Here is a 56,728-nt window from a genome sequence, read left to right as displayed (position 1 = left end):
CCTGCGCCGCCGCCTCAAGGCCATGGAGCGCGATGGCCAATTGGTTCGCAACCGCCGTGAGGGTTACGGGGTGGCCGCCAAGATGGATCTTATCCAGGGGCGGGTGATCGGCCACCCGGATGGCTACGGTTTTCTGGCGCCGGATGAAGGCGGGGGGGATTTGTTCCTCTCTGCGAAAGAGATGCGCGTCCTGTTCGACGGCGACCGCGCCGTGGTGCGCGTGTCCGGTGTGGATCGGCGCGGCCGCCGCGAGGGCGCGGTGGTGGAGGTGTTGGAGCGGAACACGACTCAAGTCGTAGGACGCTTTTATCTCGAAAAGGGGGTCGGCTTCGTGATTCCCAATAATAAGCGCATCAGCCAGGATATCGTCATACCGGCCGATCAGCAGGGCGATGCCAAGCATGGCCAGATCGTCGTGGCCGAGATCATTACCCAGCCGAGCCTGCACAGCCAGCCGATCGGCAAGGTGGTTGAGATTCTGGGCGACCACATGGCGCCGGGCATGGAGATTGACATCGCGCTGCGCGTCTACGATCTGCCGCAGGTCTGGCCGCCCGAGGTCGAGGCAGAGATCGCGCCGCTGGGGACCAAAGTGCCGGAACCCGCCAAGCACGGCCGGGAAGATGTCCGTGACATCCCGCTGGTGACCATAGACGGCGTGGACGCCAGAGACTTTGACGACGCCGTGTTCTGCGAGCGGCAAGGCAAGGGTTGGCGGCTGCTGGTGGCGATTGCCGATGTGTCTTCGTATGTCAGGCACGGTACGGCGCTGGATCGCGCCGCCTTCGAGCGCGGCAATTCGGTGTACTTCCCGGAGCGGGTTATCCCCATGTTGCCGGAAATCCTCTCGAACGGCCTGTGTTCGATCAATCCCGATACCGATCGCTTGTGCATGGTCTGTGAGATGTCCATAGACGATACGGGCAGGGTGAAAAAATACCGCTTCTTTGAGGGCCTCATGCGTTCCCACGCACGGCTTACCTACGATCAGGTGGCGGCCATGCTGGTTGAGCGTGACCAGACCTTACGGGCGCGTTATCGGCCGCTCGTCCCGCACCTGGAAGGGCTTCATGCCTTGTACAAGGCGTTACGCGTGCGGCGCGAGGCGCGCGGTGCGATTGATTTTGAGACCATCGAAACCCGCATCGTCTTCGGACTCGGAAAAAAGATCGAAGAGATCGTACCGGTGGTGCGCAATGATGCGCACCGTATCATTGAAGAGTGCATGGTGGCGGCCAACGTCGCTGCGGCCGAGTTTCTGCTTGAGCGCAAAATACCGGCCCTCTACAGGGTGCACCAAGGCCCCACTGGCGAAAAGCTCGATGATCTCAGGGGCTTCCTTGCCGAGCTTGGATTGAATCTGGGGGGTGGCGATAATCCGGAGCCCAAGCACTACGCAAAATTGCTGGCCTCCATTCAGCAGCGCCCTGATCTGTATTTAATCCAAACGGTGTTGCTGCGCAGCCTGAGGCAGGCGGTCTATAGCCCGGAGAATATCGGCCACTTCGGTTTGGCCTATGAGGCCTACACCCATTTTACTTCGCCGATACGCCGCTATCCCGATTTGCTGGTGCACCGCGCCATTCGTCATCTGCTGGCCGGAAAACCTGCTGCGGAGTTCGACTACACTCCGGCAATGATGTTGAGCTACGGCGAGCACTGTTCCATGACCGAGCGCCGCGCCGATGAGGCGACGCGAGACGCGGTGGATTGGCTTAAGTGCGAGTACATGATGGACAAGGTCGGCCAGGAGTTCGATGGGCTGATAACCGGGGTGACCGGCTTCGGCGTGTTTGTCATGCTCAAGGATATTTACGTCGAGGGCCTGGTGCACGTGACGGCCCTTGGCAACGACTATTATCACTTCGACTATGCCAAGCACCGGCTTTCGGGCGAGCGCACGGGCGTGGTCTACCGCCTCGGCGACCCCCTCAGGGTAAAGGTCATGCGCGTGGGTCTCGATGACAAAAAGATAGACTTTGAGCTTGTCGAGCAGGGGCGCAAAAAGAGTAAATCCAAACGGCGCGCCTCCAGATAGCCGCTGCGGTCGGAAAAACAGCACCCTGTCTCAGATGAAAACCCGGGAACGAGTGGGCTATATAATATTCATATAAAACAGTTCATTATCACTATTAGTTAATGTGAAGTATGGATCACAGCCCGCAAAACTTGCGGGTGGGGTTCAATTCAGGAACAATATCAATACTATACTTGACGGGCGCGGAGGTAAGGCATGACTATTCAATCCATTCCCATCAAGGTCAACCTTGCCAACCTGAAGGCCTCATGTTCGGCGTGCACGCTGCACGAGCTATGTCTGCCGATGGGTTTGAGCTTGGACGACACGGAGTTAGTGGACAAGATCATCAATAACCGCCGCAAATTTTTGCGTGGCGATTATCTATATCGGGCGGGCGACAGCTTCCGGTCTCTCTATGCCATCCGCAACGGCTTTTTCAAAATGTCTGAGTTGGACGAGGACGGTTGCGAAAAAATCACCGGTTTTTACATGGCGGGTGAACTGTTGGGGATGGATGCCATCAGCGACGACCGGCACCATTATCATGTCGTCGCCCTGGAAGACAGCATGGTGTGCGAGATCCCCTTTGCTGACCTTGAGCATTTGACAAGCACGATTCCTGCGCTGCAGCACCATTTCCATAAAATCATGAGCCGTGAAATAGTGGCCGACCAAGGCCACATGCTGCTGCTCAGCAAGATGAAGGCGGAGCAGCGCTTGGCGGCCTTTTTGTTGAACCTGTCGCAGCGTCTTGGGGCGCGCGGCTATTCGCCCACTCATTTCTATCTGCGCATGACCCGCGAAGAGATCGGCAATTATCTCGGGCTAACCCTGGAGACCATCAGCCGCACCTTCACCCATTTTCAGCAGGAAGGGCTGATGACCGTACATCATCGCGATGTCGAGTTGCATGATCTGCTCCGGCTGAAGGGTATGCTGAACCATTACTAGGCAGATTACTGCTACGCCAGTCACCCCCAGCTTGTCACGATAAATACGCTGAGCCCCCATCCTTGGGAACCCAGCTTGAACGTTGTCCTCTCCCGGCCTTGCAATGGGCATCTCTATAAAAAAACAATGGATGCTCCGCAAAGTGTTTGTTCCCCTGCCTTTCTTCCTCAATTCGCGGTTAAAAAATATCTGACGGCTAAAATAGGAACTTTGATTTAGATCAAACAAGATTCAAGTATTTATTCCGGATGCCGGTAAGGGTGGCAGAATTCAACTATGCGTATTTGAGTTGAAGTTGAAGCCATGCCCAAGACTACCTTTTATGATGTTTCAGAAGAAGCCTGCCGGCTATTGCGCCGCGGGCTTGTTAATCACCCCTCGTGGAACATACGGTTCATCAGCGACTCGCTGGATATCCACAATGCCGTATTGGCGGAAAACAGCGAAGTAGTGTCTGTATTGGGTAACAGTCGCATCACGGCAGAGATCATAAACAAGCTGCCGGCACTGCGCCTGCTGGCGACACGTTCAACAGGTTTTGACCATATTGATCTCAAGGCGGCGGCTCAGCGCAGTATTCTTGTGTGCAGTGCACCGGACTACGGTTTTATTACGATTGCGGAATATACACTGGGACTGCTGCTCGTGTTGATGCGACGGCTGGCGGCCACCCTGCGCCGGACACGGCACGGTGATTTTTCCAGGACGGGACTTACCGGCTACGATCTACATGGTAAAACGCTGGGCCTCATCGGTACCGGCCGGATAGGCGCCCGCGTTGCTTACCTGGCTCATGCCTTCGGGATGCACGTGCTGGCCTGTGACCCGGTGCCAAATTTGGCCCTGTGCCGGGATTGCGGGGTGGTGTATCTTGCCCTCGATGAGTTGCTGCCGAAGGTGGATGCGCTCAGCCTGCATGTGCCCTATACAGAGGCCACGCACCATCTGCTCAATGAAGAGCGGTTGCGCATGCTTAAACCGGGCGTGGTGTTGGTGAACACCGCACGCGGCGGCATCGTGGACAGCCGCGCGCTGGCGCGCCTCCAGGCCGAAGGTCATTTCGGCGGGCTCGCGCTGGATTGTTTCGAGGGCGAGGAAGTCTGGATCAACGCGCATGCCCCGCTGCTGCCGAGTCTCGCCTCTGTGCAACTCGAGCAGGCATTGAACAGCTTTCAAATGCAACTCGGCGAGAATGTGATTCTGACTCCGCACAACGCCTTTAATTCAAAGGAGGCATTGCAGAGGTTGCTGCAAACCACGCTGGAAAATATCGAGGCATTCTTTGCCGGAAATCCCAAGAATCTGGTGCAGCTGATGTCTCAAACTAATCCCACGTCTGAAATCTCACCGCTCATGCCCGCAGGTTCTGGATGATGTGCCCCACCGTGAACGTGTTCTTGGCCGCCTGCCCCATTAGAAGGCGATTCAGACTCTACCGATAAACCTGATCCGGTTAATGTCAAAAACACTGAAAATCATCCTCCTCGCCGTCGGCGGGCTCGTTGGGCTCCTCATCCTCGTCGCAGTGGTACTGCTTCTTTTCGTGGATGCCAATGCCTACAAGCCCCAGTTGGAGATGGCCGCCTCCAAAGCCTCGGGGATGGAAGTTCACATCGAGGATAGACTGGAGATAGGTTTCTTCCCGTCCTTCCACGTCACGCTGAGTGACGTGCACATCCGGAACCGGGGGGCAGACATCGCCTCCGCGAAGGAAGCCAGTCTTGAGATCGCTCTCCTCCCTCTTCTCCACAAGGAAGTTCGGATCGGAAGGATCGCGTTGAAACGCCCCAGGATCTCCATCGAGCGAGACCGCGAAGGTAAGTTCAACTTCGAAAAACCGGAGGAGGCCGGAGGGACGTTCCCTGCCCTGGACTTGGCGAAAGTTTCTCTCTCGGATGGAACTCTCCTCTACGCGGACAAACAATCCGGGGAAGGATTCGAGGCCGGAGACTGCAGCCTGGACGTGAGCCGCCTGCGGCTCTCGCGAGGGAAAAGTTCGGACCTCTTGAAGTACCTTTCCCTTACGGCGGAGTTCGCCTGCGGGGAGATCCGGACAAAGGACTTCGCGGCGTCCGACTTGAAATTCTCGGTCGACGGGAAGGATGGGGTCTTCGACCTCAAGCCGGTCACGATGCGAATCTTCGGCGGGCAGGGATTGGGAAACATCCGGGCGGACTTTTCGGGGCCCGTTCCTCTCTTCCACGCCCGCTACTCCCTGTCGGGGTTCCGTTTCGAGGAGTTCCTCAAGGCCCCGTCACCGAAGAAGGTCGCGGAAGGGGCGATGGACTTCTCCGCGAACCTGTCGATGCAGGGAAAGACCGCGAACGAGATGAAGCGCACCACGGATGGAGAGTTCTCCCTTCGGGGTGAGAACCTCACGCTCGCCGGCACCGATCTCGACCGCGAGCTCTCCCGGTTTGAGTCCAGCCAGAACTTTAACCTCGTGGACGTAGGCGCCGTCTTCTTCGCCGGTCCCTTCGGCCTGGCGGTCACGAAGGGGTACGGCTTCGCGAGCATCTTCCAGGGATCGGGGGGCAGCAGCAGGATCCGCAAGCTCGTCTCCGACTGGAAGGTCGAGCGCGGCGTGGCGCAGGCGAAGGACGTGGCGATGGCGACGAACGAAAACCGGATCGCCCTCAAGGGAAGGCTCGATTTCGTCAACGAACGGTTCGACGACGTGACCGTGGCGCTGATTGACGGAAAGGGGTGCCCCAAGGTGCAGCAGAAGATCCGCGGCCCCTTCCGGAAACCGGTGGTGGAGAAGCCGAGCGTCCTGATGTCCCTCGCGGGGCCGGTGCTTGAGCTGCTCAAGCAGACGAGGGGCCTCTTCGATGGCGGGCGCTGCGAAGTGTTCTACGCCGGCTCGGTGGCGCCGCCGAAATGAAGTCAGGTGGGCACGTAGCATGTGCCCACGCGGAACCTATTTTGTACCAAGCTGCTTCTCCAAATCCAGCACGCGCAGCGTGGTCTTGAGTACCATGTCAGGATTGAGCGATATGGAATCAATGCCTAAGCGCACCAGGTATTCCGTGATTTCGGGATAGTCCGACGGCGCCTGTCCGCAGATGCCGGAATGACGTTTATTGCGGCGCGCGCCTTCTACGGCAAGGCGCATCGCTTCCAACACACCCTCGTCGCGTTCATCGAAATCAAAGGCGACCAATGCGGAATCCCGGTCTACGCCGAGGATGAGCTGGGTGAGGTCGTTGGAGCCGATGGAAAAACCGTCGAAGAGTGCAGCGAAGGCATCAACCTGGAAGATATTATTCGGTATCTCGCACATCACATACACCTCCAGCCCATTTTCACCTCGCTTGAGTCCGTGTCCGGCAAGTCCGGCCAGTACGCGCTCGCCTTCTGCAACCGTGCGGCAGAAGGGGATCATGAGTTTGACAGTGACAAGGCCCATCTCATCGCGCACGCGCTTGAGCGCGCGGCACTCCAGCGCGAACCCTTCCGCATAGGCAGGATGGGTGTAGCGCGCCGCGCCGCGAAATCCAAGCATGGGATTTTCTTCCGCAGGCTCGAAGTCCTTGCCGCCGATCAAACTCGCGTATTCATTGGATTTGAAATCGGATAAGCGCACGATGACCGGTTTTGGATAAAATGCCGCTGCGATCGTGGCGACCGCTTCGGCCAATCTTGCAACGAAGTACTCTGTCTTGTCCTCGTAGGCGGCTGTGAGGCGTTCGATCTCTTTACGCGCGCGGCGTTCGGTTACGCGCTCCGGGTGTACCAGCGCCATCGGATGTATCTTTATACTGTTGTTAATGATGAACTCAATGCGCGCAAGGCCGACGCCGTCGTTGGGAATAAAAGAGAGCGCGAACGCCTGGTCGGGGTCCGCGAGATTCATCATGATCCGGGTACGCGGACGTGCCAGGCCGGTCAACTCTGTGCGTTCGATACGGTATTTGAGATTGCCCTGATAAATATATCCAACATCGCCGTTTGCGCACGACACCGTAATGGGTTCGCCGCTTTTTAGCGCCTGGGTCGCGTTTTCAGCGCCTACCACGGCGGGGATGCTGAGTTCGCGCGCGACGATCGCGGCGTGGCAGGTACGGCCCCCGCGGCTGGTGATGACGGCGGACGCCCGTTTCATCACAGGTTCCCAGTCCGGCGTGGTCGTTTCCGCGACCAGCACTTCACCGGCTTGAAACTCCGCGAGGTGATCGAGACGGGTGATGACACGCGCCGCGCCCGCCCCGATCTTCTGACCCACACTCTTGCCTTGCAACAACAGCTTGCCCTGTTCTTCCAATACATAGGTTTCCAGGACATCGCCGCGCCGCAGCGACTGCACGGTCTCGGGCCTGGCCTGTACAACAAATAGTTCGCCGGTGATGCCGTCCTTGGCCCACTCGATGTCCATAGGCTGGTCCTTGCCCGACTTGTGGCTGTAGTGATCTTCAATCTTGAGTGCGTAGTCGCTGAGCGTGAGTATCTCATCGTCCGTGATGCAGAAACTTCCGCGCTCGGCCTCCGGCACGTTGAGGTTGCGGGTGGAGGCGCCTACGCCCCCCTCGGCATAGACCATGCGCAACTGTTTCGCCCCCAGGCGCCGCCGGATGATAGACCGGTGACCTGTCTTGAAGGTGGGCTTAAAGACATAAAACTCGTCGGGGTCCACAGCGCCTTGTACAATGTTTTCGCCTAGTCCATAGGCGCCGGTGATAAACACGACATCACGGAAACCGGTCTCGGTATCCAGCGTGAAGATCACCCCGCTCGCGGCCAAATCGGAGCGCACCATCTTTTGCACCCCGATGGAAAGAGCGACCTGAAGGTGATCGAAACCTTGGTCCATACGGTAAGAGATGGCGCGATCCGTAAAAAGACTGGCGAAACATTTGCTGCACGCGTCACGCAACGCGGCATAACCCCGGATGTTGAGATAGCTCTCCTGTTGACCGGCAAAGGATGCGCCGGGCAGGTCTTCGGCGGTGGCCGAGGAACGCACGGCCACATCGGTGTGTGCGCTATATTGCGTACAAAGACCATCATAGGCGGTGCGGATTTCCGACCATAAATCGCCGGGTATTCCGGCGCCGCGAATGAGATCGCGCGCCAACGCTCCCCGCCGTGCGAGTTCGGCCACGTCCTGTTTGTTAAGGCCTGCCAGCAGAGACTGCAATTCACCGCGCACCCCTGCGCTACCGAGCGTGTGCCAATAGGCGTATGCTGTGATGGCGAAGCCGTTGGGTATCTTTACCCCTAGGGGAGCGAGCGCGCCGTACATCTCTCCGAGCGAGGCATTCTTTCCTCCCACCAGAGGCAAATCTTGCAGTGTGATGTTCTCAAACCAGCGGATAAAGTCGGGCATCTCGCGCTCCTAAAGTCCTTACAAAACAATCAGTAATTGCATGCGTGGCGGTGATTCTAGGGTAACTGAACGTGTATAAGCTTGATATAGATCAAGGAAAGATACGTGACCTGAGGTTTATCTTATCAACCAGGCTAAAGCAAAATATACCTGCATTTCATGGTTCACGTAGAAGGGAGAAATTTTTTATGTATGGTTTTAGCGTTCAACTCGACATGCCGTTTGATGCGGCGGTTAGCAAAGTTACGGAAGCCTTGAAGAACGAAGGCTTTGGAGTACTGACCGATATTGATGTGCAGGCCACGCTCAAGGCCAAATTGGGCATCGAACGGCGGTCTTATCGGATTCTGGGCGCCTGTAACCCGCCGCTGGCACATCGCGCGCTGGAAGCTGATCCAGACGTCGGGTTGTTGTTGCCATGCAATGTGGTCGTGAGAGAAGAAGCGGACAAAAAGATTACAGTGGCCTTTATGGACCCGGCCGCGGTACTGCAACTGTCAGACAACCTTGATCTACATGTCGTGGGCGAAGAGGTAAAGGCGCGTCTGGAGCGGGTACGAGACAATATCATATCTTGATACTGAAACTGAAAGGAGAATGTTATGAATACACTGAAGTTATATGCCGCAGCGATTATTGTTGGGATGTTCGCGTCCGCCTCTTTTGCGGTGGATGAGCATCATCCAGATACTGATAAAGAAGGCAAGCCGCCGGTAGCCGAGGGTAAGTCCAGCATGGATACGGACAAACGAATGGACCAGATGCAGGAGCGGATGAAGAAGATGCAGGCTCAAATGCAAAAGATTCACGAGGCTAAAGACCCGCAAGAGCGTCAGAAACTTATGCAGGAACACATGCAGAGTATGCGCGAGGGGATGAAGATGATGCGCGGTATGAGGGGTGGGGAGATGAAAGGCGGTGCTGCGGGCGGTGGCGGGATGATGGGAGGCGGCATGATGATGGGGGGGCCGATGGATAACGACAGGATGGAAAGACGCTTGGAGATGATGGAGGATATGATGGAGCAAATGATCGAACATCAGGGGCAAACAACCAAGTAGAAGTAATGCCGCTGGAGCAGAACGCTTACCCTGATTTTATTCGCCGCGCAGGAGGGAAAGAGGATGATGGACTACGGAATGGGTTGGGGCATCGGCTGGGTGTGGATGCTTCTATTCTGGCTGATCCCCATACTATTAGTGCTGGCGGCGGTGAAGTATTTGTTTTCGGGAAAATCTCAACCCGGAGGAGAATCCCGCGAGGGCAAAGACAAGGCCCTGGATGTGCTGGAAGAAAGGTACGCACGTGGAGAGATCAATCGGGAGGAGTTCTTGCAAAAATCCGATGATTTAAGGCGCAAGTGATGGGTTAGCGCGCAAAGAGTGTGTGACTTTATAAAGAAGGGGCGCTGATGTGCGGCTTCGAGTATGTGTTTATCACTGACTTTTGCGGGCCTGTTGTCCGATCAGCCGCGTCAACCACAACAAGAGGGGTGGGATAATCAGCCATAGAGGATGTAGCCCCACCCCTTTTGATACCAGACTGTATAAAGCGGAAGTTGTGCCGTTTCCCACAGCACTTGCAGCGGAAGCCCCAGTACAAGCAGCCGCACCTCGGGGATATGGCGCCAGTTAATCATAAGTTTATAATCTAAGCCTAAGTAACGACAAAGAGTACAGCCGCGGCAAAGGAACAAAAAACTATGGCAACCGATCCAGTTTGCGGCATGACGGTAGATGAAAAAACGGCGGCGGGCCGTTTCATTTATCTGGGCCAAAGCTATTATTTTTGTTCGGCGCGTTGCCTGCACGAGTTCGAAGCCGGGCCTGAAAAATTCATTCAGGGCGGCACGAAGACGCATGTGCACGCCGCTGGCCCCGCTCTTGAGGGCAAGGCCAAAGACCCGATCTGCGGCATGGTGGTGGACAAGGCTACCGCGCTCAAGACCGAACGCGCCGGAAGAGCCTATTATTTCTGCAGTATAGGCTGCCAGCGCACCTTCGAGTCCCCCGAGCAGGAACTCAAGTCCATGCGCACCCGCGTCACGGTTGCGCTCACCGGGGTGCTGGTGCTCGCCATCCTGCGTGCCGGGGCGTTTCTGACGCTGGCCACCGGCGCCACCATCGTCACCTGGGCGCCGATCCCGGCGCTGCCGTGGTTCACCTGGGGCATGTGGCTGTTCCTGCTGGTCACGCCGGTGCAGTTCATCGGCGGCTGGAGTTTCTACAAGGGTTCGTGGCAGGCGATCCGCACGCGCTCGATCAACATGGATTTCCTGATTGCGCTCGGCACCACGGTCGCGTACGTCTACAGCGTCGCGGTGCTGTTCTTCCCCGAGGTGCTGCCGGTCAAGGTCGAGGAACGCGACGTCTACTTCGAAGTCTCCGCCGTCATCATCGCCTTCGTGCTGCTGGGCAAATACATGGAGGAGATCATCAAGAAGCGCTCCTCGGCGGCGGTGCGCAAGCTGCTGGACCTGAAGCCGGCGACTGCTTGCGTGATCCGCGGCGGCGCCGAGATGGAGGTGCCCGCCGAGTCGGTGATGGTGGACGAGACCGTGGTGGTGCGGCCCGGCGAGAAAATTCCCACCGACGGCCAGGTGCTGGAGGGCAACTCCTCGGTGGACGAGTCCATGCTCACCGGCGAGTCCATGCCGGTGGAAAAGGCGGCGGGCGCTGCTGTGATCGGCGGCACACTCAACCGCACCGGCCTGTTCCGCTTCAAGGCGACGCGGGTGGGGGCCGAGACGGCGCTGGCCCAGATCATCAAGATGGTGGAGGATGCCCAGGCCAGCACCGCAGCCGTGCAGCGCCTCGCCGACAAAGTGACCGCGTATTTCGTCCCGGCGGTGGTGGCGGTCGCTTTCCTGGCCTTTTTCGGCTGGTGGGCGGCCGGCAATTTCCCGCAGGGACTGCTCGCCTTCATCGCGGTGCTGATCATTTCCTGCCCGTGCGCGCTGGGCGTCGCCACGCCGGCGGCGCTCATGGTGGGCGTAGGCAAGGGGGCCGAAGCCGGCATCCTGATCCGCGGCGCCGAAGTGCTGGAGCGCGCGGAAAAGCTCACCACGGTGGTGTTCGACAAGACCGGGACACTCACCCGCGGCGAGCCCAACGTCACCGATATCATTATCCTCGATAGCCAGCCGGAGGAAGAGATCCTGCGCGCCGCGGCCGCGGTGGAGGCCGGCTCGGAGCATCCCCTCGGCGAAGCGATCGTACGTGCCGCGAAACACCGCGAACTCGTGTTGCCGAAGGTGGAGGGCTTCGAAGCCATTCCCGGCCACGGCATCCGCGGCAGCGTCGATGGCAGGGCCGCGCTTCTCGGCAACCGCCGACTGTTCGAGCGGGAAGGCATTGACCCTAAGCTGGCGGAAGAAATCATGGCGCGGCTGGAAGCCCAAGGGAAGACCGCAATGCTGGTCGGTCTTGATGGCGCCCTCGCCGGCATCGTGGCTGTGGCCGACACGCTCAAGCCCGAGGCTAAGGACGCTATCGCCGAACTCATGAAGGAAAACGTGGAAGTCATCATGCTTACCGGCGACAACCGTCGCACCGCCGAAGCCATCGCCCGGGAACTGGGCATCAAGCATGTCATCGCCGAAGTGTTGCCCTCCGACAAGGCTAAAGTCATTCAGGATTTACAGAAACAGGGCAAGGCGGTCGCCATGGTGGGCGACGGCGTCAACGACGCGCCCGCGCTGGCGGTCGCCGAGATCGGCATCGCCCTCGGCTCCGGCTCCGATGTGGCCAAGGAGACCGGCGGCATCGTCCTGATCAAGGACGACGTGCGCGACGTAGTGGCGAGCATACGTCTGTCGCGCGCCACTATGCGCAAGATCAAGCAGAACCTGTTCTGGGCCTTCATCTATAACACCATCGGTATCCCGGTGGCGGCCTTGGGTTTTTTGAACCCGATTATCGCGGCTGCGGCGATGGCATTGAGTTCGCTGTCGGTGATCGTGAATTCGGCACTGCTAAAGCGCTTGAGGCTCTCTAACCGCTAAGGCTTGGCACACATGGAAAAAGACCTATACCCGAAAAACGAATGGGGATGATGGAGGAAATGACGGGACAGATGCTGGAGCATCAGGTGGCCAGGCAAGTAGCCGCGTCGCTTATGGAACCAATAATATTTAAGGAGGTGTGTCATGAATGACTTCTGGAAAGTGCATGCGTTTTCGCTGGCTACGACTCTGGGTGTGGCGTATATCTTATGCGCCATTTTCGATGTGCTGTTTCCGCCCTTCGGGCTGCTCGTCCTGCTTGCGCCGGTCAGCCCGTGGCCGATCTCCGGCAGCCCCCTCGCTTTCCTGGCGGGGTTCGTGCTGTTCACCGCCGTCGGTTTTGTGCTCGGCGCGCTTTATGGAATCGCGTGGGGATTCTGGAGCAAAAGACTGCGGTGAGGTGACGTCAGGGATATGGATACCTTGAAAAATGCCGGCTGCTTGTTGCTCTGGGGCGTCGCGTTTGCGGCGGCGCATATCTACTCGTATCCCGCCGGGGTGAAGCGCGCCGGTAGCACTGGGGGTTTGAGACCACAAAGCAAAAAAGGAGAGGCCTCCATGGAACATGAACAACAATCCGGCAACTGGCTGCGTTCCAAGTCGGGACTGATACTGCTCGCCTTCCTCGCCATCGTCGCGTTCTTCCTTATTCACGGAACACCGGGTGCATCTGTTCGGCATTCTGCCTTTCCTGCTGCTGCTTGCCTGTCCCCTGCTGCATTTTTTTCACGGCGGACATGGCAATCATGCCCCGCAAAGCAGCGAAAGCTCAGGCGGACAGGCTGGAAACCATCAACAGCATAGAGGAGACAAGCATGAGTGACATGCCCGATTACGGACTGTGGGCGCTGGTCATTATCAACTCGCTCGTTTTTATTATTTTTGCCTTCAGCTTCACCCGGCCGAAGACTTCGCGCGACTGGCGTTCCTTCGGCGCCTACTCGGCGTTCATCGTGGCCCTGTTCACCGAGATGTACGGCTTCCCCCTCACTCTTTATCTGCTCTCCGGCTGGTTGCAGAGGCGTTACCCCGGCATCGACTGGTTTTCGCACGATGCCGGTCACATCCTGGAGATGCTAGCCGGCTGGCGCACCAATCCCCATTGGGGGCCTTTCCATGTCTTGAGCATGGCGCTCATTGGAGGTGGCTTCTGGCTGCTGGCCGCTGCGTGGAAGGTGCTGTACGCGGCGCAGCAGGCGCACGCGCTCGCCACCACGGGCCCGTACGCGCGCATCCGCCATCCGCAGTACCTCGCCTTCGTGCTCATCATGTTCGGCTTCCTGCTGCAGTGGCCGACGCTGCTTACGCTCGCCATGTTCCCGGTGCTGGCGTACATGTATGTGCGCCTGGCGCGGCGCGAGGAGCGCGAAATCGCCGCCGAGTTCGGCGAGCAATACGCACGTTACGCCGTGCGCACTCCGGCATTCATCCCGCATCTTTCGTGGCTGCGCCAGCGCGAGCCTTGAGAGGTACAGCCATGCCCTTCATCACCACGCCTGCACAACATCATTTCCCCTGGTACGTGCGGCTGTTCTTCTGGAATCAGCGACGCAAGTACGGCGCCGTGCTGGAGCCCGCGAGGCTCTGGGGCCGCAGCCCGAGGGTGTTCCTCGGCGTGGCCACGCTCTACGGCGCGCTCGACCGGCGCGCTTCACCGATCGAGCCGGTGTTGCGCTCGCTCGTCACGGTGCGGGTGTCGCAGATCAATTGGTGCCGCTTCTGCGTGGACATCAACTCGGCCCTGGTGCTCAAACGCGGCGGCGACCTCGAACGGCTCGCCGCGCTCGAGCGCTTCGAGGAGAGCGCGCTCTTCAGCGAGCGCGAGAAGGCGGCGCTCGCCTATGCCGAGGCGGTCACGTACCCGGAGCGGCAAGTGACGCACGAGCACCTCACGCGGCTGCGGCATCACTTCGACGACGACGCCGTCATCGAGATCACCGCGCTCGTCGCGTTCCAGAACCTGTCGAGCAAGTTCAACGCGGCCCTGGGCGTCGAGCCGCAGGGCTTCTGCCACGCGGCGCCGCAGCCCAAGGCGCGAAGTGACGTGAGCGGAGAGAGCTGCCGATGAGCGATCTCGTCGCCGCGACCCTGACGCGCCGCATCATCCTTGGCCTGCTGCTGGGCGGACTGGTTGTCCTCAGCTACGCCGTGCTGCACCTGTTCCTGGTTCCGGTGGCCTGGGCCGTCATTCTCGCCTATGCCACCTGGCCGCTGTACGCGCGGCTGCGCCTGCTGCTGCGTGGCAATGCCACGGGCAGCGCGCTCATCATGACGCTGCTGCTGACGGCGGCGTTCGTGCTGCCGCTGCTATGGCTGATCGCCCTGCTGCGCGGCGAGCTGACCGCCGCCTACGCGGCGGTGGCGGCCTATCTGGCGCAGGGGCCGCACCCGCTGCCGGAGTTCATCGCGGGAATTCCCTGGCTGGGCGAGTGGCTGCAGGAATTCCTCGATCAGCTCGCCGCGGATCCGGCCGCGGTGCGGGCGCAGATCGGGCATTGGGTCGAGCAGCGCACCGACGAGCTCATGAATCTTCTGGGCGGGGTGGGGCGCAACGCCGCCAAGCTCGGCCTCGCCCTGGTCGCCGTGTTCTTTTTCTACCGCGACGGCGAGAGCCTGCTCAGCCAGGTTCGGCGCGTGCTGCACCACTTCGTGGGCGCGCGGGTGGATGCCTACCTCGCCGCCGTCGGCGTCACCACCAAGGCCGTGGTGTATGGTTTGGTGCTGACCGCGCTGGCGCAGGGCGCGCTCGCCGGCCTGGGCTACTGGGCCGCGGGAGTCCAGGCGCCGGTGTTGCTCGCCGCGCTGACCGCGCTGGTCGCGCTGATTCCGTTCGGCACGCCTTTCGTGTGGGGCTCGATCGGCGTGTGGCTGCTGCTCCAAGGCCAAGTGGCCGCCGGCGCCGGTCTGCTGCTGTGGGGCGTGCTGGTGGTGAGCTGGGTGGACAACCTGATCCGCCCCCTGGTGATCAGCAGCGCCACCCGCATCCCGTTCCTGCTGGTCATGTTCGGCGTGCTCGGCGGCCTGGCGGCCTTCGGCCTGGTCGGGCTGTTCCTCGGTCCGGTGATCCTCGCCGTGCTGATGGCGGTATGGCGCGAGTGGCTGGAGGAGACGCAGGCGCAAGCGGCCGCCGCACAGCCGCCGGACGGGCAAGGCCGGGAATAGGTCCTGCGCACCGGGCGCATCGCTATGAGCGTATGCAACCTCGACTACCTGTTCCAACCGGAAGCGGCCGCCGATCACGGTGCGTCCGACCGCATGGCTGAGTTAGGGAGACTCATGACATGATAGAGACAGCAAGTTCGCCGCCGACGCAGTGTGGGCGTAAAGCGCGAGGAGCTTATCTGTGAGCAAAGGGGGTCGAACAGTCCGAGACCGGTCTGCGGCATGAAGGTGGCGCCTGGGCAACATGCGCTTGTCCACCAGCAGATGGAGTTTCCCTTCTATTCCGAGCAATGCCGGGCACGCTTCCTCGCGCATCCGCATTTGTACATCGGATATCCGGGCGTGAAGGCGCCGAAGCAAGACGTGAAATCCATCCTCAAGCGGCGGCGCCTGCGCCTGACCCGGCCGCTGCCGGGTGAAGGGGCGGCGATCGTGGAGAGGTGTTGCGCAGTCTCACGAGTGTTGCACAAGTGTCTATTACAGGCGAGGTGATCGAGATCACCTACGATTTGTTGCAGGTGAGCGCCGACGAGATCGAGGCCGCCCTCACCCGCGGCGGGCGTGCGCTTGGGTGAAGGCTGGACGGAACGGCTGAAGCGCGCCTTCGTGCACGAGGCCGAGGAGTGGGAGATCGAGGGTCTGGAGGTCAGCCCGCCCTGGTGCTTTTTTTGAGAGGCTGTGAGGGTATGATGGGGCGCATGCCTTGTGGGTGGGCATTCTGGATCGTCGTGGTTGTCGTGGCGCTGGAGCGCAGTGGACGAGCGCGAGACGCGCCACGCGATCGTTTGGGCGTGATTGAGGAGGTGTGATATGGCCTGGTTAGCGCAGAACTGGATATGGGTTGTGGTTTTTGTCCTATTCATCGGCATGCATCTGTTTGGCCACGGCGGGCATGGGGGGCGCGGAGGCCATGGGGGTCACGGCGGCTGTTGTGGCGGGGACGATCAACGGCCCTCGGGCGGAGAAGAACCGGGCAAGGACAAGCCACAAGGCCATCAACACTGAGGAGAACTATCATGCTAAACATCAAACTCGTCTCCTGGGCGCTCGGGTTGTGGGGCGCGGTCACCTTCGTCGTGTGCGTGATCTACGGCTTGGTGGCACCGGAGAGCCTCCACATGCACGAGTTCTTGGAGCAAGTGCTGCCGGCGTTCAAATGGCTCACCTGGTGGGGCTTCCTGCTGGGGCTCGCCGAGAGTTTTCTGTACGGCGTGTATGCCGGACTGGTGTACGTGCCGATCTACAATTTTCTCCAGCGGCGCTGGGGTGGCGCACAGCCGTAGTCGCAAGGAGGGTGCGATGAATCGCGAGATGAACCGGTTGCCGGATGTCCGGCAGAAAATTTGATGGGAGCGGCGATGCGAAAAACCTGGTTGTGGACATTAATAGGAATGATCGGACTCGCGGCGTCGTCGTATGCGTTGTTTCTGTGGTTGTCGCCGCCGGCGTTGCCGGAGGGATTTCTCTACGGTAACGGACGCATCGAGGCAACCGAGATCACGGTGAGCGCCGAAGTGGGCGGGCGGGTGCTGGAAAGCAATCTGGTCGAGGGGCGAGAGGTACAGGCGAACGACTTGCTGGTGCAGCTCGACGAGACCGACTTGAAGACGCGTCTCAGGCAGGCCGAGGCCAACGCCGCCGCCGCGCAGCGCGCCCAAGCGCAGGTCGAACAGCAGATAATCACCGCACGGCATCATTTGCAGACTGCGGATGCAGACTTCGCGCGCTATCGCAAGCTGCGCGAAACCGGCAGCGTCTCCTTGCAAATGCTGGACCGCGCCGAGAACCAGCAGCGCGAGGCGCGCGGGCAGGTCGAGACGCTCGCCGCCCGGTTGGCGCAGGCGGCGGCCAGCCGCGAGGCGGCGAGCCGCGAAGCCGAGTTGCTGCGCTCGCAAATAGGCAAGACCGTGATCCGCGCGCCGAGCGCGGGCACGATCCTCACCAAGGGCATCGAGGCCGGTGAGCTTGCCGCGCCGGGCCGGACCATTGCCGTGCTTGCCGATCTGACGCGCATCGAGTTCAAGATCTACGTGCCCGAGAGCGAGATCGGCAAGATCAAGCTCAACGACCCGGCGCGTGTGCGCGTGGATGCCTTCCCGCAGCGCTACTTCGATGCGCGTGTGGCGCGCGTGGACCAACGCGCCCAGTTCACGCCCAAGGATGTGCACATGCCGGACGAGCGTGCACGCCTGGTGTTCGGCGTAGTGCTCGCGGTGGACAACCCGCAAGGTTATCTCAAACCCGGCATGCCGGCCGACGCCTGGGTGCGCTGGAGGCCCGAGGCGTCGTGGCCGGACAAACTGACGGTGCCGCGCTAACTATGAACACACCTGCCGTAGACTGGGCGATCGAGGCCGGGGGGCTGGGCCGGCGCTACGGACAACGGACGGTGCTCAGCGGTCTCGATCTCAAGATCCGCCGCGGCGAGGTGTTCGGGCTGCTCGGCTCGGACGGCGCCGGCAAAACCACGACGCTGCAGATTCTTGCCGGCATTCTCGACCCTAGCGCAGGGCACGCGATGGTGCTGGGTTACGACAGCGTGCGCGAGGCGACGCAGATCACCGCGCGCATCGGCTATATGTCGCAGATATTCAGTCTCTATGGGCGTCTGACGGTGGACGAGAACCTGGACTTTTTCGCCGCGCTGCACCGGGTACCGGAAGCTGCGCGCGCCGAACGCAAGGCGCGGTTGCTGGCGTTTGCACACCTTGAGCGGCATCGCGACCGGCTGGCGCGCTTTCTCTCCGGTGGCATGCAGAAGAAACTCGCACTGTGTTGTGCCCTCATCCATGCGCCGCCGCTGCTGATCCTGGACGAGCCGACCACTGGCGTCGATCCGGTATCGCGCCGCGAGTTCTGGAACATCCTCTACCAGGCGCTCACCGAAGGGACCACCATCGTGGTGTCTACCCCCTACATGGATGAGGCGGAGCGCTGCACGCGCGTGGCGCTGCTGCATGATGGACATCTCATCGCCTGCGATGCGCCCGGGCAGTTGCGCGCCGGTTTGCCGGGAAAGATGTATGAAGTCGATGCGCGCCCGCAGCGCGGCGCACTCGCCGCGCTGCAGCGCGCGCTGCCGCAGGCTGCGCCTTACGTGTTCGGCGAACGTTTGCACCTGCGGATGCCGGAAGGCGGCGGAGACGAGGGCGAATGGCGTGCGACGCTTGCACACGAAGGGGTACAGGTCGAGGCGGTGCATGCCATCGCGCCGAGTCTGGAGGACGTGTTCGTCGCGCTGCTGCCAGTGGCGCCGGTCGCCGCGCCCGCCGTCGCAGTCGCTGCCGAAATGCCGCTGGGCGCTGGCGGCCCGGCCGTCGAGGTGAAGGATATCAGCATGCGTTTCGGCAAATTCACCGCGGTGGACCGGGTAAGCTTCACGGTGCGGCGCGGCGAGATTTTCGGCTTTCTGGGCCCGAACGGCTCGGGCAAAACCACCACCATCAAGATGCTGTGCGGGCTGCTTGCGCCGAGCGCCGGCCGCGCGACGGTCGCCGGGGTGGCGCTCGGCGCCGATGCGCGCGCGCTGCGCACGCGCATCGGCTACATGTCGCAGCGCTTCTCGCTCTACGAGGACATGACGGTGGGCGAGAATCTCGACTTCTTCGCCGGTGTGTACCAGGTCCCGCGCGCCAGGCTGGCGACGCGCCGCGACTGGGCCTTGCAGCTTGCCGGCCTGCGCGGCGAGGAGGACCGGCTCGCGCGCGCTCTCTCGGGCGGGATCAAGCAGCGCCTGGCGCTGGCCTGCGCCGTGCTGCACGAGCCGCGGGTGCTGTTCCTCGACGAGCCCACCGCCGGGGTCGATCCGCTGTCGCGGCGGCGCTTCTGGGAACTGATCGGCGATCTCGCCGCGCGCGGCGTGACGGTGTTCGTGACCACCCATTACATGGACGAGGCCGAGCACTGCCATACCCTCGGGCTGCTCTATAACGGCCGGCTGATCGCGCTCGGTTCGCCGCAGGAACTGCGCGCCGGCATGCGCGCCGGCGAGATGCTGGAGCTCGAGTGCGATCAGCCGATTCCGGCGCTCGCGCTGTTTGGCGACGATCCCGGCGTCCAGGCCTCGTTTTTCGGCGACCGCCTGCATCTGCTGGTGGACGATGCCGCGGCCGCGCGCCCGCGTCTGCTCGCGCGCCTCGAACAGGCCGGCCATCGCGTGCAGCACATCGAGACAGTGCCGCTCGGGATCGAGGACGTGTTCATGGCCTTCATCCAGATGGAGCAGGCGCGCCTGGGAGCGACGGGGAACGGGGGGCAGGCGCGATGAAAAGCCTGATCTGGATCGTGGTGTGGAAGGAGGTGCGCGAGATCCGCCGCGACCCGATCACGATCGCGGTCGCGGTGCTGCTGCCGCTGTTGATGCTCTATCTGTTCGGCTCGGCGCTGTCGCTCGACGTCAAGGACGCGAGCCTCGCGGTCTACGACCAGGACCGCAGCGCCGCGAGCCGCGCGCTGATCGAGCGTTTCCCGCGCTCGGGCTACTTCAAGCGCGTGCACGACGTGCGCGCCGAGAGCGAGCTCGCCGAGTTGCTGGACAACGGCCGGGCGCGGCTGGTGCTGATCGTGCCGCCGGATTTTTCGCGGAAGCTCGCGCGCGGCGAAACCGCCGAGGTGCAGACCCTGGCCGACGGCTCGTTCTCCGCCACCGCGATGGTGGTGGTCGGCTACGCCGAGGCCATTATCCAGGACTATGCGTTCGAGCGCGCGCGCGAGCGCTTCGCCGCGCACGGCGCCGGCGTGCCGCTCGTGCCGGTGCGGGTCGAGAGCCGTGTGTGGTTCAATGCGCCGCTCGAGAGCCGCAACTACATTGTGCCCGGCCTGTTCGGGGTGATCCTGATGGCGTTCCCGCCGCTGCTCACCGCGCTCGCAGTGGTGCGCGAGAAGGAGGCCGGTTCGGTGCAGCAGATCTTCGTCTCGCCGATCCGGCCGTACGAGTTCATCGCCGGCAAGATGATCCCGTACGCCGCCATCGCCTTCCTTGAAATGCTCATGATCCTGGTCGCCGGGCTGTGGTGGTTCCACATCCCGTTCCTCGGCAGCTTCCCGTTGTTCCTGGCCGCGACCGTGATCTACGTGTTCTGCACCGTGGGCCTCGGCCTGCTGATATCGAGCGTCACCCGCAGCCAGCTCGTCGCCATGCTGCTGGCGCTGCTCGCGACGCTCATGCCTTCGTTCCTGTTCTCCGGCTTCCTGTTTCCGATCTACACTATGCCGATGATGCTGCAGCTCTACACCTATCTGTTCCCGGCGCGCTACTTCGTCGAGATCTCGCGCGGCATCGTGATGAAGGACGTGGGCCTGGAGGTGCTGTGGCCGCAGTTCCTGGCGCTGCTCTTGTACACGGCGCTGGTGTTCGTCATGACCACGCGGCTGTTCCGCAAGAAGGTGGAGTGATGGCACGCTACGGCAGAATCGCGGCGCTCATGCGCAAGGAGCTGACGCAGTTCCTGCGTGCCCGCTCCATGCTGGCGCTGATCCTGTACCTCTACACCGGTGAGGTGATCATGTGCACCTATGCCATGTCGTTCGACGTGCGCAACCTGCCGACGGTGTTCGCCGATCTCGCGCGCACCGCCGAGAGCCGCGCGCTGGTGCAGGACTTCGGCGCCTCGGGCTATTTCAAGATCACCCGCACCGCCGCCACCGACGCCGAAGTGGCGGCGGTGCTCGATCGCGGCGAGGCGCTGGCCGCGGTGGTGATCCCGCCGGAGTTCTCGCGCCAGCTCGCGCAGGGCAAGCCGGCGACCGTGCAGTTGCTGCTGGACGGCTCGAACGCCAACACCGCGAGCGTCGCACAGGGCTACGCACAGCGCATCGTGCAGAACTTCGCCATGCAGCGGGCCGGGCCGCACCTCGCGGTCGGCCCGCCGCCGGTCGAACACCGCCCGCGTGTGTGGTACAACTCGGAGCTCGACTACCGCCACTTCATGGTGCTGTCCATGATGTCGCTGGCCGGCATGATGGTGGGTGTGATCACGGCCGCGGCCGGGGTCGTGCGCGAAAAGGAGTCGGGCACCGTCGAGCAGTTGCTGGTGACGCCGGTGTCGCCGGGCGAGATGATCGCGGCCAAGATGGCGCCGCCGCTGCTGTTCGGCCTGATCGCGCTGTTCCCGAGCCTGCTGGTGGCGGCCGCGTTCGGCGTGCCGCTGCGCGGCAGCCTGCTGCTGTTCATGCTGTTCTCCGGCGCGTTCCTGCTGAGCAGCCTGGGTATCGGCATCCTGGTGGCGGCGGTCGCGGACACGCTGCAACAGGCGCTGCTGATCTCCTTCCTGATATTGTTCCCGTTCCTGTTCCTGTCCGGCACGATCGTGCCGCTCGAGAGCATGCCGATCGGTCTGCAATATCTGGCGGAGCTGAGCCCGCTGCGCCACTACATGGACGCGGTGCTGGGACTGTTTCTGAAGGGCGTGGGACTCGATGTACTGTGGCCGCGGCTCGCGGCCATGCTGGCAATCGGCATCGCCCTGCTCGCGTTGAGCGTGGGGCGATTCCGGCGGCGCCTTGGCTGATTCATGACAAAGGAGGTGGATCATGGAGAAAGACCCCGTATGCGGTATGCTGGTGCGGCCCGAAGAGGCGGCGGAGCAACGCTCCGTCCAGGGCAGGTCTTACTATTTCTGTAGCGCGGCCTGCGCCGCCAAGTTCGACAAGGCCCCGCAACAGTATACGCCGGAGAGTGTGGACGACACGCCCGGACAATCGTCGCAAAACCTAAGTTAATGGGCGCGGATAAACTGCGATTACGCAATGTTTGATCAGGAGGACTTATGAACTACGTTGGATGGGGTTTTATGGGAATGCACGCGCTGTGGTGGCTGTTCTGGATCGCGCTGATCGTGGTGTTCTTCGCGCTGATTGAACCGGTGCCGCGCAGCCGGCGGCGCGTGTCGCCGCTCGAAGTGCTGCAGCGACGCTACGCCGCGGGCGAAATCTCGGACAAGGAATATGAAGAGCGCAAGGCGAAGCTCCAGCACGACGCCATACCGCACGAGTAACGGCACGCGAGCGTCGAAACAAGCGATGGTGGCGATGAAGTGCGGGATAGCGCTGGGTCGCGCGGCGGAATAGTTTGCCGGGAGCTGAGATGAGCGGGCTATTCCAGTCGCGCGGCGGTGGGCAACGGCGGGGTTGACCTGTCACCTGCGCATAGGTTGTACAGTGCTTACATGCACTCATGCATCCGAGGATGCCGCGCGGCCGGTTCGTGGAAAGCCTCGGTCCGTGATCGAACAATTGTTGCGCCGGATACCCGGAGGAGACGAAGCATGCTGGCCCCTGTTTGCATGATGGAGATGAAAGCGGAAAGCGCCGCCGCGAAAGACGAGCGCGTCCGGTTCAGGCGAGGCGGCGCATGAAACACGCGCGCAGCAAATCCGCTGGCGCGGTGACCACGGCAAACGGCCTGGCGCGCCAGGCGCAGGTGCCGGTGCACGTCGTGCGCTACTACACGCGCATCGGCCTGCTGCGGCCGGCGCGCGATCCGGCGAGCGGCTACAAGTTGTTCGCCGAGGCGCACCTCAAGCGGCTTCGGTTCATCCTTCAGGCCAAGGCGCTCGGTTACACCCTGCGCGAGATCGGGGTCATTATTCAGGAGGCGGAGCGCGGTAAGTCGCCGTGCCCGCGCGTGCGCGAAATCATCGAGCAGCGCATCGCCGATAACCGCCAGCAGCTGGAGGAGATGCTGAGTCTGCAACGCCGCATGGAGCGTGCGCTACGCGCTTGGGCGAAGATGCCCGATGGCGTACCGGACGGGAAAGCCGTGTGCCACCTTATCGAAGCGATAGCAATGGAAGATTGACCTGTGTGCCACGCACAGCTTTTATAATGAATATTGCAACAGCAGTGCAAGGGGGTGTGATCGTGACACACCTTCAGTTAACCGAACAGTAGTGAACGAAGGAGACAAACCATGAGTACCCATACCAAGTCCGAGAGCGGCAAAGCCAAAGCCGATACCCAGCTGACCGAAGAGCAACGCCAGCACCACATTGAGGTTGCGGCTTATTATATCGCTGAGAGCGGTGGATTCAATAGCGGTTGTGATTTAGAGAATTGGCTGGCTGCGGAAGCGGAAATCGATCGGTTGCTGGCTGAGGGGAAGCTCTAGCCCGCAATTGAGTGCTGGTCGGGTTAGGCATCAGGCCGTAACCCGACCGAACTTGATCAGAGACTCCCTAACCAATTGAGAAAGGAGTTCAGTGAAGTGTCAACCTCTTCGGAAATAGCTTTGCAGCCTGCAAGCTCAAGCATCGAGCTGGCAAAACATATCCTGTATCGCCTGTTCCGGGATTTCGACGGACGTATAAGCATCTGCCTGTGGGACGGTTCCGAAGTGCATCTGGGCCGCGGCCACCCGGCGTTTTCGTTGACCTTCCGGTCTGCAAAAGCTTTTCAGGATGTCGTCCTGTCGCGCAATCCGTTACGTCTCGTTGAATCTTATTTTCAAGGACTCATTGACATTGACGGTAACCTCTACAGCGCCCTCAAACTGCGTCACCATCTGGCTTCATTGCAACTGTCCGTGATAGAGAAGGCCGCCCTTGCGGCTAAGGCATTTAGGATTAAACCAGACAAAACTGCATCAAACGGCAGTAACGCACCCAAGTGGGCAAAAACCCTCAGGCAAAAACTGGGCATCAGTCCCAGCAAAGAACTCAATCGCCAAGCCATCTCCTTTCACTATGACGTTTCCAACGATTTCTATGCGCTGTGGCTGGACGAACAGAGGGTCTATTCCTGCGCTTATTACGAGGATGCCGGCCAGAGCCTGGAGCAAGCGCAGCGTAACAAGCTTGACCACATTTGCCGCAAATTGCGGCTCAAACCCGGCGAGCGGCTGCTCGACATCGGCTGCGGCTGGGGCGCACTGATCTGCTGGGCTGCGGAACAATACGGCGCGAGCGCACAGGGCATTACGCTAAGCCAAAATCAGTATGACTATGTTCAAAGTATGATCAAGCAGCGCGGCTTGGAACATAAAGTTTCCGTCGAGATGCTCGATTACCGCGATCTCCAGGACGAAGCCCGCTACGACAAGCTCGTCAGCGTCGGCATGTTCGAGCACGTCGGCTTGAAAAACTTGCCGGCCTACTTTGCAATTGCCCACCGGCTGCTCAGACCTGGCGGCCTATTCCTCAACCACGGCATCACCAGCGATGAAGGTGGTTGGAAGAAAACTGTTTCGACCGAATTCATCAATCGCTATGTGTTTCCTGACGGACAGCTCGAGACTGTCGGAACGGTGCAGCAAATCATGGAAGGTGCGGATTTCGAGATTCACGACGTTGAAGGTCTCAGGCAGCACTACGCGCTGACGCTACGCGAGTGGGTAAGACGCCTGGATGAGCGCCACGAAGAAGCCCTGAAGTATGTGACCGAACCCGTCTATCGTATCTGGCGGCTGTATATGGCGGCTTGCGCCATGCAGTTTGAAGAAGGCAATACCGGGATATATCAAATACTGGCTTCCAAGCGCGCACCTTTTTCCAACCCGGTTCCGCTCACGCGGCGCGATCTCTATCGAGCGCCATGCTGAATCAATAGCGGCAACATAATGGATTACTAACGGAGATATATCATGGAATGGCTAACGCAGAACTGGATATGGGTTTTATTTTTAGTTCTGTTTATCGGCATGCATCTTTTTGGTCACGGCGGCCATGGAGGACATGGCGGCCGTGGTGGGGGCGGTTGTGGCGGCGGGGACGAGCAACGCCCCGCAGACGGCGCACAACCGGGCAAGGACAAGCCGCAAGGCCATCAACATTGAGGAGGATCGACATGCTGAACATCAAGCTCGTTTCCTGGGCGCTCGGATTATGGGGCGCGGTCACTTTTATCGTGTGTGTGATCTACGGCGTGGTCACGCCAGAAAGCCTGCACATGCATGCGTTTCTCGAGCAAGTGCTGCCGGCGTTCAAGTGGCTCACCTGGTGGGGCTTCCTGCTGGGGCTCGCGGAGAGTTTTTTGTACGGCGTATATGCCGGGCTGGTGTACGTGCCGATCTACAATTTTCTCCAGCGGCGCTGGGGTGACGCCCGGCCATAGCCGGATGGAGAGCCCGATGAAGGCTGGTCATCCTTGACCCGAGGAGGTAATGAAGATGACGACTGACGATACCCGATCGCCACACCCGGATCTTCACCTGGCGGAGATCCGCGCGCTGGCGCAGCGCTTCAGCCCGGATGAGATCGAAGCCTGCATCCGCGAGCAGCTCGATGAGGGTGCGAACGTGTGCGAGCCGTCGGGCCGGACGGAGGAGATCGTCGGCGTTCTGGCCAAGGCGGAATTCGTGAAAGTGCTCGTGGCGAAAGGCGCGACGCTCCCCGAAGCCATGCGCGAACTGGGACGACGTATCCGGGCGGTGCAGCAGCAGGGCGGGGCGGCGTGATAGACGGCAGGCTCGCCTTCAAAACGGCGACCCGAACATGGGTTTCTTTGAACTTGAATAGGAGGTGGAACATGACAATCGATCCAGTATGCAAGATGCAGGTGGAGCCGGCCAAGGCGGCGGCCAAGGCGGACTATGACGGGCAGATGTACTATTTCTGCTCCGCGGCCTGTCACAAGGCGTTTACCGAGGAGCCGCAGAAGTATGCGGGCGCCGCCCCCCACGGCGACCGCGCGCCGCCGCGCCCAGTTTAGCGGTGTTCGCGCGGCTGGACGGCGCGGGGGGAAGCAGCCATGGGATTTGATTCGGGTGAGATATGCATGAACTGCTGGTTCAATGGGTGGGTTACGTCGTCCCCTGGATCGAGGCCCTGGGCATCGTCGCGGTGTTGTGGGGCGTCCTGGAGGCGTTCATGGGTCTGGCGCAGCGCGGCTGGTTGTTGGCGACGCAGCGCCCGATGCGCAAGTACCTGGGCGCCATCCGCCTTGCGATGGGCGAGAAGATGGTGCTCGGACTCGAGTTCTTTCTGGCTGGCGACATCGTCCAGACCATCGTGGTGCCGACCTGGAACTCGCTGGCGATCCTCGGCGGCATCGTGGTGATCCGTACGGTGATCGTCTACTTCCTGAACCTGGAGCTGAGCCGGGGAGCGAGACAGGGTAATGCGTGACTTGGCTGTGGCATGACCCTGGAAAAGTACGCCACGGAATCGTCCGTGGCGTGAAATACCGATAATAAAAAGGAGATTTTCATGGATGCCGATAACACGTTGACCGACGCGGAAAAGCGGATGCGCGTGTTCTTCGTCAGCACCGCCTTCGTGCTGTTGTCGGTCATCATCATCGCGCTGGTCTATCTCGCCACCAGCACCACCACGGCGGCGACCGCGACACTGTCCTTCGCCGGCGGCGTGTCCAATATCTTCCTGCCCTGCACCCTGCCGCTGGCCTTCGTCATCGTGCCCATGAGCATGGGGATGGGTTACCGCAAGGGACTGACGATGGCGCTCCTGTTCGGCCTCGGGCTCGTCATCACCCTGGCGTTCTACGGCGCGGCGGTGGCCGTGCTCGGCAAGTACCTCGGACTCGATCAGGCCACGCGCATCATGTACGTGCTGGCCGGCGTCGCGGCGCTGCTGTTCGGGCTGTCCGAGCTCAAGCTCATCCGTTTCGAGTTGCCCGCCTACACGCGCACGCCGAAGTGGATCGAGGAGCGCTCCGACTACCTCAAGGTGTTCTTCCTCGGCCTGTTCCTCGGCAATGCCGGCGTCGGCTGCCCCAATCCCATCACCTATGTGCTGCTGATTTATATCGCCGGTACCGGCAACCCCTGGGACGGCTTCTGGCTGATGGGGATCAACGGCGTCGGCCGGGCGCTGCCGCTGGTGTTTTTGTCGGTGCTCGGCATCCTCGGCGTGAACGCATTGCCCGGTTTGCTCAAGCGTAAGGCGGCGGTGGACAAGTTCATCGGCTGGTCGCTGGTCGCTTTGGCCTCCTTCATCACCTTGAATGGCGTCTTCGGTCACCTGTGGTACGAAGGCGGCGTGTTTCACGAAGGCTTGAACATGCTCGTGGAGCGCCTCGGCGGCGCGCGGCTGGCCGAGGCCGACATCCCGATCGAGGGGATCGAGCAGAAGGTGCCATTCGTGGCGTGGGGCGCCTGGGCCAATTTCGCACTCACCCTCGGCGTGCTGTTCTGGTACTGGTGGAAGAATGAGCGGCGCATCACCCGCGAAGTGTGGACGGTGCTGATCATCTTCGTCATCTGGGGGCTGGCCCTGATCCCGGTCGGCATCAAGGCGATGTGAGGACGCATGAAGATCGAAATGGAGAGAAAGAACCTCGTGCTCGGGGTGTTGTTCGTGTTCCTGGCCGGGATTTTTTTCGGTTACCTGCTGGCCACTTTCTAGGAGGAAGGATATGACCATCGTACGGAAGATGTTCCGGGTGGAGGGCATGCACTGCGGCGCCTGCGCCGTCTCGACCGGCATGATGCTCAAGGCCGTGCAGGGGGTGAAATTCGCGCATGCGGACTACGACACGCGCAGCGCGGAGGTCGAGTACGACGACGCCCAGATCGGCCCGGCGGAGATGAACAAGGCGCTCGAAGGGCTGGGCTACCGGCTCAAGGAGGGCGCATGATCGACGTGATCTTCCTCACCGTGCCGAACTGCGTGCAGTGCGCCAAAGCCAAGTAAGGTGATCGAGAAGGTGCAGCCGGACTTCCCGGACCTGAAGGTGACGTACCTCGACGTGACGCAGCAGCCGGAGATATTGCAGAAATACCGCGTCCTGTCCTCGCCCGGCATCGTGATCGACGGCGGGCTCGAGTACACTGGCGGACTCGACGAGACGGTGTTCCGCGCACGCCTGAAGGCGCTATCAGACAAAGAGGTAACACCATGAACCTGAACCGACGCGATTTCCTGAACCTGACCGCGGCCGCCGCAACCGGTCCCGGCCTGCGCCTGATCGAGCTCACCCGGGCGCGCTCCCCCGAAGAGGCCGCGAGTAGCCTGAACCGCTGGGGGCTGCTGATCGATGTCAACCAGTGCGTGGACGGCTGCACCGCCTGTGTCGAGGCCTGCTTCGTGGAGAACGGCGTCCACGGCCACGGACGGCCGGCGACCGACGCCCAGTGGATCCGCAAGGTCACTATCAAAGACAAACAGGTGGGACGCACCCTACGCCACCCTCTCATTTTGTTAGGCGTTCTTACTAACTTAGGGGAGCTACATCCATGAAACCAGAAAGAAACATTATCCTGATCACCGGCTGCAACGGACGAATCGGCAGCGCGGTGATGCGGCGACTGACCGGGCGCTTCAGCGATGTCGTGGGCCTCGACCGCAACGCGCCCACTCCGGCGCCGTCCGACTGCGTGCGCATGCCGGTCGATATCGCTTCCGATGACAGCGTACGCCAAGGACTGCGCCTCCTGCGCGAGCACCACGGCACGCACATCGCCACCGTGGTGCACCTGGCCGCCTACTACGACTTCCTCGGCAAGCCGAGCCCGAAATACGACGAGATCACGGTCGAGGGCACGCGACGCCTGTTGCGCGGGCTGCGCGCGGGCTTCGAGGTCGAGCAGTTCATCTTCTCGAGCACCATGCTTGTGCATGCGCCCGGCGAGCCGGGGCAGTTCATCACCGAGGACTGGCCGCTCGGGCCGACCTGGGCCTACCCGGAGTCGAAGGTGCGCACCGAGGCGCTCATCCGGGCGGAGCGCGGCGCGATTCCCGCCGTGATCCTGCGCTTCGCCGGCGTCTACGACGACGTCTGCCACTCGCCACCGCTCGCGCACCAGATACAGCGCATCTACGAGGGGCAGCTCGCCGGCCATCTTTATTCCGGCGAGACCTCGCACGGCCAGGCCTACGTCCACCTGGACGACGTGGTCGACGCGATCGAGCGCGCCATCGAGCGCCGCGCGCAACTGCCGCCGGAGACGGCGATCCTCATCGGCGAGCCGGAGACGCTGAGCTACGACGAGCTGCAGCACACGTTCATGCGCCTGCTGCACAAGAAGTCCACGGAGACCCAAAGCGTACCCGGGCTGATCGCGAAGGTGGGCGCCTGGATTCAGGACCACCTGCCCGGCCCGGAGCAGTTCATCAAGCCGTGGATGATCGACCGGGCCAACGACCACTACGCCCTCGACATCACGCGTGCCCGCACGCTTCTCGATTGGCATCCGAAGCGCTCGTTGCGACAGACGATGCCGAAGATGGTCGCGGCGCTGGAAGCCGATCCCATCGGCTGGTACCGCGAACACGGCCTCGAGCCGCCATCGTCTTTGAAGAAGCAGGCGGAGCGCGAGAAGCAGGCGGCGGCGCACGCCCCGGCCGCCGCACGCGCGGCCGAGCCCGCGCCCGCGTCGGGGCATGTACACGCGCACGGCGCGGGTACGCTGGCCGCCGCGCCGGGCCGGCTCGTGCATGTTTGTCCCATGCACCCGGAGGTCGGCCAGTCTACGCCCGGAAACTGCCCGCGCTGCGGCCTGGCCCTGGAACCCACGACGCTGCCGGCGGAGGCGCTCGCGTGCACCTGCCCGATGCATCCCGAGGTGGCGAGCGGCGAACCGGGCCGCTGCCCCAAGTGTGGCATGCCGCTCGAGCTGCGCCAGATTCCGGGGGAAGGCCATGCATGAGCACCCTAATGCCGGTCATGGCGACATGACGCCGCCCGGGCAGGCGGTCGAGTACACCTGCCCGATGCACCCCGAGGTGGCGAGCCGCGAACCGGGCAACTGCCCCAAGTGCGGCATGGCGCTGGTGCCGCGCGGCGCGGCGGGGGAGCACGGCGACATGATGGTCGAGGACCATCGCAAGCTGCTCTGGCCGCACTACCTCAACCTGATGCTCGGCTTCTGGCTGCTGACCAGCCCGTTCACGCTCGGTTACCTGAGCGACTTCGTCCCCGACGCCAACCAGTTGCGGGTGATGGCCGAACGCGGGCTGCCGTCGTTCGAGTTCCGCAACCTGGCGGTGACCTGGAGCGATGTCGTGAGCGGCGTGCTGGTAATCGTCTTCAGCCTGCTGTCCGCCAATTCGTCGCGCCGCTACCCGTGGGCGCAGTGGGCCAACGCCTTGGTCGGCTTCTGGCTGCTGTTCGCGCCGCTGGTGTTCTGGACGCCGCTGCCCGAGGCCTACGCCAACGACACGCTGATCGGCTCGCTGGTGATCGCGTTCTCCGTGCTGGTGCCGATGATGCCGGGCATGAGCATGGAGGGCATGATGGGCAAGCCCGACGTCCCGCCGGGGTGGGCGTATACGCCGGCGAGCTGGCTGCAGCGCATGCCGATCGCCGTGCTCGCGCTGATCGGGTTTTTCATCGCGCGCGTCCTCGGGGCCTATCAACTCGGCCATATCGATACGGTGTGGGAGCCGTTCTTCGCCGGCAGCGGCGAGATGAAGGGCATGATGAACGGCACCGAGACGATCATCACCTCGAGCGTGTCCAAGGCCTGGCTGATCCCCGACGGGGCGCTCGGCGCCATCGTCTACATGCTCGAGCTGGCGATGACCTGGATGGGTGGCAAGGACCGCTGGCGCACCATGCCGTGGATGGTGCTCGGGATCACCATCCTGATCGTGCCACTCGGCGTGGTGAGCATCTACTTCATCATCATCCAGCCGATCGTGATCGGCACCTGGTGCACGCTGTGCCTCGTCGCAGCGCTCGCCATGACGGTGATGATCCCGTACCAGCTCGACGAGTTCGTGGCGATGGGTCAGTTCCTGCTTTGGGCGCGCCGCAAGGGCAAGCCGTTCTGGCGCACCTTCTGGATGGGCGACGCGATGGAGGGCGGCGCCGACGACACCTCCAAGGGGCTGCTCGGAACGGTGCGCGAGATGACCGTGGAAGCCGGGCGCGGCATAAGCTTCCCCTGGATGCTGCTGGTGAGCGTCGCGATCGGCATCTCGTTCATGTTCACGCGCCTCAGCTTCGGCAACTCGGGCGACATGGCCGACAGCGATCACCTGGTCGGCTCGCTGGTGGTGGTGTTCTCGATCATGGCGCTCGCCGAGGTCATGCGCGCGGCGCGCTTCATCAACGTCGCGTTCGGCGCCTGGCTGATCGCGGCGCCGTGGCTGCTCGACGGCGCGGGCTCGCCGCTCGCGGCCTGGAACGGCGTCATCGGCGGGGCGCTGCTGATCGCGCTCTCGATCCCGCGCGGGCTGATCAAGGATTCGTATGCGGGTTGGGACCGATATGTCGTTTAACAGCCGCTTCCTGGATGTCGCGGGCAATCGTCATAAAATCGATACTTTAACTGGGAGAAAGATCATGAAATCTGTCCTCGTTACATTGGGAGTCTTCATCGTGCTCGGCGTGCTCGGGGCAGCCGCGGTAATTTACTCGGGCGTCTTCAACGTGGCCGCAACGGTCACCGACGCGGCGCCCCTGCGCTGGGTGCTGATTACCACGCGCGAAGCGTCCATAAGACGCCATGCGCGCGACATTCAGGCGCCAGCGTCGGGCGGGGCGGAACAGGTGGAAAACGGGTTTCGCATTTTCCGCGAGGCGTGCGCCATGTGCCACACCCCGCCCGGCCGGCCGGCGACGATGATGACGAAGGGGCTCAATCCGGAAGCGCCCGCGCTGGCCGAGCTGGTGGAAGACATGACCGACGCGGAACTGTTCTGGGTGACCAGGAACGGCATCCGGTTCACCGGCATGCCCGCCTGGGGCTCATCCCTCAACGACCCGGATATCTGGGACGTGGTGGCGTTCATGAGGACGTCGCCGAACATGAAAGCCGCGGATTACGACGCGCTGGATCGGCGTGTTCCGTCAAAGAACGGTACACGGTGAGCCATGGGGACGTGGTGGCGGAACGCTGGATTCCAAATTAGTCCATTCCTGATGGAGAAGGAGATCGATATGTATGAGCCGAGTGCAAGATTTGCATCACCGGTGACATGGATCGCGGCGCTGCTTGCGCTGCCGCTGCTGACGCTTCTTTACTCGAGCGGTGCATCGGCGGTGCCGAGCATGGCGCGCCAGACGGGCGAGGAGTGCGGCGACTGCCATACGGTCTATCCCATGCTCAATGCGGATGGCCGGCAGTTCAAGCTCGGCGGCTACAGCAAGAGCAGCCCCAAGCCGGACGACGCCCCGTTTTTCGACAAGGTACCCATCGCGGCGCTGCTCCAGCTCTCGCGGACGTCCACGCGGAGCACCGGCACCGGCGGCGCCACGGACGAAGATTTCCCGCGCGACCGGGACCTCCTCGTCCAGGCCGCGGGTCTCTACTACGGCGGCAGGATCACCGACCGGTCGGGCGCGCTGGTGCAGTACAGCTACGATGGTGTGGAGCGGCAATGGGCCATGGAGATGTTCGATGCGCGCTATGCCGGCAGTGCGACGCTGGGAGGAGGAAAGCTGCTCTACGGCGTCACCCTGAACAACAATCCGACGCTGTCCGACATCTACAACAGCACGCCCGCGTGGTCGTTCCCGCACACCGGTTCGGTATCGGTGATGCCCGCCGCCAGCACCGTGGTCGACATGCGCTTGGCGAGCCAGGTGAGCGGCGTCGGCGTCTACGGTTTGTGGAACCAGCTGCTCTATGCCGAGCTCGCCGTCTATCGCCGGGCGAACACGAGCCTGTTCCGCCCGCTAGCAGCGGGCGTCACGGTGGAGAACGTCGTGCGCGGGACCGCGCCGTACTGGCGCCTGGCCCTGCAGCGGGAAACGGGGCCGCACAGTTTCGCCGTCGGCACGTACGGCCTGGTGGCCAAGATCGACGCCGAGGCCGACGAGCCCGGCCTCGGCGCCGACCGCTTCCGCGATGTCGCGCTGGACGGGCAGTACCAGTACATCGCGGGCGACCACGTGTTCTCGGCAGCCGCGACCTGGATACGCGAAAGGCAGGAATGGAACGCGAGCTTCGCCGGCGGGCTGGCCTCGAATCCGTCGGCGGTCCTGAAGACCTTCCGCGCCGACGTCCATTATCTGTATCGCGGGACCTATGCCGGCATCCTGCAGTACTTCGACACCCAGGGCGACGCGGACGACCTGCGCTACAACAGCGGCACGCCGGTCACGGGCAGCATCAACGGCCGTCCCGACAGCCGCGGCTGGATCGTGGAGCTGAACTACCTCGCCGACGTGGACTGGATGCCCGTGGTGCAGCACGCGAAGTTCGCGCTGCGCTACACCGGGTACACGCGCTTCAACGGGGCCGGCGACAACTACGACGGCTTCGGCCGCGACGCCAGCGACAACAACAGCGTCTTCCTGCTCGTCTGGTTCCTGCTGTGAGCGCGCTGTTTTCAAGCGCAGAAACGAGGTGACCTGCCCTCACAACCGAGTCCAGTTCATATCATAGGTCTGGGCTATAGAAAGGAGGAAGGCAAGATGGACAACACGAACGGCGACGCGGCGCGCTCGGACGCTCTGGTGCTCTTCGGCGTGACCGGCGATCTCGCCCGCAAGAAGATCTTCCCGGCGCTCTACGCGCTGGCGCAGCGCGGCGTCCTCAGCGCCCCGGTGGTCGGCGTCGCCACCTCGACGTGGAGCTCGGCGCAGCTGCGCCGACGGGCGACCGAGAGTATCGAGCAATCCGGCCGGATCGATGACCCGCCGGCCCTCGACCATCTGCTCTCCCGGCTCGAGTACGTGAGCGGCGACTACAACGACGCGGCCACGTTCGCGGCGATAAAAAGCGCGCTGGGGAATGCCCGGCGCCCGGCGCACTACCTCGCCATCCCGCCCGCGCTGTTCCAGACGGTGATCCAAGGGCTCGTCGTCGCGGGCCTGGCCGACGGGGCGCGCGTCATCCTCGAAAAGCCGTTCGGCCGCGATCTCGCCTCGGCGCGCGAGATCAACCGCGTCGCGCGCTCGGCATTCCCGGAAGAGGCGATCTTCCGCATCGACCACTTCCTCGGGAAAGAGGCGATCATGGACATCCTCTATTTCCGCTTCGCCAATTCGTTCCTGGAGCCGATCTGGAACCGCGACTGCGTGGCCGGCGTGCAGATCACGCTGGCCGAGGATTTCGGCGTGGAGGGTCGCGGCCGGTTTTACGAGAGCGTCGGCTGCCTGCGCGACGTGGTGCAGAACCACCTGTTTCAGATCGTCGCGCTGCTCGCCATGGAGCCGCCGGCCACGCGCGGCTACGGCTCGGTACACGTCGAGAAGGCCAAGGTGTTCCAGGCGATGCGCCCGCTCGAGCCCGCCAACCTGGTGCGCGGCCAATACGCCGGCTACCGCGCGGAGCCGGGCGTCGCGCAGGATTCCGACGTCGAGACCTTCGCCGCCCTGCGGCTCCACATCGATTCGTGGCGCTGGGAAGGGGTGCCGTGGTACCTGCGCTCCGGTAAATGCCTGGCGAACACCGCAGCCGAGGTCCTGGTGGAGCTGAAGCCGCCGCCGCAGCGGCTGTTCGCCGATTCCTGGCCGGCGGACGGCCGCGCCAATTACGTGCGCTTCCGGCTCTCGCCGAGCCACGCCATCGGCATTGCGGTACGGGTCAAGCGGGCAGGCAAGGAGTTCGTGGGCGAGCAGCGCGAGCTCTACCTGCTGCATGAGCACCCGGACGAGGAAGCGCCCTACGAGCGGCTCCTGGGAGACGCCCTGGCCGGCAACGGCGCGCTCTTCGCCCGCGAGGATTCGATCGAGGCCGCCTGGGCGGTGGTCGATCCGGTCCTGGTGACGCATCCTCGAGCGCTGCCGTACGAGCGCGGCAGTTGGGGGCCGAAGGAGGCGGACGGACTCATGGCGGCGGATGGAAGCTGGCACAACCCCCAGCCGGAGCCGACGGCCGCATGACATCGGCGAACGCGGTGGTGTTCCTGCTGGATGTGGAACAACACGCTGCTCGACTCGCCGTTCGATCGGGAGTATTTTGATCCAGAGTAAAGAGCGCAGCCGGCGGGTCGGGCACGATGGTTGGCGGATCGATTGACGCCAGGCCGCGAACAAGGAGACATGTCATGAACTGGTTATCACAGAACTGGGTTTGGGTTGTCCTCGCGATCGGCGCCGCGTTTTATTTTTTCCGCGGGGGTCTGGGCGGTCATGCGGGCGGGCACGGCCGCGGTCTCGGCGGCCTGCTGGGAGGCCTGAGGCATGGCGGGCACGGTGGGCACGCCGGAGGCGGCGGCCACGGGGATCGCGTCGAGCAGCCGGATCGTCCCGCCGCGGCAAACGCGCCGGAGGCGGCCGTCGATCCGGTCGGCGGCGAAGCGGTGCGTACGGCGCACGCGCTGACGTCCGTTTACCAGGGAAAGATCTATTACTTCGCGTCCAAGGAGAACCGCGACCGCTTCGAAGCCGCGCCGCAGGAGTATGCCCAGAAGGCGGAGGGCTATCCGGTGCGTTCGGCCGAAGCTCCGCACGATCGCCCACGCAGGGGCCGCGGCTGCTGACGGGTTAAGGGGTCGCGCTGGCGGCCCCGGGACGCAAGCTGATGGCGGCTGCCATTTGTTGAGGGGTTCCTTAGGACATGAAGTGGAGGCGATATGGAGAAGCAGCAGCAGTTTTCCCTCTGGTACTTCCTGATCGTATTCCTGGCGATCTTGGCGATGCAGAACTTCCTGTTCGGCCCGCACGCCGCGAACCTCGCCTACAACGAATTCAAGGCGCTGCTCAAGGCCGGCAAGATCGAGAACATCGCCATCGGCGAGCGCACGATCAGCGGCACGCTCAAGCCCGACGGGCTCGAGGGGCTGCTGCCGAAGAAACAGATCGAGGAACTCAAGCGCGCAGGAGAAGGCAAGGAGCACCGTTTCGTCACGGTACGGGTGGAGGACCCCGGCCTCGTCAAGGAGATCGAAGCGGCCAGGGTGCGCTTCGCCGGCCAGATCGAGAGCAAGTGGTTCTCCACGCTGCTCTCCTGGATTCTGCCCGCCGTCATCTTCGTCGCCATCTGGGGCCTGCTCATGAAGCGCATGGGCGGCGCGGCCGGCGGCTTCATGGAGATCGGCAAGAGCAAGGCCAAGGTCTATATGGAGCAGCGGACCGGCGTGAGCTTCGACGACGTCGCCGGGGTGGACGAGGCCAAGGAGGAGCTGAAGGAAATCATCGAGTTCCTCAAAAACCCGAAGGAATACGGCAAGCTCGGCGCGCGCATGCCCAAGGGCGTGCTGCTGGTCGGCCCGCCCGGCACCGGCAAGACCCTGCTCGCGCGCGCGGTGGCGGGCGAGGCGAGCGTGCCGTTCTTCTCCATCAGCGGTTCGGAGTTCGTGGAAATGTTCGTCGGCGTGGGCGCGGCGCGTGTGCGCGACCTGTTCGAACAGGCGCGCGGCAAGGCCCCGGCAATCATCTTCATCGACGAGCTCGACGCCCTCGGGCGGGCGCGCGGGGCCTACCCGCTCGCCGGCGGGCACGACGAGAAGGAGCAGACGCTCAACCAGTTGCTGTCCGAGATGGACGGCTTCGACCCGAGCCAGGGGCTGGTGCTGCTCGCCGCCACCAACCGCCCGGAGATTCTCGATCCCGCGCTGCTGCGCGCCGGGCGCTTCGACCGCCAGGTGCTGGTGGACCGCCCGGACAAGAAAGGGCGCATGGACATCCTCAGGGTACATTCGAAGAAGGTGCATCTGGCCGCCGATGTCGATCCGGAGCAGGTCGCCGCGCTCACGCCCGGCTTCACCGGCGCCGATCTCGCCAATCTGGTGAACGAGGCGGCGCTGCTCGCCACGCGCCGCGGCGCCGAGGCCGTCGCCATGGACGACTTCACGCGCGCCATCGAGCGCATCGTCGCCGGTCTCGAAAAGAAGAACCGCCTGCTCAACCCGAAGGAGCGCGAGGTCGTGGCCTTTCACGAGATGGGCCATGCGTTCGTGGCGCAATCCCTGCCCGGCGCCGACCCGGTGCACAAAGTCTCTATCATCCCGCGCGGCATCGGCGCGCTCGGCTACACCATTCAGCGCCCGACCGAGGACCGCTACCTCATGACGCGCGCGGAACTGGAGAACAAGATGGCGGTGCTGCTCGGCGGTCGCGCCGCGGAGCAGCTCGTGTTCGAGCATTTGTCCACCGGCGCGGCCGACGATCTCGCCAAGGTGACCGACATTGCGCGCGCCATGGTCATGCGCTACGGTATGCACGCGAAGCTTGGGCACGTCGCCTACGAGGCCGAGCGCCCGGCCTTCCTGCAGGTGCCCGGGATGCCGCCGGCCACGCGCGACTACGGCGAGGACACGGCGCGCGAGATCGACAATGCGGTGCGCGAGCTCGTGCAGGCGGCGTTCGAGAAGGCGCTCGCGATCCTGCGCGCCCAGCGCGAGGCGCTCGAGCGCGGCGCGCGCGAATTGCTCGCCCGCGAGACGCTGGGCGAGGAGGATCTCCGCCGCCTGTGGTCGCCGACGGCGGAAAACATCGCGGCGGCGACAGCGGTCGAGAAGAGACCGGCATGAAAACCAGCATTGTAGACATCGGCGGACGGGCCGCGCCTCGGCGAAATGCCGGCGCTTGCCGCCGCGGATTATGCGCTCGCGTTGTGGTTTACCTGGCGTCTCGCGCACAGGATTTCCCGCTCCGGAAAGCTGTGATGTCCTTGGGGAGGAATCGGAAAAAGCTTCCGCGGAATTTCTTGGCCCATCGGACATGGCGCAGTCTGGCAGGGAAGAGCATTTTTACCCGGTTGCGTCACCTACACACGGAGGTTATATCATGAAAACTGTCACCATCGAAGTCGGGGGGATGATTTCGGCGCTCAGCGCCCGCGGCGTGGAGAAACAGCTCGCCAAGCTCACGGGCGTATACAAGGCCGAAGTCAACTACGTCGCCGGCAGCGCGACGGTGGTCTACGACGAAACCGTCACCGATCTCAAGACCATCAAGGCCAGGGTGCACGAGTGCGGTTACCACTGCACCGGCGAGATGCTGCCGAAGCATCTATGCGTGCCCGAGGACCCGCCGGACAACGGGTGAGGAAAGCCATGATTGAGCCGAAGAACGTTAGGACCACGAGACGAGTTTATCCGGGAGTTGCAGGCCAGGTGACACTATGAGCCAGGGGACACTAACCGCTGATGCCGAACTGGAAGAGCTGCAGCACGCATCATTTAACTACTTCCTGCACGAGACGAATCCAGTCAACGGGCTGGGGATCGACAAGACCGAAGCAGATTGGCCTGCCAGTATTGCCGCCACCGGCCTCGCGTTGGCGGCGTACCCGGTGGGCGTCGAGCGCGGATTCATGCCGCGTGACGCGGCGGTTGAACGATCGCTGGCGACCTTGCGGTTTTTCTGGAACAGCCCGCAAGGCCCGGAGCCTGACGCGACCGGCTATCAGGGCTTTTACTACCATTTTCTTGACATGCAGACCGGGCGGCGCGCCTGGCAAGTGGCGGCGTCGCTGCCATTCGCGCCCGAGATTGTCCTGCCCGTACTCGATTACTGTATTCATGACGTCAAATTGATAGAGTCCAACCGTTACGGCTTCAAAGCGTCCTTCAATCCGACCTACCCTGCCGCATCCGGCAATCCCCACGGCTGGGTATCGCCGTGGCATTTCGGGCTCAATGAAGGGCCGACTGTTCTGATGATCGAAAATTATCACACGGGGTTATTGTGGCAATTGATGCGAAGGTGCCCATACATCGTCGGCGGCTTGCGGCGAGCGGATTTCACGGGAGGCTGGCTATGAAGGCCTCGGTGACACCCGGGGATAGTTCGCGCTGTCGTAGGTGCGTCCCGCATGAATTTTCCGCAAGATGGAAACTGCCTTTAAACAGGCGAACTACGAAGGCGGCGTGGTCAGCGGCATTCAGGCGGTAACGTGCGCCGATTTTTCCGCGTTTCAGGCTGGTGAGGCAATAACCATGAGCAAGAAAATCAAAGAACAAGGCGTGAGCGGGCACACGCCCTCGATCTCGAAACAGGCCTATAAGGACAGCTTGCACAAGCTCCAGGTCGAACTCGTTAAGCTGCAGCGGCACTTCATCAAATGCAATGACAAAATACTGATCATCCTGGAGGGCCGGGATGCGTCCGGGAAGGACGGCACGATCAAGCGCATTGTCCAGCATTTGAGTCCGCGCGAAACCCGCGTTGTCGCCCTCGGCAAACCCTCGGACCGCGACCGTACCTCTTGGTACTTTCAGCGTTATGTTCCTTATTTGCCGGCGGCCCAGGAACTCGTGCTGTTTAACCGCAGTTGGTACAACCGCGCGGGCGTCGAGCGCGTCATGGGTTTTTGTAGCGACGCGGAGTACGAAGAATTCATGGGCTCGGTGTCAGAGTTCGAGCATATGTTGGTCCGCTCGGGTATCAAACTCCTCAAGTACTACCTCGACATCAACAAACCCGAGCAGAAGCAACGCTTGAATGAGCGCAAGAGTGATCCACTCACACAATGGAAAACCAGCGCACTTGACAGCCAAGCGCTCAAGAAGTGGAAGCAGTACAGCCTGGCGCGCGACGAGATGCTGGCACGCACTCACAACGCCATAGCGCCGTGGACCATCGTGCGCGCCGACGACAAGCAATTGGCGCGGCTCAACATCATCAAGGATGTGCTCAGCCGGCTGCACTATGCAGACAAGGACGAGAGGCTGGTCCTGCCGGACCCGCAGATCGTATTCGCATACGATATCTCAAATCTCGAAAACGGCCAGCTCGCGAAGTAACCAGGGATGTAACAAGACATGTTGAAGATGAAGACGACTAAGGAGGCACGATGAAGACGAGCGTTATTGAAGCGGGCGCGCAGCCCGCCATGTCGGCGGATATGGCGCATGAGATGGGCCATGGCGGCAAGGACCTGCCGGCCATGGTCCGCGACATGCGCAACCGTTTCTGGATCTGCCTGTTCTTCACCGTGCCGGTCTTTGTCTACGCACCAATGGGAGACCTCTTCGCAGCGCCCGCTCCGCCATTCGGTCTGGCGCTCAACCTGTGGCTGTTCTTCCTGGCAAGCGCCGCGATTCTCTATCCGAGTTGGCCGTTTGTCGTCGCCGCCTGGCGCGCGCTCAGGACCGGCACCCTGAACATGGCGGTGCTGATCGTCTTGAGCGTTGGGACCGGGTATCTCTTCAGCGTCGGCGCTACCTTCTTCTTCGAGAGCGCGCAGTTCTTCGAAGCCTCCGCCGTGCTGCTGGTTTTCATCCTGCTCGGCCACTGGCTGGAAATGCGTGCCCGTGCGGGCGCCTCGGCGGCCATTACAGCGCTGATGGACCTCGCCCCGGCGAAGGCCTCTGTTGTCCGCAATGGCGTCGAGGTTGAAGTGCCGACTGCGGAGGTGGCGGCGGGCGAGATTGTCGTGATCCGGCCGGGCAACAAGATTCCGGTCGACGGCACGGTGGAGACGGGCGAATCGCTGGTCGACGAATCCATGCTCACCGGCGAGTCGATGCCGGTCAAGAAGGGCCCGGGCGCCACGGTGATTGGCGCGACCATCAACAAGAGCGGCAGTTTTCGCTATAAGGCGATGAAGGTCGGGGCCGACACGGCGCTGGCGCAGATCGTGAAACTGGTGCAGGAGGCGCAGAACTCGAAAGCGCCGGCGCAACTCCTGGCGGACAAGGCCGCGCAATGGCTGGTGATCGCGGCGATCGTCGTCGGTCTTGCGACCTTTGCAGTGTGGTTCTGGTGGATCGGACAGCCGCTGCTGTTTGCGTTGACGCTTACCATCACGGTCTTCGTGATCGCCTGCCCGGATGCGTTGGGACTAGCCACGCCCATGGCGGTGATGGTGGGGACGGGCCTCGGCGCAATGAACGGCATTCTGTTCAAGAACGCCTCGGCGCTGGAAGACGCCACCAGACTCAATGTCATCATTTTCGACAAAACCGGTACGCTCACCATCGGCCAGCCGGAGGTGGTGGAGATCGTGACGGCGGACGGGATCACCGAGGACGTGCTGCTGACCGCCGCGGCAGCCGTCGAACAGGGGTCCGACCATCCGCTGGCCCAGGCCATCCTGCGCCGGGCGGCGCACCTCACCGTCGCGGCGCCGACCGGATTCGAAAGCATCGACGGCATGGGCGCGCGCGCCGAGACCGCCGGCGGGACGGTGTTCCTCGGCAACCGGTTGCTGATGAATACACAAAAGCTTGCACTCGGTCCTTTGGAGGCCGAAGCCGCTCGCCTGCAGGGTGACGGCCGAACCGTTGTCCACGTGGCCCGGAACGGTCGCGTGGTCGGCCTCATCGCCATCGCCGATGCGATAAGACCCACCGCCAAGGCAGCCGCGGCAAAACTGCGCCATCGGGGCATCGAGGTGGTGATGTTGACCGGCGACAACATCGGCACGGCCAAGCGCATCGCCGCGGAACTCGGCATCGACAGCGTGCTGGCCGACGTGCTGCCCGGCCAGAAGGCCGAGAAGGTGAAGGAGTTGCAGGCCACGGGGAAGAAGGTCGGGATGGTGGGCGATGGCGTCAACGACGCGCCGGCGCTGACCCAGGCTGATGTCGGCTTTGCCATCGGCGCCGGCACCGACGTCGCGATGGAAAGCGCCGACGTGGTGTTGATGAAGAGCGACCCGTATGACATCGTCGCCGCCATAGAGCTGTCGCGCGCAACGTTACGAAAGATGCACCAGAATCTTTGGTGGGCGGTGGGCTACAACGTGATCGCCTTTCCGCTCGCCGCGGGCATCCTGTACCCCTTCGTACTGAGTCCGGAGGTCGCGGCGCTGTCAATGTCCGGCAGCACCCTCATCGTGGCGATCAATGCGCTGATGCTGAAGCGCACCAAGCTGGCGGGCATCCGTCAGCCTGGCGGAGCGGCAGCAGCGACCGCTGCGGCGCAGGTGCCGGCGTGACGGACCTTGCACTGCGCGGCAAGCAGGAACTCGGCTTGACCCCATACCAGATCGCGCTGATGTTCACCGAGTGCAGCCTGGTCATGTTTGTGATACAGGCAATCGTATTCCCGCCCCGGTTTACCAAATGAAGGTGCAGGCAATGAACCCAAAGGAGCAGCCCTATGAATAAGCCTCTGACCCCGGAAGTGTTACGCAAGATGAACGCCTACTGGCGGGCCGCCAACTACCTGTCTGTGGGCCAGATTTACCTGTATGACAATCCGCTGCTCAAAAAGCCGTTGACGCTGGAGCACATAAAGCCGCGGCTACTGGGCCATTGGGGTACCACGCCGGGGTTGAATTTCATCTACGTGCATCTCAACCGGATCATCAAGCAGTATGACCTCAACATGCTCTATGTCACCGGGCCGGGACACGGCGGACCGGCCCTGGTGGCCAATACGTATCTGGAGGGCGCCTACAGCGAGTTGTACCCGCATATCTCCCAAGACGAACAAGGTATGAAGAGGCTGTTTACGCAGTTTTCTTTTCCCGGGGGCATACCCAGTCACGTGGCCCCGGAAACCCCGGGCTCAATCAACGAAGGCGGCGAACTCGGCTATTCGCTGGCGCACGCGTATGGCGCGGCGTTCGACAATCCCGACTTGCTGGTTGCCTGTGTCGTGGGCGATGGCGAGGCGGAAACCGGCCCGCTGGCGACCAGTTGGCACTCGAACAAATTCCTCAATCCGGTGCACGACGGCGCCGTACTTCCCATCCTGCACTTGAACGGCTACAAGATTGCCGGCCCCACGGTGCTCGCCCGCATTTCCCGCGACGAGCTTGAAGCGCTCTTCCGTGGCTACGGTTACACCCCCTATTTCGTCGAGGGTGACGACCCGAAAGCGATGCACCAGCTCATGGCGGGCACACTCGACACTATCGTGGCCGGTATTCAACACATCCAGCGCGACGCCCGAAAGAACGGGTTCAAGCAACGACCGCGCTGGCCGATGATCATCCTGCGCTCGCCGAAGGGCTGGACGGGTCCCGGCGTGGTCGATGGCAAGCCGGTCGAAGGAACATTTCGCGCCCACCAGGTGCCGGTTGCGCAACTTGCGACCAAGCCCAGGCACCTGAAAATTCTCGAACAGTGGATGAAGAGTTACCGGCCCCGGGAATTATTCGACAAGAATGGCAGGCTCCTTGCGGAACTGGCTGAACTGGCGCCGAAGGGCGAGCGGCGAATGGGAGCGAATCCTCATGCTAATGGCGGGCTACTGCTTCGGGATCTGAAAATGCCGGACTTCCGCGACTACGCGGTCAGGGTGGCGAAGCCCGGCGGCGTGGAAGCCGAAGCGACGAGCGTGCAGGGTCAGTTCATCCGCGACGTGTTCAAGCTCAACGCCGACGCACGCAACTTCCGCGTGTTCAGCCCGGATGAAACCGCCTCGAACCGCTGGGGCGCATTATTCGAGGTAACGAACCGTTGCTCGACCGCGGAAATCATCCCCGGTGACGATCACATCGCGTCCGACGGCCGGGTGATGGAGATGTTGAGCGAGCATCAGTGCGAAGGTTGGCTCGAAGGTTACCTCCTGACCGGACGGCACGGCTTTTTCTCAAGTTACGAAGCGTTCATTCACATCATAGATTCGATGTTCAACCAGCACGCCAAGTGGCTGGATGTGACCCGCCAGATTCCGTGGCGGCGGCCCATTGCTTCCCTGAACTACCTGCTGTCTTCGCACGTGTGGCGTCAGGATCACAACGGCTTCACTCACCAGGACCCCGGCTTCATCGATTTGGCGGCGAACAAGAAGGCGGACATCATCCGCGTGTATCTGCCGCCTGATGCCAATACCCTGCTGACGGTGACCGATCACTGCCTGCGCAGCCGCCACTACGTCAATGTCATCGTTGCCGGCAAACACCCGTCGCCGCAATGGCTGGACATGGAGTCGGCAGTCAAACACTGCACCGCCGGGCTCGGCATCTGGAAATGGGCAAGCAACGACGAGGGCAGCGAGCCCGATGTGGTGATGGCCTGCGCCGGCGATGTGCCCACCCTGGAGACGCTGGCCGCAGTGGAGATGCTGCGGCAGCATTTCCCGGAGCTTAAGATCCGCGTCATCAATGTGGTGGATTTGATGGCGCTGCAGCCACAGAGTGAGCATCCTCAGGGCTTGAGCGACAAGGACTTCGATGTCCTGTTCACCAAGGACAAACCCATCGTCTTCGCCTACCACGGATATCCTTCGCTGATCCATCAGCTGACGTATCGGCGAACCAACCATCACAACCTGCACGTTCGTGGGTACAAGGAAGAAGGAACCACCACCACGCCCTTCGACATGGCGGTGCGCAATGACATCGACCGCTTTCATTTAGTCAAAGACGTCGTCGATCGGGTGTCGAGTTTGGTCCCGCGCGCTGCTTATCTCACCCAAATCATTCGAGACAAGCTGATCGACCACCAGCGCTACATCCGGCAATACGGTGAGGACATGCCGGAAATCCGGGATTGGAAATGGGGTGCCAGGGAAACGGGGAAGACAGGCCCCGCGCGCAAATGAAAGTAAATCCTTTGGCGGGGAAACCCGCCCCGTCGGCGATGCTGGCCAATATCCCAAAACTGGTGAAGGCCTACTATACCGACATGCCTGACTTCTCGGCGCCCACGCAACGGGTCGCGTTCGGCACATCGGGACATCGCGGTTCCTCGTTCGAGAAGACCTTCAACGAAGGGCATGTGCTCGCCATCGGCCAGGCAATTTGCCTGTACCGCAAACAGCAGGGTATCGATGGCCCGCTGTTTCTGGGTATCGACACGCACGCGCTTTCCGTTCCGGCGTTTGCCAGTGCGCTCGAAGTGTTGGCAGCCAACGGTGTGGAAGTCATGCTCGCCGAGAACGACGAATACACGCCCACCCCCGTGATTTCTCACGCGATACTCACTTATAACCGCGGACGCGATAAAGGACTGGCGGACGGCATTGTTATCACGCCGTCGCACAACCCGCCCGACAATGGCGGTTTCAAGTACAACCCGCCCAACGGCGGGCCGGCGGATACCGGCGTCACCGGCTGGATCGAAGCCAAGGCCAACGAGTTTCTGAAAGACGGCCTCCAGGGCGTGAAAAGAATGCCTTTCGAAAAGGCGTTGCGCGCCGCCACGACGCACCGGCACGACTATCTCAACGCTTACGTGAGTGATCTCGACAAAGTGATCGATATGGAGGCGATCCGAGGCGCCAACATCGGCATGGGCGTCGATCCGCTCGGTGGCGCAGGCGTCCATTACTGGGCCGCGATTGCCGGGCGCTATGGTTTGAATCTCACGGTTGTGAACGAAGTCGTCGATCCGACCTTCCGGTTCATGACGGTCGATTGGGACGGCCGCATTCGCATGGACCCGTCTTCGTCCTATGCCATGCAGAATTTGATCGGCCTGAAGGACCGCTTCGACATCGCCTTCGCCTGCGACACCGACCACGACCGGCACGGGATCGTTACCCGGAGCACGGGCTTGCTCCCACCCAATCGCTATCTTTCCGTCGCCATCCACTATCTGTTCCAGCATCGGCCAAAGTGGCGCACGGAAGCGGCGGTGGGAAAAACCGTCGTGAGCAGCCAGATGATCGATCACGTGACCGCGAAGCTCGGACGGAAGCTCTACGAGGTGCCGGTCGGCTTCAAGTGGTTCGTCGGCGGCCTGCTCGACGGTTCGCTTGGCTTCGGCGGCGAAGAGAGCGCGGGAGCATCCTTCCTGCGCCTTGACGGCGCCGTCTGGACGACGGACAAAGACGGAATCGTCCCGGCTTTGCTCTCCGCGGAAATCACTGCGCGGATGGGCCGCGATCCCGGCGAGATCTACCGCGAGCTGACGCGCGAATTCGGCGAGTCTGCCTACGCCCGGGTCGAGGCGCCCGCCACTCCGGCGCAAAAAGAGATACTGTCAAAACTCTCGCCGCAGCAGGTTCGATCAACAGACCTGGCTGGCGAAAAAATCCAGGCCATCCTCAGCCATGCGCCCGGCAACGGCGCGCCCATCGGCGGGTTGAAGGTGATTACCGAAAGTGGCTGGTTCGCTGCGCGTCCCTCAGGCACCGAAGACATCTATAAGATCTATGCGGAGAGCTTCCGTGGAGCGGATCATCTGCGCAGCATCCTGGCGGAAGCACAGACCATCGTCAGCGATGCTCTGGCGGCGTCCCCGCAGCAGCCGGGGATTCCGTCCAGGAAAAATTTGAAGGAGAACTCATGAGCAGCCAAAGGCGTGTCAGCCACCCGCTATACAGCCTGCTACCCACGGACGTCGAGGGGTTCGATTCCCTGGCCGAGCTGGCCCTGGATATGCGTTCGTCGTGGAATCATGCCACCGACCAGGTGTGGCGGCAGCTGGATCCCGTGCTGTGGGAGTCCACGCATAACCCCTGGGCCGTCCTGCAGACGGTCTCGCGGGAGGAACTCCAGGGTGTTCTGGCCGATCCCGGTTTCCGCAAAAACGTCGATGACCTGGTGCAAGCCAGGCGGGTTGCGGCGGAGGCGCCCGCGTGGTTTCAGCAAACCTATCCACAATCGCCGCTGACCTGTGTCGCCTATTTCAGCATGGAATTCATGCTGAGCGAGGCGCTGCCCATTTACTCGGGCGGGCTGGGCAACGTGGCCGGTGATCAGCTCAAGGCCGCCGGCGATCTGGGCATACCGGCCATCGGCGTGGGGCTGCTCTACCAGCAAGGCTATTTTCGCCAGCTGATCGACCAGGACGGCGCGCAACAGGCCATTTTTCCCTACAACGATCCCGGACAGTTGCCGATCGCGCCGTTGCGCCACCCCAACGGGGAGTGGTTGCGGCTCCAGCTCGACCTGCCGGGCCACCCGATCTGGCTGCGCGCCTGGCAGGTTCAGGTCGGTCGCGTGAAGCTTTACCTGCTGGACAGCAATGATGCGGCGAACTACCCGCCGTACCGGGGGATAACCAGCGAGCTTTACGGGAGCGCGCCGGACCTGCGCCTGATGCAAGAGCTGATCCTTGGGATCGGCGGCTGGCGCTTGCTCGCCGCGCTCGGCATCGAACCGGAAGTCTGCCACCTGAATGAAGGGCATGCGGCGCTCGCCGTGCTGGAGCGCGCGCGGAGTTTCATGCAAGCCACCGGGCAGTCTTTCGAAGTCGCACTGGCCGTTACGCGCGCGGGCAATCTCTTCACCACCCACACGGCGGTGGCCGCCGGCTTCGACCGTTTCGCACCAAGCCTCATCGACCACTGCCTGGGTGGATACGCACGCAACCAGCTCGGCATTACGCTCCGTGATTTGCTGGCGCTGGGCCGCCGGAATCCGGACGATCCGGCGGAGGATTTCAACATGGCGTATCTGGCGATCCGCGGCAGCGGGGCGGTGAATGGCGTGAGCCGCCTGCATGGCAAGGTGAGCCGGCGCCTGTTTGCGCCGCTGTTTCCGCGCTGGCCGGCGGACGACGTGCCGGTCGCACACGTGACCAACGGCGTTCATATGCCGACCTGGGACTCGGCGGCGGCGGACGATCTATGGACGGAGGCCTGTGGCAAGGACCGCTGGCTGGGGACGACGGAAGCCCATGAACGGCGCATGTGCGCCATCTCAGACGCCAGCTTCTGGCAACTGCGCACTACGGCCCGCAAGTCGCTGGTTGAATACGTTCGTGAACGATTGTCCCGGCAACTGGCCGCGTCAGGCGCGTCGCCCGAGGCGGTTGACGCGGCGAAACGGCTGTTTGATCCCAACGCGTTGACGCTGGGCTTTGCCCGCCGCTTTGCAAGCTACAAACGACCGAACCTGCTGCTGCACGACCCGGAGCGGCTACTGCGTTTGTTCAGCAATCCGCAACGCCCGGTGCAACTCGTCGTGGCCGGCAAGGCGCATCCGGCGGATCAGGCCGGCCAGGCCCTGATCCGGCAGTGGACGCAGTTCATCCGGCGCTCCGAAGTCCGCCCCCATGTGATTTTCCTCAGTGACTACGACATGCATTTGACCGAGCACTTGGTGCAGGGCGTGGATGTCTGGCTCAACACGCCGCGGCGGCCCTGGGAAGCGAGTGGAACGAGCGGCATGAAGGTGCTGGTCAATGGCGGCATCAATCTGTCTGAATTGGACGGCTGGTGGGCGGAAGCCTACGCGCCGGACGTGGGCTGGGCGTTGGGGGATGGTCAGGAACATGGCGACGATCCCGCCTGGGACGCGATCGAAGCGGAAGCCCTCTATGACCTGCTCGAACGCGAGGTGATCCCGGAGTTCTATACTCGTGATGAACAAGGTATCCCCAGCGCCTGGGTGGCGCGGATGCGCGAAAGCATGGCGCGGTTGACACCGCTCTTTTCCACCAACCGCGCGGTGCGCGAATACACCGAGCGACACTACCTCCCGTCGGCCGTTGCGTACCGCGAGCGGAACGCCGACAAAGGTGCGATCGGTTTGCAGGTGGTTAATTGGCGGCAAGCGCTGGACCAAAAGTGGGCCGCGCTGCGCTTCGGCGAAGTGAAGGTGGAGACTGACGGCGAGCAACACGTATTTGAGGTTCAAGTGTATCTCGATGATCTCGACCCGGAGGCAGTGCGGGTCGAGCTCTATGCCGACGGCGTCAGGGATGGCGCTCCGGTGCGGCAGGAGATGAAGCGCGTGCGGCAACTGGTGGGCGCGACAAACGGCTATGCCTATCGCGCAGGCGTGCCTGCTACCCGCCCGGCGACGGACTATACGGCGCGACTCCTGCCGCACCGCGATGGTGTGGCGATCCCGCTGGAAGCCGCCCATATCCTGTGGCAGCGATGATTCAATATCGAATGGGGAATGGCGGAATGGCAAGCGAGAACAGCGTCGGAAGGCCCGAATGCATCCTGACGATTAACGGCGGCTCGTCGAGTATCAAGTTCGCGCCGTATCAGACCGGCGAACTTCTGGGGCAAACGCTTGTTGGAAAAGTTGATCGCATCCTGCTCAAGCGCACTCGCCTCGAAGGCATCCGCGCGCACGGGCCGACGGCGGGCGCAACCGCATGAGCGCGCCTGCGATCGCCCGGCGCGAATCCGTCACGGGTCTGGCCCTGCCACTCGCGGCGGTGTTCGTCGTGGCCATGGGCTACGGCGTGGTGCTCCCTGTGTTGCCGTTCATGCTCGCGAATTCTCTCGGCGAGGCGGCGCGCGTCTCGGTCGCCTGGCACACCGGCCTGCTCACGGGCGTGTACATGCTGGCGCTGTTCCTGTTCGCGCCCCTCTGGGGATACGTCTCGGACCGCACCGGACGGCGGACGGTAATCCTGCTCGGCCTTGCCGGCTTCAGCGGCGCGATGCTGTGGTTCGCGTTGGTGCGTGACCTTGTGTTCGCTTACGGCGCCCGCGCGCTCGCTGGCGTGTTCGCGGCGGCGGTGTTGCCGGTAGTGTTAGCCTGGGTGAGCGACGCGTGTACAGCGCACACGCGAGCGGCGGCATTCGCGTGGCTGAGCGCGGTGAGCGCGCTCGGTTTCCTGTTCGGCCCGGCGCTGAGCGGCTGGCTGGCGTCCGTCGAGATCATCGCGCAGGACGACGCCCTGATGCTGCCATTCTACGCGGCCGCGGCACTGGGTGCCGGGACGTGGCTCGCGGTCTATCGGTTCCTCCCGGAGAGCGCGCCACCGCACACCCGTGATGGTGAGCCGGAGCGAAGCGCGCCGTCCTTGATATGGTTGCTGGCGTTGTCGCTGCTCGTGATGTTCGGTCTCGGCAGCTTCGAGGTGGGACTGGCGTTGCAGGGCCAGCAGGTGCTGAACCTGGGTCCGCGCGAGATCGGCTGGATGTTCGCCGAGTGCAGTCTGGTCATGATCCTGGTGCAAATCTTCGTGCTCGCGCCGCTGATCAAGCGCGTCGGCAGCGGGCTGCTGGCGCCGGCCTTCCTCGCGATGGCCGCCGGTGTCGCGCTGCTGCCATACGCCGCGAATTATTTCCTGCTGCTAGTCGGGGTGGGGTTGGTCGCCGCGGCCTCGGGTATTTTGATTCCGGCGCTCGCCTATCTGGTGTCGCTCGCCGCCGGAGCCGCGCAGGGTGCGGCCCTCGGCAAGCAGACCGCTGCCGCGAGCCTGGGCCAAGCCGCAGGTTCGGCAGCCGTCGGCTGGTTGTTCGCCGTGCTGATCGGTTATTCGTTCTGGGCGACTGCGGCGCTGCTCGCGTTTGGCGCGGTCGCTTCGCTCCGCGTTTCAAAGGCTTTGAAGGAGGAGGTGAGCGATGACTAAAGAGTTCGCGGTGATTGCGCTGTTCATGCTGCGCTGCCCCGATACGTTGGGTAGCGTCATGAGACTATGTTCCTGTGAGACAGGAGCGTTGAACTGCGGCGTGGCCGCGCTGGGCGTCGAGCCGCAGGGCTTCTAGCATGCAGCGCCGCAGCCCCGCCGGCCCATCGTGAAACCCGCAAAGGAGGACGTCGCCATGACCAAACTGTTCCGTGTAAATTCCCGGCGTGGCCTGTGGGTCGTCGCCCTGCTGTTTCTGGCGGGCGCGCAGGCTAGCCAGCGCCAGGTCGCCGACGGCAAGCTCTACAACGTGCTCTCCACGCTCATCGCGCGCGAGGTGCACGAGACCTTCGACGCGGTCGAAGAGGTCGGCGTGCAGTTGCTCTCCAACATCGGCCGGCCGATCGACGAGCCCGAGCTGGCCGCGCTCGAGGTGCGCGTCAAGGGCGGTCTCACGGAGGGACTCAAGCGCCGGATCGCGGCGCTCGTGGACGTGCGCCTCGCCGGCATCGAGCGCGTGACGCCGCTTATTCTCGCGGAGCAGGTGACGCTTTACTGAGCGGGCGTACCGGCCGCGCGCCCGGGCGCAGACTCGAGGCGCCGGCGCACCTGCTCCAGGATTTCCGTCGCGAAACGGCGCATGATGGGCGCGGCGATGTTGTCGATGATCCTCTCCAGGATGGGGCTGGCCAGACGATATTCCATCGTAAAGCAAACCTCCGTGCCGCCGCGGGCGGGCTTGAGGTCGAAGGTGCCGCCGTTCTCGATGCCCCGGACCGAGCGCCAGGTGAATCGGTGCGGGCGCCGCGCCTCGGTCACCACGGAATCCCAATCGAGCTCGATGCCGGCCACGCGGATGATCCAGTGATAGGTATCGGGCCCGATTCCGCGGACCTCCCGGATGATACGGCTGTACCGGGAAAAGTCCTCGACGCGCGCGATGAGGTCGAATACCGCCTCGGGCTTCGCCCGGATGAAGAGGGTGCGTTCGATGGCCGGCATGGCAGGCGGCTCGCTCAGCTCAGTGCGACAGGGATGTAGGTCGGCCGCACCCTGACCAGCCACAACACAAATGACGCGACGAACGGACGAGCACGGGCGCTCATGACATCCTCCTTGTTGGTGGGTATGGCGAATCGCCACGCTGCACCCCGTATAGGCTGGACACAGGAATTACCCGCATTGACGCAGGTCAAAATACGGCCGGGGGCGGCCGGTCGTTCGGTATAATCATGTATGTTTTTCCTGCAAACAGCCGAAAATCATGACTAACAGTATGTTGAAAAAAGCCATCCTTAGCTTTTTTCAACTCGGCCGCTCCCGCGCATCCATGCGCCCGCGGCATTGGGGCGTCCTGCCCGGCACAAAGCAAAAAACGCGGCCCTATGATTATTAGGATGCTTTGCTCCATTTTTCAAGCCCTTTGTCTCCGCCCGCGCTACCGCGCGGACTCCGACAAAACATCCGGCCCTCCGGCTACGCGGGGGTCGCCGCACACCGCTCGTCCGCTATCGCTCCCTCGCTTCCTGTGCTCCTTCCATGTTCACCGGCGATAACCAAGCCATCGCCGTGCGCATCGCCAGCGTGCTCGGTATCGCCGTGGCGCTGGGGAAGAGCGATTTCTTCAACGTGGAGGGCGCCATAGCTCTGCCCCATGCTACCTGTATAAGATGCACCATAACCTCTTCTGGGTGGTGACCTGATGCGCCGCTCAGGGTAATATTGAATAATATATGAACAGTGGGGCAGACAAGGACGGCAAGCTCTACGCAACAGGCGGCGACGCCGCTGCACTGCTCAAAACAGTGCAAGACTTCATTGCCGAGTTACATCCCCACGGGGAAAGGGCCGTCGCGGTTACGCTGGACAGTTCACTGGACCGGGATCTGGGTATTGACAGCCTGGGCCGTGTCGAGCTGTTGATGCGCATAGAGCGCACCTTCAATGTGAGTTTGCCAGAGCAGGTGCTGGCGAGTGCGGAGACTCCACGCGACCTGCTTCGCGCCGTGTCAGCCGCGACTGTAGTGCCGAAACCCGCTGTGGCGACGCAAGTCAGCGGTCTAGTGCAGCAACCGAGCGAGATCGTCCCATCCCAGGCCGCTACTCTGATTGAAGTGCTGGATAGTCATGTGATCTCGCATCCCGACCGGCCGCATATCATTTTACATGGTGCATCGGGTGAAGAAGATCGCATTAGTTATGCCGCGCTGCGCCGAGGGGCTGAGGCTGTGGCCGCCGGATTGATCCGGCACAGTCTTGAGCCGGGGCAGACGGTGGCGTTGATGTTGCCGACCGGCCGCGACTATTTTTATACTTTCTTTGGGATACTGCTGGCCGGCGCAATACCCGTGCCGATCTATCCGCCGGCGCGGCTGTCACAGATCGAGGATCATTTGCGCAGGCACGCAGGCATACTCTCCAATGCGCTCGCCACGATCTTGGTCACCGTGCCGGAGGCCAAGCCACTCGCGCGATTGCTCAAGCCGCAAGTGCCGACGTTACACGCGATTACCACAGTGGGAGAGTTATCCTCCGCCGCAGAGAAATTTACGCCGGTTGCCATTAAGAGTCAGGACATCGCCTTTTTGCAATACACTTCAGGGAGCACGGGGAATCCAAAAGGAGTAGTGCTCACTCACGCCAACCTGCTTGCAAATATCCGCGCCATGGGAGAGGCGGCTCAAGCCTCATCTAAGGACGTCTTCGTGAGTTGGTTGCCCTTGTATCATGACATGGGTCTGATTGGCGCGTGGCTGGGAAGTTTGTATTTCGCATGCCAGTTCGTGGTGATGTCGCCGCTCACCTTTCTCGCGCGTCCGGCGCGTTGGCTCTGGGCGATACACAGGTATCGCGGCACACTCTCCGCCGCGCCTAACTTTGCTTATGAACTTTGCCTGCGCAAGATCGAGGACCGCGAGATTGAGGGCTTGGATCTTACCAGTTTGCGCATGGCCTTTAATGGCGCCGAGCCGGTGAGTTCCGACACGGTCGTTAACTTTACGCAACGCTTCGCCCGCTATGGTCTGCGGCCCGGTGTCATCGCCCCCGTCTACGGGTTAGCCGAATCATCGGTCGGGTTGGCCTTCCCTCCGCCGGGCCGCGGGCCGCTGATAGACAGGATACAGCGTGATGCGTTCACCCGCACCGGGAATGCCGTGCCGGCGGGAAATGATGAAACGGATGTCCTGCGTTTTGTGGCCTGCGGTCAGCCCTTGCCCGGTCATCAGATACGCATTGTTGACGACACGGGCCGCGAGGTCGCCGAGCGGGTAGAGGGCAGGCTGGAGTTCAAAGGCCCGTCCTCCACCAGCGGCTATTTTCGCAATCCCGAACAGACCCGCAACCTGTTTCACGGTGACTGGTTAGACTCCGGTGATCTCGCCTATATTGCCGGTGTCGATGTGTACATCACGGGGCGGGTCAAGGACATCATCATTCGCGCCGGCCGCAATATCTACCCGCATGAACTGGAAGAGGCGGTAGGCAATATTCCGGGCATACGCAAGGGTTGTGTGGCAGTGTTCGGCAGCCCTGATCCCGCCTCGGGTACCGAACGGCTGGTGGTCATGGCGGAGACACGTGAGAAGGATGCAGAAGTTCTGGATAAGCTGCGACTTGAAATCAACAGTCTGAGCAGCGATCTGCTCGGTTCTCCGCCGGATGATATCGTGCTGGCGCCTGTCCACAGCGTGCTTAAAACATCGAGCGGGAAGATACGCCGTGCGGCCAGCCGAGAGCTTTATGAAAAAGGTTTGAGTAAGGTACAGCAACGCGCGGTGTGGTGGCAGTTCGTCCGCTTATCAATTTTAAGCGTGCCGCCGGAACTGCGACGTCTGCGCCGTGTCGTAACCGATGTCCTGTATGCCGCCTACGCCTGGACGGTGTTCTCGATACTCGCACCCATCACCCTGCTGATCGCCGTCTTGTTGCCCAGGCCAGAGTGGAGCTGGGCGGTAAGCCGCGTCGGGGCGCGACTTTTGATCCGGCTGTCGGGCGCCCCGCTCACCGTGCAGGGGTTGGATAATCTCCCCACCGGCGCACCTTGCGTACTGGTGGCCAATCATGCGAGTTATCTGGACGGCATCCTGTTGATTGCGCTCCTGCCGAGGCCGTTCGGCTTTGTGGCCAAGCGCGAATTGCTGGATCATCCGATAGCAGGAATTTATTTACGTCACATGGGCGCGAGTTTTGTGGAACGTTTCGCATTATTGCGCGGAGTTGAGGATGCAGAACAGTTGTCGCAGTCCGTGCGCGAGGGGCGATCCCTGGCATTCTTCCCGGAAGGCGCTTTCTACCGCATGCCAGGGTTACTCCCCTTTCATATGGGCGCATTTGTCGCGGCGGCTCAAGCCGGGGCGCCCGTCGTGCCTGTCAGCATCCGGGGTACACGCTCCATCCTGCGCGCCGATCACTGGTTTCCGCGCCGTGGTTCAATTAGTGTCACAATAGGAGTACCTATTGAACCTAGAGGATCCGATTGGAGCGCCGCTATTCAACTGCGCGATGCGGCGCGGGCGGAAATCTTGCGCCACTGCGGCGAACCCGATCCGGCACTCAGCGATGCGCTCAAATTGAAGACATAACATGCCGGCTAAACTGTATAAATATGGCATCCATGCCGATCAGATAGGCACACTGTCAGGCCTTTTCCAACGCCGCGTGGCGAAGACGCCGAAGGCACAGGCCTACCTGCAATATGACTATGCTAGAAGAAAGTGGAAACGCTACACATGGCAAGAGATGGAACGTCTGGTTGCGCGCTGGCAGCATGCGTTGGCCAAGGAGAGTCTCGCCCCGGGTGAGCGGGTCGCCATCCTGCTGAACAACAGCGTGGAGTGGGTATGTTTTGATCTGGCTGCCCTTTCCCTGCAACTCGTGGTCGTGCCTTTGTATACTTCCGATAGTTCCGAGAGCATTACCTATATCCTGGAAGATTCCGGTGCGCGGCTGTTGCTGGTGGGGCGCATAGAGCAGTGGTTGCCGCTCGCGGCGCAACATAACCGCCTGCGCAGCTTACAGAAGGTGCTGTGCGTGAATCCGGATTCGATTCCTATTACCGATAACAGCACTGCGGTTCAGTTCGTTAAAGATTGGCTCGATAAAGATACGCAGACGCTGGTTGATTACGCGGTCAGTCGCGATTCATTGGCCACTATTGTCTATACTTCGGGAACTACGGGCCGTCCTAAAGGTGTGATGTTGTCTCATCACAATATTCTGTGGAACGCCAGAGCCGTGCTCAAGGCGATACCCGGCGACCGCAAGGATCGCTATCTTTCCTTTTTGCCGCTGTCGCATACTTTTGAACGGACGGCGGGTTATTATGTTCCTATGATGGTGGGGAGCCGCGTGGCCTTTGCGAGATCTGCGAAAGACCTGCCGGAGGATCTTGTCGCCCAGCGTCCCACCGTGTTGATTTCGGTGCCGAGAATATTTGAACGGTTCTATGCCGAGGTGCAACGCCGGCTGAAGGAGAAAGGCGTACTGGCCCGCGCGTTGTTCAAGTGGACGGAGACCCTGGGTTGGCGGCGCTTTGAGGCGGCGCAGGGCATAGGCAAAAAAGATGTTAATTTTCTCCAGCGTTTTCTGTGGGCGATATTAAAACGTCTGGTGGCGGATAGGATCCTGGCGCGCCTGGGCGGGCGTTTACGGCTGGCCGTGAGCGGCGGCGCGCCGTTGCCGGCAAAGATCTCTCATTGTTTCATCGGATTAGGGCTGCCGTTGATTCAAGGCTATGGGCTGACCGAGGCCGCGCCGGTCGTGAGCGTCAACCGGCTGGACAACAATATCCCGGACTCGGTCGGCGAGCCCTTGCCGGGTATCGAGGTGAACATCGGCAAAGAGGATGAATTGTTGGTGCGGGCGCCCTCGGTGATGCTGGGCTATTGGAATAGGCCCGAGGATACCCGGCAGGTCATAGACGGCGGAGGCTGGCTGCATACCGGAGATCAGGTGCAGATCGTAGACGACCATATCTTTATACGTGGCCGCCTCAAGGATATCCTGGTGATGTCTACCGGAGAAAAGGTCGCCCCTGCTGACATAGAGCTTGGCATTACTCAAGACCCCTTGTTCTATCAAGTGATGGTGGTGGGGGAGGCCAAGCCCTTCCTCGCTGCATTGGTTGTGTTGAACCGGGAGGGGTGGAAAAATCTCGCAAAGACGCTTGCGCTAAATCCTGACGATCCCTTGGCGCTGAGAAGCCCGCAAGCACTCAATGCGGTACTCACTAAAATACACGAATTAACGCGTGGCTTTCCCGGCTATGCCCGGATACGGGCAATGTATCTAGAGCATTTTTGATTTAAGCACATACATATCCAGAAGACGCAAAATAGTTTTTGCATTCGTCTAGCGAGAACGCATCAAGGAGTTTTCCGATTTCATCCCACAAATCGCTGACTGTACGTTTGGCGGCCTTGCGCAAT

General features: G+C 62.1%; 57 protein-coding genes and 1 pseudogene (1 of these 58 cut by a window edge). 55 read left to right on the top strand and 3 right to left on the bottom strand.

What is annotated here, in order from left to right; translation table 11 throughout:
* From rnr to HY028_09360, 4 genes are all read left to right on the top strand, one after another.
* Positions 1 to 2,038 carry the 3' portion of a ribonuclease R gene (gene rnr / locus HY028_09375; protein MBI3345045.1) on the top strand. 194 nt of this gene lie to the left of the window's left edge, so only the last 2,038 of its 2,232 coding nucleotides appear in the window; its start codon lies off the left edge, out of view; it ends in the stop codon at positions 2,036 to 2,038.
* Positions 2,039 to 2,233: 195 nt separating this feature from the next.
* The gene (gene fnr / locus HY028_09370) at positions 2,234 to 2,971 is read left to right on the top strand and encodes a fumarate/nitrate reduction transcriptional regulator Fnr (GenBank protein ID MBI3345044.1); all 738 of its coding nucleotides are present in this window, start codon (positions 2,234 to 2,236) and stop codon (positions 2,969 to 2,971) included.
* 303 nt (positions 2,972 to 3,274) lie between these two features.
* Positions 3,275 to 4,345, top strand: coding sequence for a hydroxyacid dehydrogenase (locus tag HY028_09365; GenBank protein ID MBI3345043.1), 1,071 nt, complete (start codon positions 3,275 to 3,277; stop codon positions 4,343 to 4,345).
* Positions 4,346 to 4,427: 82 nt separating this feature from the next.
* The gene (locus HY028_09360; GenBank protein MBI3345042.1) at positions 4,428 to 5,855 is read left to right on the top strand and encodes an AsmA family protein; all 1,428 of its coding nucleotides are present in this window, start codon (positions 4,428 to 4,430) and stop codon (positions 5,853 to 5,855) included.
* Between the two features lie 36 nt (positions 5,856 to 5,891).
* Here the strand turns inward: HY028_09360 and ppsA are convergent, their stop codons facing one another.
* A complete protein-coding gene (gene ppsA, locus HY028_09355) occupies positions 5,892 to 8,297 on the bottom strand; it encodes a phosphoenolpyruvate synthase (GenBank protein ID MBI3345041.1) in 2,406 nt (801 codons plus the stop codon).
* A 188-nt stretch (positions 8,298 to 8,485) separates the two neighbouring features.
* Between ppsA and HY028_09350 the strand changes: the two genes are divergently transcribed.
* The 3 genes from HY028_09350 (at position 8,486) to HY028_09340 (ending at position 9,661) form a co-directional block, all read left to right on the top strand.
* Positions 8,486 to 8,875, top strand: coding sequence for a DUF302 domain-containing protein (locus HY028_09350; protein MBI3345040.1), 390 nt, complete (start codon positions 8,486 to 8,488; stop codon positions 8,873 to 8,875).
* 24 nt (positions 8,876 to 8,899) lie between these two features.
* Positions 8,900 to 9,358, top strand: a complete 459-nt coding sequence (locus tag HY028_09345) for a hypothetical protein (protein MBI3345039.1) — start codon at positions 8,900 to 8,902, stop codon at positions 9,356 to 9,358.
* 63 nt (positions 9,359 to 9,421) lie between these two features.
* Positions 9,422 to 9,661 carry an SHOCT domain-containing protein gene (locus HY028_09340; protein ID MBI3345038.1) on the top strand — a complete coding sequence of 80 codons (240 nt, stop codon included), beginning with the start codon at positions 9,422 to 9,424 and terminating at the stop codon, positions 9,659 to 9,661.
* Positions 9,662 to 9,798: 137 nt separating this feature from the next.
* Here the strand turns inward: HY028_09340 and HY028_09335 are convergent, their stop codons facing one another.
* The gene (locus HY028_09335) at positions 9,799 to 9,936 is read right to left on the bottom strand and encodes a hypothetical protein (GenBank protein ID MBI3345037.1); all 138 of its coding nucleotides are present in this window, start codon (positions 9,934 to 9,936) and stop codon (positions 9,799 to 9,801) included.
* A gap of 63 nt (positions 9,937 to 9,999) precedes the next feature.
* On the opposite strand from HY028_09335, the gene HY028_09330 reads away from it, so the two are divergent.
* From HY028_09330 to HY028_09110, 45 genes and pseudogenes are all read left to right on the top strand, one after another.
* Entirely contained in the window at positions 10,000 to 12,300 is a 2,301-nt protein-coding gene (locus tag HY028_09330; GenBank protein MBI3345036.1) for a heavy metal translocating P-type ATPase, read from the top strand.
* A gap of 144 nt (positions 12,301 to 12,444) precedes the next feature.
* Positions 12,445 to 12,699 carry a hypothetical protein gene (locus tag HY028_09325; GenBank protein ID MBI3345035.1) on the top strand — a complete coding sequence of 85 codons (255 nt, stop codon included), beginning with the start codon at positions 12,445 to 12,447 and terminating at the stop codon, positions 12,697 to 12,699.
* Positions 12,700 to 12,858: 159 nt separating this feature from the next.
* Positions 12,859 to 13,123, top strand: a pseudogene (locus HY028_09320) (DUF2933 domain-containing protein).
* The gene (locus HY028_09315) at positions 13,116 to 13,766 is read left to right on the top strand and encodes an isoprenylcysteine carboxylmethyltransferase family protein (protein ID MBI3345034.1); all 651 of its coding nucleotides are present in this window, start codon (positions 13,116 to 13,118) and stop codon (positions 13,764 to 13,766) included. Before HY028_09320 ends, HY028_09315 begins: the two are co-directional and overlap by 8 nt.
* 11 nt (positions 13,767 to 13,777) lie before the next feature.
* Positions 13,778 to 14,368, top strand: coding sequence for a carboxymuconolactone decarboxylase family protein (locus HY028_09310; protein ID MBI3345033.1), 591 nt, complete (start codon positions 13,778 to 13,780; stop codon positions 14,366 to 14,368).
* A complete protein-coding gene (locus HY028_09305; GenBank protein MBI3345032.1) occupies positions 14,365 to 15,462 on the top strand; it encodes an AI-2E family transporter in 1,098 nt (365 codons plus the stop codon). The genes HY028_09310 and HY028_09305 overlap by 4 nt, the downstream gene beginning before the upstream one ends.
* A 222-nt stretch (positions 15,463 to 15,684) precedes the next feature.
* Positions 15,685 to 15,954 (top strand): hypothetical protein, encoded by a 270-nt coding sequence (locus HY028_09300; GenBank protein ID MBI3345031.1) that lies wholly within the window; start codon positions 15,685 to 15,687, stop codon positions 15,952 to 15,954.
* A 318-nt stretch (positions 15,955 to 16,272) separates the two neighbouring features.
* On the top strand, positions 16,273 to 16,467 hold the full coding sequence (locus tag HY028_09295) for a DUF2933 domain-containing protein (GenBank protein MBI3345030.1): 195 nt from the start codon (positions 16,273 to 16,275) through the stop codon (positions 16,465 to 16,467).
* 11 nt (positions 16,468 to 16,478) lie between these two features.
* Positions 16,479 to 16,745 (top strand): hypothetical protein, encoded by a 267-nt coding sequence (locus tag HY028_09290; protein MBI3345029.1) that lies wholly within the window; start codon positions 16,479 to 16,481, stop codon positions 16,743 to 16,745.
* Positions 16,746 to 16,820: 75 nt separating this feature from the next.
* A complete protein-coding gene (locus tag HY028_09285; protein ID MBI3345028.1) occupies positions 16,821 to 17,780 on the top strand; it encodes an efflux RND transporter periplasmic adaptor subunit in 960 nt (319 codons plus the stop codon).
* 2 nt (positions 17,781 to 17,782) lie between these two features.
* Entirely contained in the window at positions 17,783 to 19,729 is a 1,947-nt protein-coding gene (locus HY028_09280; GenBank protein MBI3345027.1) for an ABC transporter ATP-binding protein, read from the top strand.
* A complete protein-coding gene (locus tag HY028_09275) occupies positions 19,726 to 20,856 on the top strand; it encodes an ABC transporter permease (GenBank protein MBI3345026.1) in 1,131 nt (376 codons plus the stop codon). Before HY028_09280 ends, HY028_09275 begins: the two co-directional genes overlap by 4 nt.
* The gene (locus HY028_09270; GenBank protein ID MBI3345025.1) at positions 20,856 to 21,971 is read left to right on the top strand and encodes an ABC transporter permease; all 1,116 of its coding nucleotides are present in this window, start codon (positions 20,856 to 20,858) and stop codon (positions 21,969 to 21,971) included. The genes HY028_09275 and HY028_09270 overlap by 1 nt, the downstream gene beginning before the upstream one ends.
* 19 nt (positions 21,972 to 21,990) lie before the next feature.
* The gene (locus HY028_09265; GenBank protein ID MBI3345024.1) at positions 21,991 to 22,182 is read left to right on the top strand and encodes a YHS domain-containing protein; all 192 of its coding nucleotides are present in this window, start codon (positions 21,991 to 21,993) and stop codon (positions 22,180 to 22,182) included.
* A gap of 47 nt (positions 22,183 to 22,229) precedes the next feature.
* The gene (locus HY028_09260) at positions 22,230 to 22,457 is read left to right on the top strand and encodes an SHOCT domain-containing protein (GenBank protein ID MBI3345023.1); all 228 of its coding nucleotides are present in this window, start codon (positions 22,230 to 22,232) and stop codon (positions 22,455 to 22,457) included.
* Positions 22,458 to 22,813: 356 nt separating this feature from the next.
* Positions 22,814 to 23,260 carry a MerR family transcriptional regulator gene (locus HY028_09255; GenBank protein MBI3345022.1) on the top strand — a complete coding sequence of 149 codons (447 nt, stop codon included), beginning with the start codon at positions 22,814 to 22,816 and terminating at the stop codon, positions 23,258 to 23,260.
* A gap of 111 nt (positions 23,261 to 23,371) precedes the next feature.
* Positions 23,372 to 23,569 (top strand): DUF2934 domain-containing protein, encoded by a 198-nt coding sequence (locus HY028_09250; GenBank protein ID MBI3345021.1) that lies wholly within the window; start codon positions 23,372 to 23,374, stop codon positions 23,567 to 23,569.
* A 114-nt stretch (positions 23,570 to 23,683) separates the two neighbouring features.
* Positions 23,684 to 24,997, top strand: a complete 1,314-nt coding sequence (locus tag HY028_09245) for a class I SAM-dependent methyltransferase (GenBank protein MBI3345020.1) — start codon at positions 23,684 to 23,686, stop codon at positions 24,995 to 24,997.
* Between the two features lie 42 nt (positions 24,998 to 25,039).
* A complete protein-coding gene (locus HY028_09240; protein ID MBI3345019.1) occupies positions 25,040 to 25,231 on the top strand; it encodes a DUF2933 domain-containing protein in 192 nt (63 codons plus the stop codon).
* 11 nt (positions 25,232 to 25,242) lie between these two features.
* Positions 25,243 to 25,509, top strand: coding sequence for a hypothetical protein (locus tag HY028_09235; protein ID MBI3345018.1), 267 nt, complete (start codon positions 25,243 to 25,245; stop codon positions 25,507 to 25,509).
* A gap of 55 nt (positions 25,510 to 25,564) precedes the next feature.
* Complete coding sequence (locus HY028_09230; GenBank protein MBI3345017.1) at positions 25,565 to 25,852, top strand: hypothetical protein; 288 nt, start codon at positions 25,565 to 25,567, stop codon at positions 25,850 to 25,852.
* Between the two features lie 71 nt (positions 25,853 to 25,923).
* A complete protein-coding gene (locus HY028_09225; protein MBI3345016.1) occupies positions 25,924 to 26,106 on the top strand; it encodes a YHS domain-containing protein in 183 nt (60 codons plus the stop codon).
* Positions 26,107 to 26,168: 62 nt separating this feature from the next.
* Positions 26,169 to 26,522: a DUF1622 domain-containing protein gene (locus tag HY028_09220; GenBank protein MBI3345015.1), complete on the top strand. Its 354-nt coding sequence runs from the start codon at positions 26,169 to 26,171 to the stop codon at positions 26,520 to 26,522.
* An 81-nt stretch (positions 26,523 to 26,603) separates the two neighbouring features.
* Positions 26,604 to 27,659 carry a sulfite exporter TauE/SafE family protein gene (locus HY028_09215; GenBank protein ID MBI3345014.1) on the top strand — a complete coding sequence of 352 codons (1,056 nt, stop codon included), beginning with the start codon at positions 26,604 to 26,606 and terminating at the stop codon, positions 27,657 to 27,659.
* A 112-nt stretch (positions 27,660 to 27,771) separates the two neighbouring features.
* Positions 27,772 to 27,993, top strand: coding sequence for a heavy-metal-associated domain-containing protein (locus HY028_09210; GenBank protein ID MBI3345013.1), 222 nt, complete (start codon positions 27,772 to 27,774; stop codon positions 27,991 to 27,993).
* A gap of 57 nt (positions 27,994 to 28,050) precedes the next feature.
* Positions 28,051 to 28,257 (top strand): thioredoxin family protein, encoded by a 207-nt coding sequence (locus HY028_09205; GenBank protein ID MBI3345012.1) that lies wholly within the window; start codon positions 28,051 to 28,053, stop codon positions 28,255 to 28,257.
* Positions 28,254 to 28,595 (top strand): hypothetical protein, encoded by a 342-nt coding sequence (locus tag HY028_09200; GenBank protein ID MBI3345011.1) that lies wholly within the window; start codon positions 28,254 to 28,256, stop codon positions 28,593 to 28,595. Before HY028_09205 ends, HY028_09200 begins: the two co-directional genes overlap by 4 nt.
* On the top strand, positions 28,592 to 30,004 hold the full coding sequence (locus tag HY028_09195; GenBank protein ID MBI3345010.1) for an NAD(P)-dependent oxidoreductase: 1,413 nt from the start codon (positions 28,592 to 28,594) through the stop codon (positions 30,002 to 30,004). Before HY028_09200 ends, HY028_09195 begins: the two co-directional genes overlap by 4 nt.
* 115 nt (positions 30,005 to 30,119) lie before the next feature.
* Positions 30,120 to 31,580, top strand: a complete 1,461-nt coding sequence (locus tag HY028_09190) for an SPW repeat protein (protein MBI3345009.1) — start codon at positions 30,120 to 30,122, stop codon at positions 31,578 to 31,580.
* Positions 31,570 to 32,172, top strand: coding sequence for a cytochrome c (locus HY028_09185; GenBank protein ID MBI3345008.1), 603 nt, complete (start codon positions 31,570 to 31,572; stop codon positions 32,170 to 32,172). Before HY028_09190 ends, HY028_09185 begins: the two co-directional genes overlap by 11 nt.
* Before the next feature lie 111 nt (positions 32,173 to 32,283).
* Positions 32,284 to 33,624: a hypothetical protein gene (locus HY028_09180; GenBank protein ID MBI3345007.1), complete on the top strand. Its 1,341-nt coding sequence runs from the start codon at positions 32,284 to 32,286 to the stop codon at positions 33,622 to 33,624.
* 96 nt (positions 33,625 to 33,720) lie between these two features.
* Positions 33,721 to 35,133 carry a glucose-6-phosphate dehydrogenase gene (gene zwf / locus HY028_09175; GenBank protein ID MBI3345006.1) on the top strand — a complete coding sequence of 471 codons (1,413 nt, stop codon included), beginning with the start codon at positions 33,721 to 33,723 and terminating at the stop codon, positions 35,131 to 35,133.
* Positions 35,134 to 35,297: 164 nt separating this feature from the next.
* Positions 35,298 to 35,732, top strand: a complete 435-nt coding sequence (locus HY028_09170; protein ID MBI3345005.1) for a YHS domain-containing protein — start codon at positions 35,298 to 35,300, stop codon at positions 35,730 to 35,732.
* A 93-nt stretch (positions 35,733 to 35,825) separates the two neighbouring features.
* Positions 35,826 to 37,724 (top strand): ATP-dependent zinc metalloprotease FtsH, encoded by a 1,899-nt coding sequence (gene hflB, locus HY028_09165; protein ID MBI3345004.1) that lies wholly within the window; start codon positions 35,826 to 35,828, stop codon positions 37,722 to 37,724.
* A gap of 256 nt (positions 37,725 to 37,980) precedes the next feature.
* Complete coding sequence (locus HY028_09160) at positions 37,981 to 38,241, top strand: heavy-metal-associated domain-containing protein (GenBank protein ID MBI3345003.1); 261 nt, start codon at positions 37,981 to 37,983, stop codon at positions 38,239 to 38,241.
* 76 nt (positions 38,242 to 38,317) lie between these two features.
* Entirely contained in the window at positions 38,318 to 38,959 is a 642-nt protein-coding gene (locus HY028_09155; protein ID MBI3345002.1) for a hypothetical protein, read from the top strand.
* 175 nt (positions 38,960 to 39,134) lie between these two features.
* Positions 39,135 to 39,941, top strand: coding sequence for a polyphosphate kinase 2 (ppk2, locus tag HY028_09150; GenBank protein MBI3345001.1), 807 nt, complete (start codon positions 39,135 to 39,137; stop codon positions 39,939 to 39,941).
* Positions 39,942 to 40,030: 89 nt separating this feature from the next.
* The gene (locus HY028_09145) at positions 40,031 to 42,079 is read left to right on the top strand and encodes a copper-translocating P-type ATPase (protein ID MBI3345000.1); all 2,049 of its coding nucleotides are present in this window, start codon (positions 40,031 to 40,033) and stop codon (positions 42,077 to 42,079) included.
* Between the two features lie 164 nt (positions 42,080 to 42,243).
* Positions 42,244 to 44,637: a phosphoketolase family protein gene (locus tag HY028_09140; GenBank protein MBI3344999.1), complete on the top strand. Its 2,394-nt coding sequence runs from the start codon at positions 42,244 to 42,246 to the stop codon at positions 44,635 to 44,637.
* The gene (locus tag HY028_09135) at positions 44,634 to 46,328 is read left to right on the top strand and encodes an alpha-D-glucose phosphate-specific phosphoglucomutase (GenBank protein MBI3344998.1); all 1,695 of its coding nucleotides are present in this window, start codon (positions 44,634 to 44,636) and stop codon (positions 46,326 to 46,328) included. The genes HY028_09140 and HY028_09135 overlap by 4 nt, the downstream gene beginning before the upstream one ends.
* A complete protein-coding gene (glgP, locus tag HY028_09130; protein ID MBI3344997.1) occupies positions 46,325 to 48,871 on the top strand; it encodes an alpha-glucan family phosphorylase in 2,547 nt (848 codons plus the stop codon). The genes HY028_09135 and glgP overlap by 4 nt, the downstream gene beginning before the upstream one ends.
* Positions 48,872 to 48,897: 26 nt before the next feature.
* Entirely contained in the window at positions 48,898 to 49,098 is a 201-nt protein-coding gene (locus HY028_09125) for a hypothetical protein (GenBank protein ID MBI3344996.1), read from the top strand.
* Complete coding sequence (locus HY028_09120) at positions 49,095 to 50,303, top strand: MFS transporter (protein MBI3344995.1); 1,209 nt, start codon at positions 49,095 to 49,097, stop codon at positions 50,301 to 50,303. The genes HY028_09125 and HY028_09120 overlap by 4 nt, the downstream gene beginning before the upstream one ends.
* Complete coding sequence (locus HY028_09115; GenBank protein ID MBI3344994.1) at positions 50,296 to 50,439, top strand: hypothetical protein; 144 nt, start codon at positions 50,296 to 50,298, stop codon at positions 50,437 to 50,439. The genes HY028_09120 and HY028_09115 overlap by 8 nt, the downstream gene beginning before the upstream one ends.
* A 57-nt stretch (positions 50,440 to 50,496) precedes the next feature.
* Positions 50,497 to 50,859 (top strand): hypothetical protein, encoded by a 363-nt coding sequence (locus HY028_09110; GenBank protein MBI3344993.1) that lies wholly within the window; start codon positions 50,497 to 50,499, stop codon positions 50,857 to 50,859.
* On the opposite strand, the gene HY028_09105 is transcribed toward HY028_09110, so the two are convergent.
* The gene (locus HY028_09105; GenBank protein MBI3344992.1) at positions 50,853 to 51,302 is read right to left on the bottom strand and encodes an SRPBCC family protein; all 450 of its coding nucleotides are present in this window, start codon (positions 51,300 to 51,302) and stop codon (positions 50,853 to 50,855) included. The two genes, HY028_09110 and HY028_09105, sit on opposite strands and share 7 nt — an antisense overlap.
* A 537-nt stretch (positions 51,303 to 51,839) precedes the next feature.
* Here HY028_09105 and HY028_09100 point away from each other — a divergent pair.
* From HY028_09100 to HY028_09090, 3 genes are read left to right on the top strand one after another with little or no spacing between them, the layout of a single operon-like run.
* A complete protein-coding gene (locus HY028_09100; GenBank protein ID MBI3344991.1) occupies positions 51,840 to 51,998 on the top strand; it encodes a hypothetical protein in 159 nt (52 codons plus the stop codon).
* Positions 51,999 to 52,033: 35 nt separating this feature from the next.
* Positions 52,034 to 54,883 carry an AMP-binding protein gene (locus HY028_09095; GenBank protein ID MBI3344990.1) on the top strand — a complete coding sequence of 950 codons (2,850 nt, stop codon included), beginning with the start codon at positions 52,034 to 52,036 and terminating at the stop codon, positions 54,881 to 54,883.
* Between the two features lies 1 nt (position 54,884).
* Positions 54,885 to 56,603: a long-chain fatty acid--CoA ligase gene (locus tag HY028_09090; protein ID MBI3344989.1), complete on the top strand. Its 1,719-nt coding sequence runs from the start codon at positions 54,885 to 54,887 to the stop codon at positions 56,601 to 56,603.
* The last annotated feature ends 125 nt before the right edge of the window (positions 56,604 to 56,728 follow it).

The sequence above is a fragment of the Gammaproteobacteria bacterium genome (genome assembly GCA_016195665.1).
GTDB lineage: Bacteria > Pseudomonadota > Gammaproteobacteria > SURF-13 > SURF-13 > JACPZD01.
This window is presented reverse-complemented; position numbering and strand designations above follow the sequence as displayed.

Excerpts from the sequence above, each read along its gene's own strand:
- fnr (MBI3345044.1), top strand. The coding sequence starts at position 2,234 with ATGACTATTCAATCCATTCCCATCAAGGTCAACCTTGCCAACCTGAAG.
- HY028_09285 (MBI3345028.1), top strand. The coding sequence starts at position 16,821 with ATGCGAAAAACCTGGTTGTGGACATTAATAGGAATGATCGGACTCGCG.
- HY028_09225 (MBI3345016.1), top strand. The coding sequence starts at position 25,924 with ATGACAATCGATCCAGTATGCAAGATGCAGGTGGAGCCGGCCAAGGCG.
- HY028_09190 (MBI3345009.1), top strand. The coding sequence starts at position 30,120 with ATGGCGCTGGTGCCGCGCGGCGCGGCGGGGGAGCACGGCGACATGATG.
- HY028_09305 (MBI3345032.1), top strand. The coding sequence starts at position 14,365 with ATGAGCGATCTCGTCGCCGCGACCCTGACGCGCCGCATCATCCTTGGC.
- HY028_09300 (MBI3345031.1), top strand. The coding sequence starts at position 15,685 with ATGAAGGTGGCGCCTGGGCAACATGCGCTTGTCCACCAGCAGATGGAG.
- HY028_09200 (MBI3345011.1), top strand. The coding sequence starts at position 28,254 with ATGAACCTGAACCGACGCGATTTCCTGAACCTGACCGCGGCCGCCGCA.
- HY028_09310 (MBI3345033.1), top strand. The coding sequence starts at position 13,778 with ATGCCCTTCATCACCACGCCTGCACAACATCATTTCCCCTGGTACGTG.
- ppsA (MBI3345041.1), bottom strand. The coding sequence starts at position 8,297 with ATGCCCGACTTTATCCGCTGGTTTGAGAACATCACACTGCAAGATTTG.
- HY028_09095 (MBI3344990.1), top strand. The coding sequence starts at position 52,034 with ATGAACAGTGGGGCAGACAAGGACGGCAAGCTCTACGCAACAGGCGGC.
- HY028_09220 (MBI3345015.1), top strand. The coding sequence starts at position 26,169 with ATGCATGAACTGCTGGTTCAATGGGTGGGTTACGTCGTCCCCTGGATC.
- HY028_09185 (MBI3345008.1), top strand. The coding sequence starts at position 31,570 with ATGTCGTTTAACAGCCGCTTCCTGGATGTCGCGGGCAATCGTCATAAA.
- HY028_09275 (MBI3345026.1), top strand. The coding sequence starts at position 19,726 with ATGAAAAGCCTGATCTGGATCGTGGTGTGGAAGGAGGTGCGCGAGATC.
- HY028_09230 (MBI3345017.1), top strand. The coding sequence starts at position 25,565 with ATGACGACTGACGATACCCGATCGCCACACCCGGATCTTCACCTGGCG.
- HY028_09240 (MBI3345019.1), top strand. The coding sequence starts at position 25,040 with ATGGAATGGCTAACGCAGAACTGGATATGGGTTTTATTTTTAGTTCTG.
- HY028_09160 (MBI3345003.1), top strand. The coding sequence starts at position 37,981 with ATGAAAACTGTCACCATCGAAGTCGGGGGGATGATTTCGGCGCTCAGC.
- zwf (MBI3345006.1), top strand. The coding sequence starts at position 33,721 with ATGGACAACACGAACGGCGACGCGGCGCGCTCGGACGCTCTGGTGCTC.
- HY028_09270 (MBI3345025.1), top strand. The coding sequence starts at position 20,856 with ATGGCACGCTACGGCAGAATCGCGGCGCTCATGCGCAAGGAGCTGACG.
- HY028_09315 (MBI3345034.1), top strand. The coding sequence starts at position 13,116 with ATGAGTGACATGCCCGATTACGGACTGTGGGCGCTGGTCATTATCAAC.
- HY028_09290 (MBI3345029.1), top strand. The coding sequence starts at position 16,479 with ATGCTAAACATCAAACTCGTCTCCTGGGCGCTCGGGTTGTGGGGCGCG.
- HY028_09115 (MBI3344994.1), top strand. The coding sequence starts at position 50,296 with ATGACTAAAGAGTTCGCGGTGATTGCGCTGTTCATGCTGCGCTGCCCC.
- HY028_09145 (MBI3345000.1), top strand. The coding sequence starts at position 40,031 with ATGTCGGCGGATATGGCGCATGAGATGGGCCATGGCGGCAAGGACCTG.
- HY028_09325 (MBI3345035.1), top strand. The coding sequence starts at position 12,445 with ATGAATGACTTCTGGAAAGTGCATGCGTTTTCGCTGGCTACGACTCTG.
- HY028_09350 (MBI3345040.1), top strand. The coding sequence starts at position 8,486 with ATGTATGGTTTTAGCGTTCAACTCGACATGCCGTTTGATGCGGCGGTT.
- HY028_09295 (MBI3345030.1), top strand. The coding sequence starts at position 16,273 with ATGGCCTGGTTAGCGCAGAACTGGATATGGGTTGTGGTTTTTGTCCTA.
- HY028_09280 (MBI3345027.1), top strand. The coding sequence starts at position 17,783 with ATGAACACACCTGCCGTAGACTGGGCGATCGAGGCCGGGGGGCTGGGC.
- HY028_09360 (MBI3345042.1), top strand. The coding sequence starts at position 4,428 with ATGTCAAAAACACTGAAAATCATCCTCCTCGCCGTCGGCGGGCTCGTT.
- HY028_09340 (MBI3345038.1), top strand. The coding sequence starts at position 9,422 with ATGATGGACTACGGAATGGGTTGGGGCATCGGCTGGGTGTGGATGCTT.
- hflB (MBI3345004.1), top strand. The coding sequence starts at position 35,826 with ATGGAGAAGCAGCAGCAGTTTTCCCTCTGGTACTTCCTGATCGTATTC.
- HY028_09365 (MBI3345043.1), top strand. The coding sequence starts at position 3,275 with ATGCCCAAGACTACCTTTTATGATGTTTCAGAAGAAGCCTGCCGGCTA.
- HY028_09195 (MBI3345010.1), top strand. The coding sequence starts at position 28,592 with ATGAAACCAGAAAGAAACATTATCCTGATCACCGGCTGCAACGGACGA.
- HY028_09345 (MBI3345039.1), top strand. The coding sequence starts at position 8,900 with ATGAATACACTGAAGTTATATGCCGCAGCGATTATTGTTGGGATGTTC.
- glgP (MBI3344997.1), top strand. The coding sequence starts at position 46,325 with ATGAGCAGCCAAAGGCGTGTCAGCCACCCGCTATACAGCCTGCTACCC.
- HY028_09250 (MBI3345021.1), top strand. The coding sequence starts at position 23,372 with ATGAGTACCCATACCAAGTCCGAGAGCGGCAAAGCCAAAGCCGATACC.
- HY028_09135 (MBI3344998.1), top strand. The coding sequence starts at position 44,634 with ATGAAAGTAAATCCTTTGGCGGGGAAACCCGCCCCGTCGGCGATGCTG.
- HY028_09125 (MBI3344996.1), top strand. The coding sequence starts at position 48,898 with ATGGCAAGCGAGAACAGCGTCGGAAGGCCCGAATGCATCCTGACGATT.
- HY028_09255 (MBI3345022.1), top strand. The coding sequence starts at position 22,814 with ATGAAACACGCGCGCAGCAAATCCGCTGGCGCGGTGACCACGGCAAAC.
- HY028_09155 (MBI3345002.1), top strand. The coding sequence starts at position 38,318 with ATGAGCCAGGGGACACTAACCGCTGATGCCGAACTGGAAGAGCTGCAG.
- HY028_09235 (MBI3345018.1), top strand. The coding sequence starts at position 25,243 with ATGCTGAACATCAAGCTCGTTTCCTGGGCGCTCGGATTATGGGGCGCG.
- HY028_09100 (MBI3344991.1), top strand. The coding sequence starts at position 51,840 with ATGTTCACCGGCGATAACCAAGCCATCGCCGTGCGCATCGCCAGCGTG.
- HY028_09210 (MBI3345013.1), top strand. The coding sequence starts at position 27,772 with ATGACCATCGTACGGAAGATGTTCCGGGTGGAGGGCATGCACTGCGGC.
- HY028_09335 (MBI3345037.1), bottom strand. The coding sequence starts at position 9,936 with ATGATTAACTGGCGCCATATCCCCGAGGTGCGGCTGCTTGTACTGGGG.
- HY028_09105 (MBI3344992.1), bottom strand. The coding sequence starts at position 51,302 with ATGCCGGCCATCGAACGCACCCTCTTCATCCGGGCGAAGCCCGAGGCG.
- HY028_09120 (MBI3344995.1), top strand. The coding sequence starts at position 49,095 with ATGAGCGCGCCTGCGATCGCCCGGCGCGAATCCGTCACGGGTCTGGCC.
- HY028_09215 (MBI3345014.1), top strand. The coding sequence starts at position 26,604 with ATGGATGCCGATAACACGTTGACCGACGCGGAAAAGCGGATGCGCGTG.
- HY028_09260 (MBI3345023.1), top strand. The coding sequence starts at position 22,230 with ATGAACTACGTTGGATGGGGTTTTATGGGAATGCACGCGCTGTGGTGG.
- ppk2 (MBI3345001.1), top strand. The coding sequence starts at position 39,135 with ATGAGCAAGAAAATCAAAGAACAAGGCGTGAGCGGGCACACGCCCTCG.
- HY028_09170 (MBI3345005.1), top strand. The coding sequence starts at position 35,298 with ATGAACTGGTTATCACAGAACTGGGTTTGGGTTGTCCTCGCGATCGGC.
- HY028_09110 (MBI3344993.1), top strand. The coding sequence starts at position 50,497 with ATGACCAAACTGTTCCGTGTAAATTCCCGGCGTGGCCTGTGGGTCGTC.
- HY028_09330 (MBI3345036.1), top strand. The coding sequence starts at position 10,000 with ATGGCAACCGATCCAGTTTGCGGCATGACGGTAGATGAAAAAACGGCG.
- HY028_09140 (MBI3344999.1), top strand. The coding sequence starts at position 42,244 with ATGAATAAGCCTCTGACCCCGGAAGTGTTACGCAAGATGAACGCCTAC.
- HY028_09090 (MBI3344989.1), top strand. The coding sequence starts at position 54,885 with ATGCCGGCTAAACTGTATAAATATGGCATCCATGCCGATCAGATAGGC.